Raw genomic sequence first — 56,266 nt, forward strand, 5'->3', positions numbered from 1 at the left:
GCTGGTGTGGACGCGCCCCGTGTCGGGGTTCACGAAGGTCGGCAGCGCGTCGGTATAGGTCGATTTCAGCTTGGAAATCTGGCGCCAGTCCAGGATGCGCGACGGCAGGTCGTGGCCCTCGGCGGCCAGATCCTCCAGCACGTCGGCGCTTGTGGAAAAGGCGCCGGTCTTGCCGGTCTTGCCGCCGGTCATGCGCATCTTGTCGAACAGGATCTCGCCCAGTTGCTTGGGACTGCCGATGGTGAATTTCTGGCCCGCGAGGGCGTAGATCTCGTCCTCCAATGCCGCCATCTTCTGCGCGAAGGCGCCGGACATGCGGCGAAGCACCTCGGCGTCGATGCGGATGCCGGCCATCTCCATCTCGGCCAGGACGGGGATGATCGGGCGTTCGGTCAGTTCATAGGTGGTCGTCACCCGTTCGACGGGCAGCAGGGGCGCGAAATGCTGATACAGGCGCAACGTGACATCGGCGTCTTCCGCCGCATAGGGGGCGGCCTTGTCGATGGGCACCTGGGCAAAATTGATCTGCGACTTGCCGGTGCCGATCAACTCCTTGATCGGGATGCACTTGTGGCCCAGGTAACGCTCGGCCAACTCGTCCATGCCGTGGTTGTGCGTGCCCGCGTTAAGGGCGTATGACATCAGCATGGTATCGGCCAGCGGCGCCATGCGGATGCCGTGGCGGGCCAGCATCTTCCAGTCGTATTTCAGGTTCTGGCCGATCTTCAGGATCGCCGCATCCTCCAGCAGCGGCTTCAGCGCGGCCAGCACGTCGGCCATCGGCAACTGGCCCGCCACCGGGGCGGACTGGCCGAACAGGTCGTCGCCGCCCGCCACATGGCCCACGGGGATATAGCAGGCCTCGCCGGGCGCCACAGCCAGGCAGATGCCCGCCAGATCGGCCTGCATCTCGTCAAGGCCGGTGGTTTCGGTGTCGATCGACACATAACCGGTTTCCCGGATCGCATGGACCCAACGGTCAAGGGCAGCACGGTCGGTCACGGTTTCATAGGCCGCGCGGTCGATGGGCGGCAGGTCGGGAACGGCGGGCGCGTCGCGCAAGGGGGCGGACACGACCGCCGGGGCCTCGGTCCCCAGCTTTTCGGCCACGCGGACGGTCAGGGTCCGAAACTCCATTTCCGACAGGAAGGTCAGCAGTTGGGTCGAATCGGGGGCACGCACTTCCAGGCTTTCCAGCGTGAAATCCAGCGGCGTATTGCAGTCCAGTTCCACCAGCCGCTTGGAAATGCGGATCTGTTCGGCGTGGTCGATCAGGGTCTGGCGGCGCTTGGGCTGCTTGATCTCATCAGCCCGCGCCAGCAGAGTTTCCAGATCGCCGAATTCGGTGATCAACTGGGCGGCGGTCTTGATGCCGATGCCCGGGGCGCCCGGCACGTTGTCGGTGGGATCCCCGGCCAATGCCTGCACGTCCACCACCCGGTCGGGCCAGACGCCGAATTTCTCGAACACCTCGTCGCGGTCGATGGGCTTGTTCTTGATCGGATCCAGCATCTGCACGCCGTCGCCCACAAGCTGCATCAGATCCTTGTCGCTGCTGATGATGGTGACCGCGCCGCCCGCGTCGCGCGCCTTGCAGGACAGAGCCGCGATGATGTCGTCGGCCTCGTACCCCTGGGTTTCGATGCAGGCGATGTTGAAGGCGCGGGTGGCATCGCGGGTCAGGGGGAACTGGGGCCGCAGATCCTCGGGCGGCTCGGGACGGTTGGCCTTGTAGGCCTTGTAGATGTCATTGCGGAAGGTCTTGGACGAATGGTCGAAGATCACCGCCGCATGGGTTGGCGCATCGCTGCCCCGTTCGTCGGTGACGTATTTCCACAGCATGTTGCAAAAACCCGCGACCGCGCCCACCGGCAGCCCGTCGGACTTGCGCGTCAGCGGCGGCAGGGCGTGATAGGCCCGGAAGATAAAGGCCGATCCGTCGATCAGGTGCAGGTGGCAACCCTTGCCGAAGCCTTCGACCATGTGCATGTTCCTTTTGTTCCAGGGTCCGGTTCTGGCACGATCGCGCGCCCGTTTCCAGACGCGCCCCGGCTCGGCAGAATGCAGAAGGTGGCAATGCCCAGGATGGTCCACAAGGGCAACTTGCCCAGCAAGATCTGCGCCTGCTGCGGGCGGCCCTTTGCCTGGCGCAAGAAATGGGCGCGTGACTGGGACCAGGTCCGGTATTGTTCGGACCGCTGCCGGGGGACAAAGGCCCCCCGCCCCACCAAGCCCTAGTGGTCGTCGTGCGCGTGGTCCCGGTCGATCACGAAACGCTTGTCGCAATAGCCGCAATCGACAAAGCCCGTTTCAGGCGAAATCGCCAGCCAGACACGCGGATGCCCCATGCCCCCGGCATCGTCCCCGTCGCAGGCGACCTTCCAGGTGGTGACGGTCTGGGTCGCGGGCGGGGGCAGCCTCAGTTCGGACAAATCCGTCTGTTCGGTCGATAGCGAGTTTTCCGGGGGAATGTATTGCGTCATGGCTGGCCTTCTTGTGGCGGCGGGCGGCATCTGGTCTTATCCCCTGATACCGCAGCGCCGCCTGCCTTCGCAAGCTGTCCGGGGGAACAAGACCCATGCCAAACGCCATCGAGATCACCGGCCTGCGCAAGACCTATGCCGCGCAAGGATCGGCCCCCGCCAAGGAGGCGTTGAAGGGGATCGACCTGACCATCCCGGCGGGCAGCATCTTCGGGCTGCTGGGACCGAACGGGGCGGGCAAATCGACGATGATCAATATCCTGGCCGGGCTGGTGAACAAGACGGCGGGCCGCGTCACGATCTGGGGCTTTGACCAGGGCGTGAACCCGCGCCAGTCGCGCGCGGCCATCGGGGTGATGCCGCAAGAACTGAACATGGATCCGTTCTTTACCCCTCGCGCCAGCCTGGAAGTGCAGGCGGGCCTTTACGGCGTCCCGAAACGCGAACGCTGGACGGATGAACTGCTGGAACTCGTGGGGCTGGTGGACCAGGCCAATGCCTATGCCCGAAACCTGTCGGGCGGGATGCGGCGGCGCCTGCTGCTGGCCAAGGCCCTGGTGCATCGCCCGCAGATCCTGGTTCTGGACGAACCGACGGCCGGCGTGGACATCACCCTGCGCGAAATGCTGTGGCAGAACGTGCGGGCGCTGAACCGGCAGGGCATGACCATCATCCTGACCACCCATTACCTGGAAGAAGCCGAACAGATGTGCGACGAGATCGCCATCATCAACCACGGCGAACTGGTGGTGCGGCAGGACACGCGCAGCCTGCTGTCGCGCGCCGACGGCAAGACGCTGGTGCTGGACACCGGCGGGCGCACGCCCCTGCCGCCGCTGGCGGATGGGGCGCATCCGGAATGGCGCGCCGACGGGCGGCTTGCGATCAGCTATCCCCCGTCGCGGGTGCGCGCCGACCAGCTTCTGGACGCGCTGCGCGGCGCGGGCATCCCCATCCTGGATGTCGCGACCGAGCAGCCCGATCTGGAGGATGTGTTCGTGGAAATGACGCGGGCCTAGCCCTGGCGCGACAGCATCGGTCCCATCACCCGCCCGCCCATGATGTGCAGGTGATAATGCGGAACCTCTTGCACGCCATGGGGGCCGGTATTGGCAATGGCCCGGAAACCCCCGTTCCCTTGTGCAAGGTCCACCCCCTCGGACGCGCAGACCCGGGCGCAAAGGCGCGTGAAGTCCACGATTTCCGCGTCCGAGGCATTGGCCGCGAAATCGTCGAAGCTGACATAGCTGCCCTTGGGGATCACCAGCACATGAACGGGGGCCTGGGGCCGGATGTCGCGGAATGCCAGGGCATGATCGGTTTCGGCCACCTTGTCGCAGGGGATTTCCCCACGCAGGATCCGGGCAAAGATATTGGTGTCGTCGTAAGCAATGGCCATGGGTGTTCCTGTGGTCAGTCGGTGAACAGATGCGGCGTCTGCGCCAGATCATGCGCGAGGTTTGGCGGAACATCCAGAAACTGCGCGATGGCATGGGCATTGGCGTCCATCGTTGCCGAGGGGGAAAGGATGGACAGGCGCGAAATCGCCATGTCGCGCAAACGCTCGGCCTCGTGGGCAAGATCGCTTGCCACGACGGGCAGCAGCTCGCGGATCACCGGGTCGGGCGTCGCGGGCCCCGCAAGGCCCGTGCGGCGCATATGGCCGCGCAGATATTCCTCGTCGAAATCGCTGTCGATGAATAGGATCCGCGTTTCCGCCTTGTCGCCCGCGAAATCGGCGATCAGGGTCAGGGCCGAGGGATCCAGGCACAACACCAGCCGGTTCGATGCAAAATCATCCAGCAGCAGCCGGACCAGAGCGCGGCGATGACGCTCGCGCTTGGCCACGGTGGATGCGATGCCGCCCAGATCCGGCAGGCCAGCCTCGCGTTCGTTGAAGATGTAATCAACCGCCGGAATGTCGGTCAGCGTCCGGATCGCCGTCGTCAGCCGCTTGGCGCTGTGCCATTTCTTGGCGACGATCAGGCAGATCGTCTGGTTGCGCCCCGCGCCCTGATCTTCCCAGAACCTCGGGGCGAAACGGCGTCCCACCCGGCCCCGCCCGGTCAGGAACCGGAACAAGCGCGGCGCCTCGTTCGAGATGGCGAAGCCCACGCCCTGGGCCTGCCACAGCACCCCCAGCCGGGCGCGCAGATCCAGCGCATCGGCGCTGATCTTGCGGGCAAACAGGTAATCCTGCCGGATCAGCAGGTCGTAGTGGTCGTTGTAGAAGGTCACCGGCATCCCATAGTCGGTGAACATCAGGCAGGTGGGCGAACGGCGGCGGATTTCGCCCTTGGGCACCAGATGGGCGACCAGGGTCTGGAAGAACGTCTCGTCCGGGATCCAGGTGGTGCGGAAGAAACGCAAAAGCTCGGGCCGTTCCGCGACCAGGCCCAGCACCGATTCCACCGTCTGCCTGCGCAGGCACCACCATTGCGACCCGATCATGACCTGGATGCCGCGAGGCAGCGGGCGGTCCAGCCGCAACGCCTTCTGCACCGCCATGCTGACATAGAACAGCCGCTTGCTGCGGCGTTCGTTGAACCAGTGGCGATAGATCAGCCGTTCCGCCTTGATCCCGGTCTTGATCCAGTCGCTGTCGAAAAAATCGAAGGATTCGATATAGTCGCAATCGTCGCGGTCCAGGAAGTCGCGCGCATATTCCGCCGACTTGATGGGCATGCAGTCGCCCGACAGCATGTAGAAATGCGTGGCCTCGGGGAAGGCGCGCTCGGCCTGTTGCAGGGCGGCAAGGGTGGCGGCCACCAGCGACCATTCGCCCCAGCCGCAACGGATGCGGACCGGCGCAAAGGTCACGCCCGGATGGTCCGACAGTTCCTGGCGGATAAGACGATACCCGTCGGCAGGCGCCCCCCGGTCGTAATGGATCGCCACATAATCGCCCGCGGCCGTCAAGCGGCGCGCCTGATCAACCACGCCTTGCGGATCCTTGTGGGTCAGCAGAATGAAGGCGATACGGGCCATCGGGCGCAGGCTTTCACGTCGGTTCGCAATTCCATTGAAGGCGTTGAATCTTTCGCCCGGGTTTGGTTTCTGTGTCTAGCCGCGTTTGACGCCCCTGAGCAAGCCGGGCACCCCAATAAGGAGAATGGCAATGGGCTTTCCCGGAGTCTGGATGACCGAAAGCGAAAGCATGATCTATCGCGTGGTGCCGAAATGCGCCTGCTCGACCATCGGGCAGATCATGTTCTATTCCGATCACAGCCGGTTTTTCGACGGCGACATCCATGATTCCACCGAAGGCTTGCACAAATGGTCCCAAGACCACAGCAAGCCCCTGATCGAAAGCGCGGTCGCACGCCATGACGCCATGACCTTCACCTGCGTGCGCAACCCTTATGCGCGGATCCTGTCGTCGTTCTTCGACAAGATCGCGGGCGTCCAGCGCAACGGCAAACGCTATCGCGGCAATCTGGTGCCGCAACTGGCGCAGCAATACGGCATCGACGTGGGCAGCCCGGAAAACGATTTCGATTTCGACCAGATCGCCAGCTTTCGCCGGTTCCTGTTGTTCGCGCGCGACACCATCCGTTGGCGCCGCCCGATGGAGCCGGACATCCACTGGTCGGCCATGTCGGGCCATGTCGGCACGTTCATCGCCAATGGCGGCCGCTATGACCGGATTTTCTTTACCGAAACCTTCAACACCGGCATGGCGCAGGTGCTGGATGCGGCCCCGACCCCCGTGGCGGTCGATCTGGCGGCCGTGCCCCGGTTCAATGAATCCGAGGGGCACGGGCCGAAACGCGCCCACAAGGTTAGCGATTATTTCGACGACCTGTCGCGCCACCTGATCTGGGAAATCTACAAGGACGATTTCCAACTGTTCCGGTATGACTTCGACAACCCCGACAACAAGATGCCGGGGGGCGAGATCGATCTGGACGAGGTGCACGCAAAGCTGGGCCGCTGAAGGGGGCAGCCTGGCCGGTCATCCTTCCAGATGGCTTTCCATGAACCACAGATCCTTGTCCACGCCGCGCGAGGCTGCGGTGAAGATGTCGGCGGTATTCGCATCGCCCGCCTCGTCCGTCGCATCGATGGCGGCGCGCAGCCGTTCGCCATGGTCGCGGAAGCGGTCGGACAGAGCGCGGATGTGATCCTCGGCCCGTGTCAGGTCTGTCGGATATTCTGCCAGCGTGGTCGAACCCGCCACCCGTTCGGCGGTGCCCACGGCCACGCCGTCGAGTTGCTGCACGCGTTCGGCCATGATGTCGATCTGGTCGCGCAGGTTGGTATGGACGGCATCGAACAGTTCGTGAATGGCGATGAAGTTGCGGCCCTTCACGTTCCAATGCGCCTGCTTGACCGCAAGCGCCAGGGCAACGGAATCGGCCAGCCGCCCGTTCAGTTCGGAAATCGAGGTCTTGCGGGCGTTGTCGGACAGCCCCTTCAATGCAACGGCCATGATCGGCTCCTTGTCTGGTTTGCCCAGTCAACGGCCGTCTGCCATACACGGTTCCGGCTGCATGGCTGCCATGAAAAAGCGGCGTCCCTTCTCAGGGACGCCGCTTCGGAATGCCGTTCGTGGCAGGGATGCGGATCAGACCGCGCCCTTGATGAAGGTCACCGCGTCGCCAACGGTCTGGATGGTTTCGGCGGCGTCGTCCGGGATCTCGATCCCGAATTCTTCCTCGAACGCCATGACCAGCTCGACAGTGTCGAGGCTGTCGGCCCCCAGGTCGTCGATGAACGAGGCGGATTCGACCACCTTGTCTTCCTCGACGCCCAGATGCTCGACCACGATCTTCTTCACGCGATCAGCGATATCGCTCATGTCACATCCTCATTCTCACGGGCATCCGCCCAGTTTTGCACGGGCACATACGGCCCGGTTCTGCCCAGGGCGGTTTCCCCTGCTGCTAAAGGCGGGGATATAGCACCCGTGAACCCTCTTGCAACCGCTTTCGCTTGAAAGGGTTGCGTCAGACCATCGCCATGCCGCCGTTCACATGAAGCGTGGCGCCGGTGACGTATGCCGCCTCGGGACTGGCCAGATACAGCACCGCCGCCGCGATCTCCTCGGGGACGCCCATGCGGCCCGCCGGGATCTGGGACAGGATCTTGCCCTTCTGGTCGTCGGTCAGGCTGTCAGTCATGGGCGTGGCGATGAAGCCGGGCGCCACGCAGTTCACCGTGATGCCCCGGCTTGCGACCTCATAGGCCAGGGACTTCGACATCCCTACCAGGCCCGCCTTGGCGGCGGCATAGTTGCCCTGACCCGGATTGCCCGTGGACCCCACGACCGAGGTGATGGTGACGATCCGCCCCCAGCGGGCCTTCATCATCCCCCGCAGGGCCGCGCGCGACAGGCGAAAGACGCTTGTCAGGTTCACGTCCATGACCTGGCTCCATTCGTCGTCCGACATTCGCATGAACAGGTTGTCGCGCGTGATGCCCGCGTTGTTGACCAGGATATCCATGGAACCCATGGCAGCGGCGGCATCCTTGACCAGCGCCGCTGCGGCCTCGGGCTTCGACAGGTCCGCAGGCACGACATGGGCGCGATCGCCCAGGGACGCGGCCAGTTCCTGCAACGGCCCCTCGCGCGTGCCGGACAGGGCCACGGTCGCGCCCGCCCCATGCAGTGCGTGCGCGATGGCGCCGCCGATACCGCCCGATGCGCCCGTCACCAGGGCGGTCCTGCCTGTCAGATCGAACATGGCTGATCCTTCTTCTTCATCCAAATATCCAAAGCCGACCTCAGCCCTTCAACGCCGCGATATCCGCAGGCACGCCTATGTTGCGCACGGTTGCATCCTTGGCGATGCGCTTGATCATTCCCGACAGCGCCTTGCCCGCGCCGATTTCCCAGAATTCGGTCACGCCGGCCTCGGCCATGTTGGCGATGGATTCGCGCCAGCGCACGGTGCCCGTGACCTGTTCCACCAGCAATCGCCGGATCGCGCCGGGTTCCGTCACGGCCTCGGCGCGGACATTGGCGACCAGTGGAACTGCCGGGGGATGGATGTCCACGCCCGCCAGCGCATTGGCCATCACCGCCGCCGCGGGCTGCATCAGCACCGAATGAAACGGCGCCGAGACCGGCAGCATGAGCGCCCGCTTGGCGCCCGCCAGCTTCATCGCCGCCGCCGCGCGTTCCACCGCGTCCTTATGGCCGGATATCACGACCTGCCCCGGATCGTTGTCATTGGCGGCCTGCACGACGCCCTCGCCCCCGATATCCCTGACGATATGGTCCACCGTCGCGAAATCGAGACCCAGGATCGCCGCCATCGCCCCCTGGCCCACCGGCACGGCCTCTTGCATGGCCTGCCCGCGCAGGCGCAGCAGCCGCGCCGTATCCTCCAGCGTCAGCGCCCCTGCGGCGCACAAGGCCGAGTATTCGCCCAGCGAATGCCCCGCCACGAAATTCGCGTCCGCGATGGTGATGCCCTCGGACTCCATCGCCCGGAACGCCGCCATCGAGGCCGCCATCAGCGCCGGCTGCGCGTTCTGCGTCAGGGTCAGCGTGTCGATGTCGCCGTTCCAGATCAGCTCCGACAGCTTTTCCCCAAGCGCCTCGTCCACCTGCTCGAACACATCGCGCGCAGCGGGATAGACCTCGGCCAGCTCACGCCCCATGCCGATGGCCTGCGCCCCCTGGCCTGGAAAGACAAATGCGCGCATGGGGGCCTCCTGCTGGATATGGGTTCAGGAGGGATAGCGCGGATGGGGGTGGGGGTGCAATGGTAGGGTGGGTAAGCACTCGGAGGAACGTCTGACTACAAACCTACTGCATATCTATAGGTCATACCTAAACAGGAATTCTCATTTTCTCAAATTCATATATATCAGGTAAATGCCTTCTTATCGCGGCTAGTGCAGCCCCTCCAGGCAAAGAGCCAACCTCAATTTGTCGCAAAAATCACGCGCTTATAATGCAAAAAGCCATCAGCCCCCAAAGCAATGCAAGCTCTTTCCGGGAGGCTTGTCTTCTTGATAGGCATATGCAACATAACATGCTCCGCACCTTCCGTTAAAGAATCCTTAGTCTCAATAATAGATTGTTCATGTATTTTTTTGACATCAATTTCTATCTTATCAAAATTCCCATCCATTAAATTTCTGTATGACCTTTCTTGACGAAAGATCTCTCTCTACCCGCCAAACAGATCTAAGGGCAGCAATTTTATATAACTCTGCACGAAATACATTAACAATGGTATTTCGATAATTATCCAGCCGCTCGCGCTCAGACAACCCTCCAGAATGGAGCATATCGGCCTCAACAAAGCACGAAATGCATTCTGGCAGGAAAAACAGATTCTCTATGCTTGGGTATGGCAGCAAAAATATTCCGTCTTTCTTAGTTTGAGTTTTTCATCTTCTAAACGGCCATCGCCATCAATAATTCCCCGTGGCTCCAACCAGTGACCCTCAACAAGTCGGCCAATGCCTTTAGTAGCTTCACACACTGCTGAACAGCTTCCTTTTGGAACGACCTTCACTCCATTGTAAATCAGAGAATATAAAGAAACATCGTCAGAAGACTCACTTCCTTCTACAAAAAGAACGCGATCTCTAACGCCCATAAGATCGGCGCGCAGGACGGTTACGTCATCGTCTGCTTTCAACGGGGATATCTTGTAAATTCGGCGCTCAGGTTTAGGCTGAACAATCTTTGAGTCTCTTAGGTGCAGAATATCCCTGTTGATTTGGGCCGTCAGAAGCCCAGGTTCATGCGTTGACAAGATAACGCAAATATCGTTTCTGCTTCTTAAACACGCTTCGATAAGAACAGTAGAAATGGTTCTATCAAGATGTTTTTCCGGCTCATCAATAAGTAGCACCGATCCAGGAACGCGGTTGCAGAACGCTGCGCAAAGATATAACGCCGCACGCTCGCCGTCAGACCTGGCTTCAACGGAGTAAGATTCTGAACCCCTTCGAGATACCGATACTCCACTACTATCGAGCCCGAAGGGTATTGGGAAATTAGCCTGAGAAAATATTTCATTTACCACATCAAGCGGGCTGTCATTACAGCTACCAGTATGCGGAATAAATTCTCCCCGATGTTTTATTAACTTTAGATTGTTCCTGTTGAATTCATTTTCTCTATTCTGCAGTATCCTTAACTCAGATTTAAACTGCTCTTCCGCCCATGAATTTTTATACCTGTTGAAATGATCTGCATTTTCAAACAACCGTTTGTATATTGTCTCAATCCCCGAGTGAATCGCGTCCCAGTCCGTATTGAAATTAATTTGCCTGTGACCTGGAAGATACGTGCCAACTCTGTCGCCTAAAAGCCGATAAAGTTCAGCTAATAACGCAGACTTTCCTACTCCATTAGGCCCCGCAATAAGAATTATACCGCCAGAATTTAGCGACAACTTGGACGATCCATCTTCAGTCGCGATGGTCACATCAATAGGTAGTGGCAAGGCGCGTTCCCATCAAAAACGGTATGGTGACCCTACAGGAAAACTATTTGAATAAAAAAGGGGCCTTGCGGCCCCTCCTTTGTCATCTCTGGGTTCTTCAACCCTTACCCCACCAGTTCAAGCCCCGAGAAGAAGAACGCGATCTCCTCCTTGGCCGTTTCGGGCGCGTCAGAGCCGTGGACCGAGTTCTCGCTCACGGACAGCGCGAAGTCCTTGCGGATGGTGCCCGCGTCGGCCTGGGCGGGGTTGGTCGCGCCCATCACTTCGCGGTTCTTGGCAATGGCGCCCTCGCCTTCCAGCACCTGCACGACAACCGGCTCGGAGGCCATGAACTCGACCAGCTCGCCATAGAAGGGGCGGTCCTTGTGGACTTCGTAGAACTTGCCCGCCTGTTCCGGCGACAGCTTGATGCGCTTTTGCGCGACGATGCGCAGGCTCGCATCCTCGAACTTGGCGTTGATCTTGCCGGTCAGGTTGCGGCGGGTGGCGTCGGGCTTGATGATGGAGAGCGTGCGTTCGATGGCCATGGGGCGTCCCTTGTGATGTGTCAGGCGGGACATTCCCGCCCGGTTATTCGATCCGCGCCCGGTTATCAGGGATGGCATCTGCGGGCAAGCCAAGGGCATGATGGGCGCAAGATCCCGGCAAAAGGCCTTCTTTGCATGACCAACCGTCCCCTCCTGTCCGACCCCCGGCCCCGGCTGCGCCCCGGTCCCATCGCCATGGCCATGGCTTTGGTCCTGCTGCTGGCGGCGATGTGGCAATGGTCGAATGTCCTGCTGATGGGATTCGGGGCGATCCTGATCGCCATTGCGTTGCGCGCGGGGGCAGCGGTCATGCACCGTCGCGCGGGAATCGGCCTCAAGCCGGGCGTGCTTCTGTGCGCCTTTGCGGCGGTGCTGGTGATCGCGGGGATCGTGGCGGGGGCGGGGCCGTCGATTTCGGACCAGTTCGGCCAGTTGATCGGCAGCCTGCCCGCTGCGTTGGACCAGGTGAACGCCTGGCTTTCCGACAGTTCCCTGGGCCAATTCCTGGAACGGCGGCTGGAGAGCGCCGAGGCAGGGGGCGGGACGACGCCGGGGGGCAGCCTGCCCTCGCTCTTCGGCTATGTCACGGGGACGCTGACCACCGTCCTTGGCGGGGTGGCGAACCTGGTCCTGCTGGTGACGGTGGCGATCTTCCTGGCGCTGGATGCGCCCATGTATCGCGGCGGCGCCCTGCGGCTGGTGCCTTTGTCCTATCGCGAGCGGGCGGGGCAGATCGCGGATGAACTGGCCCGCGCCCTAGCCCGCTGGATGGGCGGCCAGGCGCTTGACATGGTGCTGGTGGCCCTGGTCACTGGGCTGGGCCTGTGGCTGCTGGGGGTGCCGCTGGCCCTGGTGCTGGGGCTGATCGCGGGGCTGACCAACATCATCCCGGTCGTGGGCCCGTTCCTGTCGGGGATCCCGGCGGTGCTGTTTGCGCTGACCCAGGGGTTCGACCTGGCGGTCTATGTGGCGCTGCTGTTCGTCGTCGTCCAGCAGGTCGAGGGGAACCTTCTGATGCCCCTGATCCAGCGTTATGCCGCAGACCTGCCGCCCGCGCTGACGGTCCTGGCGATCCTGGCCTTTGGCGGGCTGTTCGGTTTCGCGGGTATCGTTCTGGCGACGCCCTTGCTGTTGGTCACGATCATCCTGGTCAAGCGCATCTATGTCGAGGACGTGCTGGGCGACCGGCAGGGCGACTGATGCCGTCGCAATCCGGTCACGGCACGGTGTCATAACAAGGCACCGCAGCTTGGGGGGAAGCCGCATGGAACCACTTCGCAAAGGCCGCTATCTGGCACGGCTCGCCGCCTCGGCCGAGGATCTGCGCGCCGCGCAACGGTTGCGCTGGCTGTGCTTCGTGACGCGGGACGGCCTTGCCGGTGATTGTGCGCCCCTGGACGCGGACCCCCTGGACGCCGATTGCCGCCATGTGCTGATCACCGATGCGGCGGGCCGGCTTGTCTGCTGCTTTCGCTTTCTGACGCTGCCGGGCGGGCGGGATATCGGGCGCAGCTATTCCGCGCAATTCTATGACCTGGCGGCGCTTGAATCCTTTGATGCCCCGATGGTCGAAGTGGGGCGGTTCTGCGTTCACCCTTCGGCGGGCGATCCCGACATCATCCGCCTGGCCTGGGCGGCGCTGACGCGCATCGTGAACGACGGGGGCGTGCAGATGCTGTTCGGATGTTCCAGCTTTGGCGGGACCGAGCCTGCGGTCCATGCGGACGCCTTTGCCATGCTTCAGCAACGCCATCTGGCGCCGCGCCGCTGGTGGCCGCGCATCAAGGCGCCCCATGTCTTTCGCCTGGTCCGCGCCCTGCGTCCCGGCCCCCTTGATGCCAAACGCGCCCTGGCCGCAATGCCGCCCCTGCTGCGCAGCTATCTGGCGATGGGCGGCTGGGTCAGCGACCATGCGGTCGTCGATCCCGTGCTGCGGACCATGCACGTCTTCACCGGGGTCGAGATCGGAACGATCCCGCCCGCGCGGCAAAGACTGCTGCGTGCGACGGCAGGGTGATCCTAGAATTGCCTTTTCCGTGGGCGACAAGCCCGCGCCTTGGGCAGATTGCCCCGTGATGCGTACCTGACGGGCATTTGCCGCATGGGCCGGGATTGACCTTTCCGGCGATGGGCCACCCCTTCGGTTCATGTTCGACGCAACCGATCCCATGCCCGTTCTTCAGCGCAGCCGTGGCGCAGCCCATGTCGTTCTGGGGCCGCGCGGGCTGGCCGATCTGGCGCAAGGGGGATCGGCGAAGGCGATGCTGCCCCGCATCACGGCGGGCCTGCCGCAGATCATGTTCCTGAACACATCGGGCGGTCTGGCCTCGGGGGACCGGCTGTCATTCGCGGTAACGCTTCGGCCTGACACCCGCGCCCTGGCAACCACCCAGACCGCCGAACGCGCCTATCGCGCCACAGGCCCCGCGGCGCGGGCCGAGGTCCGGCTGACCGTCGGGCACAACGGCTGGCTCGACTGGCTGCCGCAGGAAACGATCCTGTTCGACGAAGCCCGGCTGGAGCGTGACACGACGGTCGATCTGGCCCCCGGCGCAGGCTGCCTGCTGCTGGAGATGATCGTCCTGGGGCGCCTTGCCATGGGCGAATGTCCCCGCCGCCTGCATCTGCGCGACCGCCGCGTGGTGCGCCGGGCAGGACGGATCGTCCATCACGACGCGATGGCCCTGGATGACGCGGCGCTGCCCCGGCTGGGGGGACCGGCCCTGCTGGACGACGCCCGCGCTGTGGCGACCCTGACGATGATCGCGCCCCATGCGCCCGACCTGCTGGCACCCGCCCGCGCCGTTCTTGACGAACCGGGCGTCACGGGCGCCGCCAGCGCCCCGCCTGGCCGGCTGGTGATCCGCCTGCTGGCGCGGGACGACTGGCCCCTGCGGCGGCAGGTCAACCGGTTGCTGACCACGCTTCGCCCCGATCCCCTTCCCCGCATTTGGCAGGTTTGACGATGAACCTTTCCCCCCGCGAACGAGAAAAACTGCTGGTGTCCGTCGCCGCGATGGTGGCGCGTGGCCGGTTGGCGCGCGGCGTCAAGCTGAACCACCCCGAGGCGATCGCGCTCATCACCGATTTCGTGGTCGAGGGTGCGCGCGACGGCCGAACGGTGGCCGACCTGATGGCGGCGGGCGCCCATGTGATCACAGCCGACCAGTGCATGACCGGCGTCCCCGCCATGATCGACTCCGTGCAGGTCGAGGCCACCTTTCCCGACGGCACCAAGCTTGTCACCGTCCATCACCCGATCCGCCAAGAGGCCTGAATGAAAAAGCCCATCCTTGCCGCCGCCCTGCTGCTGCCCCAGGCCGCCCTGGCGCATACCGGTCACCATGACGCGGGCCAGTTCGCCAGCGGCCTGGCCCATCCCGTCGACGGGCCCGATCATCTGCTGGCGATGCTGGCGCTTGGCCTGCTGGCAGCCCAGGTCGGCGGTCGCGCGCTGTGGGCGCTGCCCCTGGCCTTCGTGGGCAGCATGATCGCGGGCGGTCTGGCGGGTTTCGATGGCCTGCCCTTTCCGGGGGTCGAGCCGATGATCCTTGCCTCGGTCGCCGTCCTGGGGGCTTTGGTGGCAATGGCCGTGCGCCTGCCGCTGGCGGTACTGCTGCCGGGGGTGGCGCTGTTCGGCCTTGCCCATGGCTGGGCGCATGGCGCCGAAGGGCCTGCGGCGGGGCTGGGCGCCTATGCCATGGGCTTTGCCATCGCGACCATGGCGCTGCATCTGGCGGGCATCGGCCTGGGCAAGCTGCTGGGCCGCAGCGTCCTGCTGCGCGGGCTTGGCGGCGGCACGGCTGTGGCGGGCCTGGCGCTTGCGATGGTGGGCTGAGTGACCCCCGGCGAAATCCTGACCGCCCCGGGCGAGATCATCCTGAACAAGGGCCGCGATCCCGTCACGGTGATGGTGGCAAACACCGGCGACCGCCCGATCCAGGTCGGCAGCCATTATCATTTCGCGGAAACCAACCCGGCACTGCATTTCGACCGGGCCGCAGCGCGGGGAATGCGCCTGTCCATTCCCGCAGGCACCGCCGTCCGCTTTGAACCCGGCCAGTCGCGCGAGGTCCGCCTGATCCCCTTCGCAGGCGACCGCATCGTGCAGGGTTTCCGCAAAGACATCATGGGGGCGCTATGACCCGCCTGTCGCGCGCCGATTATGCGGCCCTTTACGGCCCCACCACCGGCGACCGCATCCGCCTGGCCGACACCGACCTGCTGATCGAGGTCGAGCGCGACCTGACCACCCCCGGCGAGGAGGTCAAGTTCGGCGGCGGCAAGGTCGTCCGCGACGGCATGGGCCAATCCCAGGTCACGCGCCAAGGCGGGGCAATGGACACGGTCATCACCGGCGTCGTGGTCTTTGATCATCAAGGCATCACCAAGGCCGACGTGGGCCTGCGCGACGGCCGCATCGCGGGCATCGGCAAGGCAGGCAACCCCGACACGCAGCCCGGTGTCACCTTGATCATCGGTCCCGGCACCGAAATCATCGCGGGCGAGGGGCGGATCCTGACGCCCGGCGGCTTTGACTGCCACATCCACTACATCTGCCCGCAGCAGGTGGACCATGCGCTGCATTCCGGCGTCACGACCCTGCTGGGCGGCGGCACCGGCCCCGCGCATGGCACGCTGGCCACAACCTGCACGCCCGGCCCCTGGCACATCGCCCGGATGATGGAGGCCTGCGCCGAGCTGCCCGTCAACATCGGCATCGCCGGCAAGGGCAATGCCAGTGTCCCCGCAGCCCTTGAGGAACAGGTCCGCGCCGGGGCCTGCGCGCTGAAGCTGCACGAGGACTGGGGCACCACCCCTGCCGCCATCGATTGCTGCCTAAGGGTGGCGGATGCCATGGACGTGCAGGTGATGATCCACACCGACACGCTGAACGAATCCGGCTTTGTCGAGGATACCATGGCGGCCATCGCGGGCCGCACGATCCACGCCTATCACACCGAGGGCGCGGGCGGCGGCCACGCCCCCGACATCATCCGCATGGTGGGCATGGGCAATGTCCTGCCCTCGTCCACCAACCCGACGCGCCCCTATACCGCCAACACGGTCGAGGAGCATCTGGATATGCTGATGGTCTGCCATCACCTGGACCGCCGCGTCCCCGAGGATGTGGCCTTCGCCGAATCCCGCATCCGGCGCGAAACCATCGCGGCCGAGGACATCCTGCACGACCTGGGCGCGTTCAGCGTCATTTCATCCGACAGCCAGGCCATGGGCCGGATCGGAGAGGTGATCATCCGCACCTGGCAGACCGCCGACAAGATGCGCCGCCAGCGGGGCCGGCTGCCCGGCGAACAGGGCAACAACGACAACCTGCGCGCCCGGCGGTACATCGCGAAATACACGATCAACCCGGCCATCGCGCACGGCGTTTCCGCCCATATCGGCAGCGTCACCCCCGGCAAGCGCGCCGACCTGGTGCTGTGGTCGCCCGCCTTCTTCGGGGTCAAGCCGGAAATGGTCCTGGTCGGCGGCCAGATCAGCGTGGCGCAGATGGGCGATCCCAATGGCTCCATCCCCGTGCAGCCTGTGTTCAGCCGCCCGATGTGGGGGCATACGGGCCGCGCTTCGGCGCTGTTCGTCAGCAAGGCGGGATTGGAAGACGGCGCAGGAGAAGGGCTGCACAAGACCCTGATCGCGGTCGAAAACACCCGCGACATCGGCAAGGCCGACATGGCCTTGAACAGCGCCATGCCGGTGGTCGAGGTCGATCCCGAAACCTACGAGGTGCGCGCCGATGGAGAATTGTTAACTTGCGAGCCTGCGACGGAACTGCCGATGGCCCAACGCTATTTCCTCTTTTGAGGGAGGACACCGACATGATTACCGCCACAAGCATTATCCGCAACGCACCCGCACCGTTCGATGGCGAGGTTTCGCTGGATTACGAAGGCCGCCTGTTGCGGCGCAAGAAGCTTTCCTGCGCGGCGGGCGATTTCCTGGTGGACCTGCCCGAAGTGACCAGCCTGGAAGACGGCGACGCCTTTGAACTGTCCGATGGGCGCCAGATCGTGGTGCGCGCGAAGCCCGAACCCGTGATGGTGATCCGCGGCCATCTGGCGCGCCTTTCCTGGCATATCGGCAACCGCCACACCCCTTGCCGGATCGAGGCCGATCGCCTGATCATCCGCCAGGACCATGTGCTGGAGGCGATGCTGCGCAAGCTGGGGGCCGAGATTTGCCACAAGGAACTGCCCTTCCGCCCGGAAGGCGGCGCTTATGGCCATGGCCGGACCTTCGGCCACGACCACGGGAACAATCCTTCGGATCACCCGTCCCATGCACATGACCACGATCCAGCCAAGGGGCACAGCCATTCGAACGGGCACAGCCATTCCAACGACCATATCCACCACCACGCCTGAGGCCGCGCGGCTGCTTCTGGCCCAGATCCTGTCGCCTGCCTTTCCGGTGGGCGGCTTTGCCTGGTCGCAGGGCTTGGAATGGGTGATGGATCAAGGGGCCGTCACCCGTGCGACCCTTTCGCAATGGCTGGCGGATTGGATGGATCATGGTGCAGGCTGGACGGATGCCGTTCTTGCCGCGCTGTCGCTGCGCGCCACGGATCACGCGTCCCTGGACGATCTGGCCCGCGCCGCCTGCCTGACCGCGCAACGCCTGGCCGAGACGGTCGAACAGGGCACCGCCTTCGCCGCCAATATCACGGCCCTGACCGGCCAGCCGCAGCCCCCAGCCGCGCTGCCCGTGGCCTTTGGCCGCACCTGCGCCGCGATGGACCTGCCGCACCCGGAAATCATCGCGGCCTTTCTGCAAGCCCAGGCCGCAGCCCTGATCAGCGCCGCCGTCCGCTTCATGCCCCTCGGCCCGGTCGAGGGACAGCGGATGCTGACGGCGCTGCAGCCCGCGATCCTCGCCACGGCCGGCCGCGCCGCCCAAGCCACCGAAGACGACCTTGCCAGCACGGCCTGGGGCGCCGACATCGCCGCGATGCGGCACGAAACCATGACAGTCAGGATATTCAGATCATGAGCCAGAACGGTCCCCTCCGCGTCGGCATCGGCGGCCCTGTCGGCGCCGGCAAGACCACGCTGACCGAGCAACTGGCCCGTGCCCTTGCCCCGCGCCTGTCCATGGCCGTGATCACCAACGACATCTACACGCGCGAGGATGCCGAGGCGCTGATGCGCGCCCAGGTCCTGCCCGCCGAACGCATCCGGGGCGTGGAAACCGGCGGCTGCCCCCACACGGCGATCCGGGAAGACGCCAGCATCAACCTGGCCGCCATTGCCGACCTGAACGCGGCCTTCCCGGACCTGGACCTGATCCTGATCGAATCGGGGGGCGACAACCTGGCCGCGACCTTTTCCCCGGAACTGGCCGACCTGACCATCTATGTCATCGACACGGCGGCAGGCCAGGACATCCCCCGCAAGCGCGGGCCGGGACTGGCGCGATCGGATCTGCTGGTGGTGAACAAGACCGACCTTGCGCCCCATGTGGGCGTGGACGCGTTGTTGCTGGAATCCGACGCGCGAACCGCGCGCGGTGCCCGCCCGGTGGTTATGGCGCAGTTGCGCCACGGCGCAGGCGTGCAGGATATTGTCGATTTCCTGATCGACCAAGGCGGCCTGCAACCCCGCGCAGCCTGAACCTGCCTGCGCCACGGGCAGTTGTCCCCTGCTCTGCCCGTTGCCCGTTCAGTTGCCGCACCACGCGCCTGGATCCTGCCTCAAACCTGTTCAGACCTTCCAAATCCCGGCTTGCTGCACCTGCGAAGGCCCCGCGCCTTCACGGGAACAACAGGGACACAGGGCCGAACGGCCGGGGAAGGTGATGATGAACAAACTGTCCGCGATGCTGGCGCTGACCACCGCGATGGGGCTGGCGACCGGGGCCATGGCGCAGGAAGGCGAGCCGATCAGGATCGGCGTGCTGCATTCGCTGTCGGGCACCATGGCGATTTCGGAAACGACGCTGAAGGACACGGTCCTGATGATGGTCGAACAGCAGAATGCCAAGGGCGGGCTTCTGGGCCGCCCGCTGGAAGCCGTGGTGGTGGACCCCGCGTCCGACTGGCCTCTGTTTGCCGAAAAGGCGCGCGAGTTGCTGACCGTTTCCGAGGTGGACACGATCTTCGGCTGCTGGACCAGCGTGTCGCGCAAGTCGGTCCTGCCGGTGATCGAGGAACTGAACGGCCTGCTGTTCTATCCTGTCCAGTACGAAGGCGAGGAATCTTCCAGGAACGTGATCTATACCGGCGCCGCGCCGAACCAGCAGGCGATCCCGGCGGTGGACTACATGGCCGAGGAACTGGGCGTCGAGAAATGGGCGCTGCTGGGCACGGATTACGTGTATCCGCGCACCACGAACAACATCCTGGACGCCTATCTGAAGGGCAAGGGCGTGGCGGAAGGCGACATCTTCGTCAACTACACCCCCTTCGGCCATTCCGACTGGTCCAAGATCGTGGCCGATGTCGTCGCGCTTGGGGCGGACGGCAAGAAGGTGGGCGTGGTGTCCACCATCAACGGCGACGCGAACGTGGGCTTCTACAAGGAACTGGCGGCGGCAGGTGTCAGCGCCGACGACATCCCGGTCATGGCGTTTTCAGTGGGCGAGGAGGAACTGGCGGGCCTGGATACCGCGAACCTGGTCGGGCACCTGGCCGCCTGGAACTATTTCCAGACCGCCGAATCTGACGCCAACACCGCCTTCATCGAGGAATGGAAGGCCTTCATCGGCGACGACGAACGGGTGACCAACGACCCGATGGAGGCCACGGTGATCGGCTTCAACGCCTGGGTCGCGGCGGTCGAAAAGGCCGGCACCACCGATGTCGACCCGGTGCTGGACGCCATCGTGGGCGTTGAGGTTCCGAACCTGACCGGCGGCACCGCCACGATCCTGCCGAACCACCACCTGACCAAGCCCGTCCTGATCGGGGAAATCCGCGAGGACGGCCAGTTCGACATCGTCAGCCAGACCGAGCCCGTGCCGGGCGACGCCTGGACCGACTTCCTGCCGGAATCCGCCAAGCTGGACGCCGACTGGCCGGGCAAGGACTGCGGAATGTTCAACACCGAGACGAACGCCTGCGTGCAGGTCCAGTCCAACTATTGACCCGTCGGGGCGGCTCTCTCCGCCCCTTCTTTTCCGGGAATACGCCCATGATCCGCCCGCTGATCGTTCTTGCCGTGACGCTGTTTCTGGCGGCGCCCGCCGCGGCCAACCCCGCGCTTGAAGCGGTCATTGCCGACAACCTGGACCAGATCGAGAAGCCCTCGCGCCGATCGGTGGAACCGCTGGTGGGCCGGATCGCGGCCACTGGTCCCGAAGGTCTGACCCTGCTGTCCGCCTGGGCCGACCGGTCGCTGGGCGTCACGGATGACGGGCGGCTGCTGATCGTGGCCGGTGATACGGCCACCGACGCGGTGACGGGCCAGCCCGTTCCCGGCGCCGATCCAAAAATGCTGCGCCCCAATTCGGGCGTGCGCGGCGTGATCGAATCTGTCCTGGTCGCGAGTGAGATTTCCAATCCCGACCCAGTGCGCCGGGCCGCCGCCCTGGCCTCCATCGCCCGCGACGGCACGGCCGAGCATCTAGCAGCCCTGCGATCTGCCGCGCCCGAAGCCGATCCTGCCCTGGCCTTGCAGCGCGATCGCGTGGCCAGCCTTTTGACGATCCGCTTCGATCCCGACCCCGCCGTCCGCGTCGCGGCCATCGACGACCTGGCGGGCGGGGTGGGCCTCGACTTTCGTGCAGCGCTGAACCCGCTGCTGGTGACAACGCGCATTGCCGCGCCCGCCGAACCGGATGCCAACATCGCCCGCGAACTGACCGTTGGCGACGACGATTTCCCGCGCGAGGCCGCCATTGCCCTGCTGACCAGCCAGGGCATCCTGCAACCCCGCCTGACCCCGGCTGATCAGCGCAACGCGCTTGCCGCCAACATCGTGAACGGAAGCGTGGGCGGCGTCCCGGTGGCGGATTTGTCCGACCCCGCCGCCCGTGACCGCGCCTACGAGGCGCTTGAGGCCTCGGGCGCGGTCCCCCCCGCCGCAACGGACGGCGAGGCTGACGCGGCAATCGCCGCCAATCGGTTTTTCGAAACCTACGCAGAACCCAACGCCGCCGTGACCGACGCCGCCCGTGCCGCGCAAACCGGCGCGCAGGTGCGGCTGGCGGCCATGACCGGCATCGACCTGGGGCTGGACGCGCTGTCCTTGGCCTCGATCTATTTCCTGGCGGCCATCGGGCTGGCGGTGACCTTCGGGGTAATGCGCGTCATCAACATGGCGCATGGCGAGTTCATCATGATGGGTGCCTATACCGGCTATGTGGTGCAAACCCTGATCGCCGACCGCACCCTGTCGCTGGTCGTGGCCCTGCCGCTGGCCTTCGTCGTAACCTTCGGCGCGGGGGTGCTGCTCTATCGGCTGGTCATCCGCCACCTGGCGCGGCGTCCGCTGGAGACGCTGCTGGCGACCTTCGGTGTGTCCATCGCGCTGCAACAGCTTGCCAAGAATATCTTCGGCACCCAGGCTCGCCCGCTGACCGCGCCCGCCTGGCTGGAAGGATCCATCACCGTCAACGACGTGATCTCGATTTCCTCGATCCGGGTGGCGATCTTCGTGCTGGCCCTGCTGTTCCTGGGCCTGTTCCTATTCATCATGAAGCGCACCCGGCTTGGGCTGGAGGTCCGCGCCGTGACCCAGAACCCCGGCATGGCGGCGTCGATGGGCATCAACCCCGATCGCATCGCCATGATGACCTTTGGCCTGGGGTCAGGCATCGCGGGCATCGCGGGCGTGGCCATCGGGCTGTTCGCGCAGGTCACCTCGGAACTGGGCCAGCAATACATCGTGCAAAGCTTCATGACCGTAGTCGTGGGGGGCGTGGGCAACATCTGGGGCACGCTGGCGGGCGCCACGCTGATCGGCGGGCTGTCCAAGGTGATCGAGGCGCTGAACCCCGCCAACACCCTGGCGGCGCAGACCTTCATGATCCTGTTCATCATCATCTTCATCCAGTTCCGCCCGCGCGGCATCATCCCGCAACGCGGCCGCGCGGCAGAGGCGTGACATGACCCGGCAACCCTTCATCCTGCGCAACCCCTCGATCCTGGTGGTGCTGGCGGTTCTGGCCGTCTTCACTGTCGCCGTGACCCTGCTGAGCCAGGCCTATGGCACCGGGCTGATCCCCACATCCACCGTGAAGGTTCTGGGCAAGACCCTGTGCCTGGCGCTTGCGGCGGTGGCGATGGATCTGGTCTGGGGCTACCTGGGGATCCTGTCGCTGGGGCAGATGGCGTTCTTTGCCCTTGGCGGATACCTGATCGGGCAATGGCTGATGTATGCGCGGACCGAAGGCATCGTCGCGGCATCCATGGCCGGAAATCCCATTCCACCCACCCCACAGGAATTGCAGGAGGGCGTCGCCAACCAGATCTTCGGCGTGGTCGGATCGTCCGACCTGCCGCTGGCCTGGTCCTTCGCCCATTCGCTGCCGATCCAGCTTCTGCTGGTCCTGGCGGTGCCCGGCCTGCTGGCCCTGGTCTTCGGATGGCTGGCCTTCCGCAGCCGCGTCAACGGGGTCTATCTGTCGATCCTGACCCAGGCGATGACGCTGGCCTTGGCCTTGTGGCTGTTCCAGAACGACAGCGGCTTTCGCGGCAACAACGGACTGTCGGGCCTGCAGAACATTCCCGGCCTCGACTCGGTCGATCAGGCGACGCTGTCGGTCTGGTTCCTGTGGGCCTCGGCCATGACCCTGGGGCTGGCTTACGTCTTGGCCGCCTGGCTTGTCAGCGGCAAGTTCGGAAGCGTGATCCGCGCGATCCGCGACGACGAGACCCGCGTGCGCTTCCTGGGCTATCCGGTCGAGGGCTTCAAGCTGGTGGTCTTCACCCTCGCCGCGGTGATCACCGCCATCGCGGGGGCGCTGTATTACCCGCAGGCAGGGATCATCAACCCGGCGGAACTGATGCCCATCGCGTCGATCTATCTGGCGGTCTGGGTGGCGATCGGCGGACGCGGCAGGCTGTATGGCGCGATCATCGGCGCGGTCGTCGTCTCGCTGCTGTCAAGCTGGTTCACCGGCGGGCGGGCGCCGGGGATCCGCCTGCCGGGCTATACGGTGAACTGGGTGGACTGGTGGCAGGTGGCGCTTGGCATCAGCTTCGTGGGGGTCACGCTGTTCGCGCCCAAGGGCATCGCGAGCATCGTCGATTGGCTGGGCGGATTGCGCCCGCCGCAGCGGCATGGCCGTGACCTTGGTCCCGATCAGGGCGCGTTGCAGGAACAGGAGGCCAAGGCATGACGGCGCTGCTGGAGGTGGACGGCATTTCCGTCAGCTTTGACGGGTTCCGGGCGATCAACAACCTGTCCTTCAGCATCGGCCCTGCCGAGTTGCGGGCCGTGATCGGTCCCAATGGGGCGGGCAAGACCACCTTCATGGACATCGTGACCGGCAAGACCCGCCCCGACGCGGGCGACGTGAAATGGGGCAGCCCGCCGAAATCGCTGCTGCGCATGAACGAGGCGCAGATTGCCCGCGAGGGCGTGGGGCGCAAGTTCCAGCGTCCCACCGTCTTCGAGGACCAGAGCGTCGCGGACAACCTGACCATGGCGCTGAAGGCCAACCGCAGCCCCTTTGCCGTGCTGGGCTGGCGGCCCTCGCGCGCGTCAGCGGAACGGGTCGCGGACCTGGCCTCCGAGGTCGGCCTGGCAGCCCAGGTCGCCCGCAAGGCCGGGGAATTGTCCCATGGGCAAAAGCAATGGCTGGAAATCGGGATGCTGCTGGCATCGGCCCCGCGCCTGCTGCTGGTCGATGAACCCGCCGCCGGCATGACGCTGGCGGAACGAGAGCAAACCACGGCCCTGCTGGTGCGGCTGGCGCAGGCCCGCGCCGTGGTGGTGGTGGAACACGACATGGACTTCGTGCGCCGCCTGAACTGCAAGGTCACGGTCCTGCACCAGGGGTCGGTGCTGGCGGAAGGTTCCCTGGACCATGTGACCCGCAATCCCGACGTTGTCGAAGTCTATCTGGGGCGCTGAAAGATGCTGGAAGCCACCAACCTGACCCTGCATTACGGCGGAAGCCAGATCCTGCACGGGATCGACATCACGGCCCGCCCCGGAACCGTGACCTGCGTGATGGGCAACAACGGCGTGGGCAAGACATCGCTGATGAACCTGCTGGCCGGGCGGCATCCCCGATCCGGTGGCACCCTGCAGTTCGACGGCCGTGACCTGGGGCGCGTCACGGCGCAAGCAATGGCGCGCATGGGGGTGGGCTATGTCCCGCAGGGGCGCGCGATCTTTCCCATGCTGACCGTGCGCGAGAACCTGGAGACGGGATTCGCCTGCCTGCCCCGCAGGGACCGCCGCATCCCGGACGACATCTTCGACAGCTTCCCCGTCCTGGCGGAAATGGCCCACCGACGCGGCGGCGACCTGTCGGGCGGCCAGCAGCAGCAGCTTGCCATTGCCCGCGCCCTGATCACAAGACCGCGCGTCCTGCTGCTGGACGAACCGACCGAGGGGATCCAGCCCAACATCATCGCCCAGATCGGCCGCGTCATCGCGGGCCTGCGAGACCGGGGCGACATGGCGGTTGTCCTGGTCGAACAGTTCTTCGATTTCGCCTGGGACCTGGGCGATGATTTCCTGGTCCTGGAACGCGGCCGCGCGGTGATGCAAGGCCCCAAGGCCAGCCTGCGCCGCGCCGACCTGCATGCAAGGCTTTCCGGCCACGCGGCGGCGTGATCAGGCCACGAACGGCATCCGGCTTTCCTTTTTCGCCAGGCTTGGGTTCAATCACACGGTCCGCCATGTGGTGCCCGCGCAAGCGCCAAGTCGATGCGGCGCTATCGCTTGCGTTCCCAGCGGCCGCCTTCCTCGGACCAGTATTCCGCCGCGACGCCCCCGCCGGTCAGCACCCGCCATTGGTCGCGCGCCCGGGCAGTGGCCGCCGCATCGCCGCCGTCGAAGATGATGCAGGCGCGTTCCAGGGCCTGCACCTCGGAAGGCGTGACCTCGGCCCCGTCAAGCGCCATCAGGCAGGCGGGATCGTTGGCGGCCCGCTGCCCGGCCAGCGTCAACAACACGGGCTGTCGCGCGTCATGCGGACCGCCGGCTAAGCCGTGCGGCAGGAAGCCGTCGCCTTGCCACAGGTGCAGATCCAGCCGCTCCATCCGGCCCGGATCCGTGCCGCGCAGTTCCACGTGCCAGCCCGCCGCCAGCGACTTGCCGATCAGTTGCGGCAACAGGCTTTCGGCGGGGGACCGGGTCAGGTGATAGAACAGCGCGTTGCCCACCGGGCCTATTTCGCCTCGTAGCCGTCACGGACCAGGCGATCCAGCGTCATCACCCCCCAGCCGGTCGCACCCTTAGGCGCAAGGTCGGTGGCGGCTGGCGGCAGCGCCACGCCCGCGATGTCGATATGCGCCCAGGGGGTGCCTTTGCGGATGAAGCGTTGCAGGAACTGCGCCGCCGTGATCGACCCCGCCGCGCGCCCGCCGGTGTTCTTCATGTCGGCCAGGCGCGACTTGATCAGGGTGTCATAGGGCTGGCCCAGCGGCAGGCGCCAGGCACCCTCGCCCTCGGCCTTGGCGGCGGCCAGGATGCTGTCGGCCAGCGCGTCGTCGTTGGCAAAGACGCCCGCATTGTCGTGGCCAAGCGCGATGATCACCGCCCCGGTCAGCGTCGCCAGATCGATCACGGCCGAAGGGTTGAAGCGGGTCTGCGCATACCACAGCACATCGGCCAGCACCAAGCGGCCCTCGGCATCGGTGTTGATCACCTCGATCGTGTCGCCCTTCATGGACCGCACGATGTCGCCGGGACGCTGGGCACGGCCGTCGGGCATGTTTTCCACCAGGCCCACCAGGCCCACGACATTGGCTTTCGCCCGGCGCAGCGCCAGCGTGCGCATCACGCCCGCGACAACGCCCGCGCCGCCCATGTCCATGGTCATCTCCTCCATGCCCGCGGCAGGCTTGATGGAAATGCCGCCGGTGTCGAAGACCACGCCCTTGCCGACCAGGGCCAAGGGCGCCTCGTCGCCGCCGCCATTCCAGTGCATCACCACGACCTTGGACGGGCTTTCCGAACCCTGCCCCACGCCCAGCAGCGCGCGCATCCCCAGTTCGGCCAGCTGGTCCTCCTCCAGCACCTCCACGGTCAGGCCGATCTCCTCCATCGCCTTCAGGCGGTCGGCGAAATCGCTGGTGGTCAGGACGTTGGCCGGTTCGTTGACCAGATCGCGGGTGAAGAACACGCCTTCGGCAACCGCCGCCGCGTCCTGGGCGAACTTCGCCAGGGCCTCGGGGCCTTCGGCCATGAAGGTCACGCGGGCCTTTTCGCTGACCGGCTCGGCGGGCGTTTCCGGGGCGCTGTCGGCCTGGGCATCGGCCAGAACCGCCGTGTCGGGTTCATGCGTGATGCTTTGCGGGATCGGGTCGGCGCCTGCGTCCCCATCACCCTCGACGGGCTTTGTCTGATAAACGGAAAAATCATATCCCCGCAGCGCGATGCCCAACGCCACCTCGTTGGCCAGCGGATGCGCGCCCGCCAGCACCAGCGTATGGGTCTTGCCCAGCTTGGCGCCGATGGCCGCCCCCGCCTTGCGCGCCTGGTCCACGGTGGCATCGTCGGGCAGCGCCACCAGCGTCAGGGCATCCGCCTCCATCCCCGCCGGAAAAGCCAGTTCCAGGGCCGCGCCGGGCTTCAGCGCCTTGCCCGCCCTGGAGTCCATCGCCCGCCGCGCCGCCTGCCGGGTCGCGTCCGGCAGGCCCGGCGGCAGGTCGCCCCCCGGGGCGACGATCATTGCCACCCGTCCCTGATGCCCGGCCAGACGGTCGGCGGCGGTTTCGGTAAAGGTGATTTCGACGGGGTGGGTCATGGCGTCCTCATCATTCTGCGGATCAAAGCCTAGACGCCCCGCGCACCCTTTTCCAGAGCCGCCCTTGCCGCTAAGCAAGGATGTGACTGCCGCCCCAAGGACACCCCCCCGCGATATGCCCCGGATCGACCGCTATATCCTCAGCCAGTTGCTGATCCTGTTCGGGTTCTTCGCCCTGGTGCTGGTGTCGGTTTACTGGATCAACCGCGCGGTCAGCCTATTTGACGATCTTCTCAGCGACGGGCAGACCGCGCTTGTGGTGCTGGAATTCACGGCGCTTACGCTGCCCCTTGTGATCTCGGTCGTGCTGCCGGTGGCGGGCTTTGCGGCCGCGGCCTATGGCACGAACCGGATGGCGGGTGAATCGGAACTGGTCGCCATGCAGGCGGCGGGGCTGTCGCCCTGGCGGCTGGCGCGGCCGGTGTTGGTTTTCGGCGTCTTCGTGGGGCTGATGGTGGCGGTGCTGGTCCACGGCCTTGTTCCCCTGGCCCGCGCGCGGCTGGCCGACCGGCAGGCGGAACTGGCCCAGGACGTGACCGAGCAGTTCCTGCGCCCCGGCAGCTTTCAATACCCGGCGGACGGCATCACCCTGTTCATCCGCGACATCGCCGCCGACGGCCGCCTGCTGGATCTGTTCATCGAGGATGCGCGCGATCCCGCGAACCAGGTGATCTATACGTCCGAGGAAGCCCTGGTCGTGCGCACGGATACCGGACCGGTGCTGATCCTGTTGCGCGGCATGTCGCAGAACCTGCGCCAGGCGGGGGACCGCCCGTCGCTGGCGGTCACGCGGTTCGGGGAATTCAGCTATGACATCGGGGCCATGCTGACCGGCGGCGGGCAAAAAGGCCGCGACCTGCGCGACTACGGCACGCTGCGCTTGTTGAACCCGGATGCCGATCTGCTGGCCGCCACCGGGGCCACCGCGCCCGATGCCCGGCGCGAGGCGCATGAAAGGATCGCCCAGCCGCTATTGTCGCCCATCGCCGCGATGATCGGATTTGCCACGCTTCTGATCGGCGGCTATTCGCGGTTCGGCGTGTGGCGGCAGGTGCTGTGGGCGATCCTCGGGCTCATCGTGGTGCAGTTTCTGACCAATGCCGCCGCCAACCAGGTCGGACGCGACCCTGCCCTTTGGCCGCTGCTCTATGTTCCGGCGGCGGCGGGCACGGTGATGTGCCTGGGGCTTTTGTGGCTGGCAGGCAAGCCGCGCCGCCTGAAGCACAGGGGCGCACCGGCATGATCCTGGCCCGCTATGTCGCGCGCCGCTTTCTGCGGTCCTTTGTCACGATCACCGGGGCGTTCCTGCTGATCCTGCTTCTGATCGACATGATCGAGATGATCCGCCGGTTTTCCGACCGCGACATCGGCCTGGGCGGCGCCCTGGGGCTGGCGGGATTGAACGTCGCTTCCAGCTTTTATTCGATCCTGCCCTTGCTGACGGTGCTGGCGGGGATCGCGCTGTTCCTGAACCTGGCGCGCACGTCGGAAATGGTGGCGATCCGGGCATCGGGCCGATCCGCGCTGAAGGTCGTCACCGCCCCTGCCGTCACGGCCGCGCTTGTGGGCGCGCTGACTGTGGCGCTGCTGAACCCCCTGGTCGCCGTTACCGGCGCGCGCTTTGACGAGGCCGTGGCCCGGATCGACCGCGACAGCCGCCAGACGGTATCGGTGGGCGACAGCGCCGTCTGGCTGCGCCAGGCCGTGACCGAGGGGGCCGAGGAATCGGGCCAGATCGTCATCCGCGCCCGCCGCGCCAGCCCCGATGCGACGACGCTTTACGACGCCACCTTCATGGTCTTCGACGAAGCGGCCGGTCCGGTCCGCCGGATCGAGGCCCGGCAGGCCAGGCTGGTGCCTGGCCAGTGGGAACTGTCCGATGTCCGCGACTATCCCCTGTCAAATGCCAATCCCGAAGCTGCGGCCACGTCCGCCGACCGGATGGAACTGGCATCCGACCTGACCGCGCAGCGCATCCGCGAGGGCTTTGGCCGTCCCGAGGCGGTGCCGGTCTGGCAACTGCCGGGCTTTATCGCGGGACTTGAGCGGGCGGGCTTTTCGGCCGCGCGCCACAAGGTCTGGTTGCAGATGGAATTGGCGCGGCCCTTCCTGATGGGGGCGATGGTGCTGATCGCCGCCGCCTTTACCATGCAGCACGTCCGGGGACGCAAGACCGGCGGGGCAGTGCTGCTGGCCTTCGGGGCCGGGATCGGGCTGTTCTTTCTGCGCAATCTGGCGCAGGTTCTGGGCGACAATGGCCAGGTGCCGCCCTTGCTGGCAGGATGGACGCCGCCCCTGGTCGGCGGGCTTCTGGCCCTGGCGCTGATCCTGGCGCGGGAGGACGGATGACGGCGCGCGTGCTGAAGGGCTGGGCATTGGGGCTGGCATTGCTGCCGGGTATGGCGCTTGGCCAGACGGTACTGTCCCAGGATCCGGGCCTGGGCGCAGGCAGCCTGGGCGGCCCAAGCACCTTCCGCTGGACCGACGAGGCTGCCCTGGCGCCCACCGCCGACCCCTTGGGCAACAGCATCCTGGGCGACCGCACCCCTGATGCCACCCCCTTGCGGGCCGCGGCCCCCGACACGGACGTGACCCTGCCCGCCCGCCCGCTGGACGGACCACGCGACGATGCGGCAACGGTTTTGGCCGACAGCATGGTCCTGCAAGGCGACCAGACGCTGATTGCGGCGGGCGGCGTGGTCGTCTGGTACCAGGGTGCCCGGCTGGTGGCCTCCCGCATCGTCGTGGACGGTCCATCGGGCGACCTGACCATAGAAGGCCCGATCCACCTGTCCCGCCCCGGTGCCGTGGACCCCGATGCCGAGGCGATCCTGATTGCCGACAGCGGCCAGCTGGACCGCGAATTGCAGGACGGCATCATCCGGGGCGCGCGTCTGGTGCTGGCCCGCGAATTGCAGCTTGCCGCCACCGAACTGACCCGCACCGGAAACGGCCGGACCACCACCTTGCGCCAGGTTGTCGCCTCAAGCTGCCAGATTTGCGCCAGCGACCCGACCCCCTTGTGGGAGATTCGCGCCCGCAGCATCACCCATGATGCGGAAACCCGGCTGCTGACCTTTGATCATCCGCAATTCCGCGCCTGGGGCATCCCGCTTGCCGCCGCGCCCTTTACCGTGACCGCCCCCGATCCCACGGTCGAACGTCGCACGGGCTTTCTGCGGCCGGAATTCCGGACAACCTCGGGGCTGGGGTTCGGGATCAAACTTCCCTATTTCGTCACCCTGGGCGATCATGCGGATGTGACGGTCACGCCCTATGTCTCGGCCAGCCGGACGCGGACGCTGGAACTGCGTTACAGGCAAGCCTGGTCGAATGGCGTGACCGAATGGAACGGCGCGGTCAGCCGCGATGACATCGAGGCGGGCGAGACGCGGGGATACGTCTTTGGCAATGCCTTGGTCGACCTGCCGCGCGGCTATCGCCTGGGGGTCCAGGTTCAGGCGGCATCCGACCGAGGATATCTGCTGGATTACGACATCACCGAGGCAGACCGGCTGTGGAGCGGCTTTACCGTGGAACGCGTGACCCGCGACAAGCTGTTCTTCGGGCGCGTCGGCAATTACCATTCCCTGCGCGACGACGAAGACAACAGCACCTCGCCCGCCCAGGTGGCCGACGTGATCTGGCAGCGCAGCTTCAGCCCCCGCTATATCGGCGGGCAGGCGGCCCTGGAATGGTCGGTCCATGCGCATCGCCGCCCGTCCGACCAGGATCAGGTGGGGCGCGACATGGCCCGCGCCTCGGTAGGCCTTGACTGGCGGCGCAGCGAGATCCTTGCGGGCGGCGTGGTGGGCGCGGCCCTGGCGGGAATCGACGCCGACATTTACCGCATCGCGCAGGACAGCCGGTTTGACGACCTCGTGGCGCGCGCCGACCCGATGGTGGGCGTGGAATTGCGATGGCCGCTGATCGGCGGCAGCGACGGGGCGACGCATCTGGTCGAACCCGTGGCGCAGATCCTGTATTCCCCGTCAGGGAACGACGACGACATCCCGAACGAGGACAGCCGCCTGGTCGAGTTCGACGAAGGCAACCTGTTTTCCGACAACCGCTTCCCGGGCTGGGACGCGCGCGAAGGGGGCCTGCGCGCCAACCTGGGCGTGACCTGGACCCGCATGGACCCGACAGGCTGGTCGCTGGCCCTGACAGGGGGCCGGGTGCTGCGCGCCGATCCCGAACCCGCCTTCCCCGAGGGATCCGCCTTGTCGGGGACCCGTTCGGATTGGCTGGTGGCAGCGCAGTATGACAGCGGGACGGGCCTTGCCATTGCCAACCGGGCGCTGTTCGACGACGGCCTGGATATGTCGCGCAACGAATTGCGGCTGGGCTGGCTGCGCAACGATCTGCAACTGTCGGCAGGTCATCTGTGGCTGGACGGCGATGACGGGAATCCGGAACGCCCCACCACCAGCGAACTGGCCGCCAATGTCGGATGGCAGATTCGCGACGGCTGGTGGGGCAGTGCCGAAACCCGCTATGATTTCGTGGCTGACCGGGCGCAGCGCGCGTCGCTGGACCTGACCTATCGCAACGAATGCCTGACGGTTGACATGGGCGTCTCGCGCCGCTTCACCAGTTCGGACAGCGTGCGGGCAGAAACCAGCCTGGGTCTGTCGGTTCGCCTGGGTGGTTTCGGGACACAGGAAGACTTGCCGGGCACGGTGGCGCGCCGGTCCTGCATACGCTAAGGTTTGTGCCAAGAAACGAACACAAAGGGGCAGCAGATGCGGCATTTCCTTTCCGGCCTCGCCTTGACGGCGGCCCTGACGGCGGCGCCCGCGCCGATCCTGGCGCAGAACCTGTTCGAGCCGGTGGTTTATATCAACAACGCCGCCATCACCCGATACGAGGTCGGGCAGCGCCAGCGGTTCATGCAGATCGTGGGTGCGCCGAACACCACCCCCGCCGAGGCGAAGCAGGCGTTGATCGACGACCGGCTGCGCAATTACGCGGCGCGGCAGCTGGGGATTGTCCCTACCGACGAAGGCCTGCAGAACGGGCTTGAGGAATTTGCAAGCCGGGCCGGCCTGTCTGCGGCCGAATTCACCGCTGCCCTGGAAAACGCGGGCGTCGAACCCCAGGCTTATCGCGATTTCGTCAGCGCGGGCCTGGTGTGGCGGTCGGTCATCCGCGAACGCGTGGTCCCCCGGATCAAGGTGTCGGATGCCGAGGTGGACCAGGAACTGCGCCGCGTGGTCGAAACGCCGATCCTGTCGCGGGTGCTGATTTCCGAACTGATCATTCCCGCTCCGCCGGGCCAGGAACAGCAGGCCCTGAACCTGGCCCGACAGATCGCCGGCGCGGGGCTGTCGTCGGACGAATTCGAGGCTGCGGCGCGGCAATATTCCGCCGCCGAATCGGCGCAGGCGGGCGGGCGGCTGGCTTGGGTCAACATCGACAATCTGCCCCCCGGCCTGCGTCCGGTGATCACCGCCCTGCAGCCCGGCCAAACCACCCAGCCGCTGACGGTCGAGGGCGCGGTCGTGCTGTTCCACCTGCGCGACAGCCAGGGGACGCTGCGACCCGGTGCGACGGAACAGGTGATCGACTATGCGACCCTGCGCCTGGCGTCCGCCGCGGATGCAGCAACCCTGGCCGCGCGGGCGCTGTCCTGCGACGACCTGTATGTCCAGGCAGGGGCGCAAGCGGGCCAGGTGCAGCGCCAGACTGTGCCGCAAGGCGCGATCCCGACGCTTGTCGCGCAACGCCTGGCCTCGATGGACGCGGACGAGGCCGGCGTGGTCGATTATGGCAACGGCGCCGATCTGGTGATGCTGTGTTCCCGCCAGCCTGCCCTGGTGGCGGACATGGCGGCCGACGTGCCCACGACCGCCCTGCCGGACGACGGGGTCGAGGCCGCGGTGCCGGGCGCAAGCGACCTGCCCACCCGCGAGGCCGTGCGCGACGAGATCTTCAACCGCAAGGCCAATGCCGCCGCCGAAGCCTATCTGGCCGAATTGCGGGCCGAAGCCATCATCCGCCGCCCGTGACGGCGGGCCGCATCATCCTGACCTGCGGCGAACCGGCGGGCGTCGGGCCGGAACTGGCCCCGCAGGCGCTTGCGTCCGGTGTGGATTTCGCCTGGATGGGCGATCCGCGCCATCTGCCTGCGGGCACGGCCTTCACGGAAATCGCCGCGCCCGGCGATCCGGTGCCTGCCGGGCATCTGGCCGTGCTGCGCCACGATTTTGCCGCGCCCGCCGAACCGGGCCGCCCCGACCCTGCCAATGCGGCAGGCGTGATCGACGTGATCGCACGCGCGGTGGATCTGGCGATGTCGGGACGGGCGGCGGGAATCTGCACCCTGCCCATTAGCAAGCAGGCGCTGAAGAAAGGCGCGGGCTTTGCCTTTCCGGGCCATACCGAATACCTGGCCCATCTGGCCGGTGATGTTCCGGTCGTGATGATGCTGGCCTCGACCACGGTGGATCCGCCCTGCCGCGTGGTGCCCGCGACGATCCATATCCCGTTGCAGGACGTGCCCACCGCGCTGACCGATGCGGTTCTGGAACAGGCGATCCGCATCACGCACGCCGCGATGATCCGCGACTTCGGTATCCCCGCTCCGCGACTGGCGGTTGCGGGACTAAACCCCCATGCGGGCGAAGGCGGCACGATGGGCCGCCAGGAAACCGACTGGATGGTTTCCCTGCTGGCGCGCCTGCGGGCCGAGGGCTTTGACCTGGCCGGCCCCCTGCCCGCCGACACGATGTTCCACGCCCCCGCCCGCGCCCGATACGACGCGGCGGTCTGCGCTTATCACGACCAAGCGCTGATCCCCATCAAGACGCTGGATTTCGCGGGCGGCGTGAATGTGACGCTGGGCCTGCCGTTCATCCGCACCTCGCCCGACCACGGCACCGCCTTTGACATCGCGGGACGGGGCATCGCCGACCCGGCCTCGACCATCGCCGCCTTGCGCATGGCCCGCGACATGGCGGCGGCGCGGGCATGACCACCATCGACAACCTGCCCCCCCTGCGCGAGGTGATCGCCCGCCACGACCTGCGCGCGAAAAAGCAGCTGGGCCAGAACTTCCTGCTGGACCTGAACCTGACCGCCAAGATCGCACGCCAGGCGGGCGACATGACGCAATGCGACGTGCTGGAAATCGGTCCCGGTCCTGGCGGACTGACGCGCGGACTGCTGGCCGAAGGGGCGCGCCATGTCCTGGCCATCGAAAAGGACGCCCGCGCCCTGCCTGCCTTGCAGGAAATCGCCGACCGCTATCCGGGGCGACTGACGGTGATCCATGGCGACGCCCTGGACATCGACCCGCTGGCGCATCTGACCCCGCCGATCCGAATCGCGGCGAACCTGCCCTATAATGTCGGAACGGAGCTGCTGATCCGCTGGCTGACGCCGCCCGACTGGCCGCCCTTCTGGCAATCGCTGACGCTGATGTTCCAGAAAGAGGTCGCGGAAAGGATCGTCGCCGCACCGGGCAGCAAGACCTACGGTCGCCTGGCGCTGCTGGCCCAGTGGCGGGCGGATGCACGCATCGTGATGACCCTTCCGCCCGAGGCTTTCGTGCCCGCGCCCAAGATCCATTCCGCCGTGGTCCATCTGACCGCCCTGCCCGCCCCCCGCTTTCCCGCCGACCCGGCGATCCTGTCGCAGGTGACGGCAGCGGGTTTCAACCAGCGGCGCAAGATGCTGCGCGCGTCCTTGCGGGGCCTGCATCCCCAGATCGAGGCGCTGCTAGAACAGGCGCAGATCCCCCCCACCGCACGGGCCGAGGAGATCGAACTGGAACGGTTCTGCGCGCTGGCCCGCGCCTTGGAGGCCGCCCGCAGCGGGCATTGAAAAGGGCCGCTGGCTGATTGCCGCGGCCCCTTGTTCTATTCCTCGCCGGTGGCGGGCGTATCCTCGGACCTTGTCTCGTCCTCGGGCGCCTTGCGTCGGCCGCGCGGGGTGCGAGGTGCCGCAGGCTTTTCGCCACGCGGCGCGCGCGGGGCGCGGCTGCGGGCAGGCTTGGACGCGGCCTCGGGCGTCTCGACTGGGCCTGCGGTTTCGTCCTCGGATGTCGTCACGGCGTCCGGCAGGCCCTCGGGCAAGGGTTCCATGACGGGATCCGGCTGGCGAAGTTCCGGCTGCTCCTCCTGGACCTCGGCGACCGGCTCAAAGCGGGGCTGCTCGCGCTGGCCTCCATCGCGGGGGGCCTGGTCGCGGCCGCCTTGATCGCGCTGCTGGTCACGATGCGCGGCATCACGGTTGCCGCTGTCGCGTCCTCCAGTGTCTCGACCGCCACTGTCACGCCCGCCGCTATCCCGCGTGCCGGTGTCACGCCCGCCGGTGTCGCGGCGGGTATGATCGCGTCCGTTGCCGTTTCCGTTTTCGCGGCCGGCATCGTCGCGTCCGCCCCCATCGCGGTTCTGATGCCCGTTATTGTTGCCGTTCGGCTGGGCCTCGCGCCCTTCTTCACCGTCTTGGCGGGGCTGGTGGTATTGCTGGCGCTCGGCCATTTCCTTTTGCGCCTCGCCCAGCATCCGCGTGTAATGCTCGGCGTGTTGCAGAAAGGACTGCTCGGCCACGCGGTCGCCGGACAATTGCGCGTCGCGGGCCAGGCTCAGGTATTTTTCAATGATCTGCTGGGGCGTTCCCCGCACCTTGCCCTCGGGGCCAGAGCTGTCGAAAACGCGGTTGACGACATTGCCAAGCGTGCTGCGCTGGCGGTTCGACTTGTTGCGCGAACGGGATTTTGATGATCTCATCAGTTTATCTGTCGTGATTCCAGTATAATCCGGGATCCAGGAGTCTGGACGGCGTCGCGGGCGGCACGGGCGCCGCGAAAGGCGCGCATTGCCGTTCAGCCAAAGGCTTGCGCCCGGACGAACGCAACGGGCGTCCATCAGGGAATCGGCTTTTGCAGGCTGACCCGTGCGTTGGCATCGCTGCCCCCTGCACAAGGGCGACTAACCACGCCCGGCGCAGGCTGACAAGCAAAAACTTGGCCTGCGCCCGCGATTCAGGCCGAAAACCGTGCCAGAATGACACGATCCCGCCCATCCAGATCGTGGATCACCTGTGATTCGGCCCCCGCATCGGTAAAAAACGCGCCCACCGCCCCCGCCTGTGTCGGCCCGATTTCGACCAGCACGTGCCCACCGGGATTCAGGTGATCCCCCGCCTTCGCCGCGATGGCGCGATAGGCGGTCAGCCCGTCCGCCCCATCGGTCAGGGCGCCATGGGGTTCCCAGTCACGCACGTCGGGGGACAGCCCGGCCATTTCATCCGCCGCGATATAGGGCGGGTTCGACACGATCAGGTCGAACCGCCCGGCCACCCCGTCATACCAGTCAGCCCGGATGAACTCCGCCGGGACGCTGATATCCCTCGCATTCCGACGCGCAACCTCCAGGGCCGCGCCCGAGATATCGGTTCCCACCCCCCTGGTCCCCGGCCGCGCGGCCAGAACCGAGATCAGGATCGCCCCCGTCCCGGTTCCCAAGTCCAGAACGCTGGACCAGGGCAGCGCCAAGGCTGCATCCACCAGCACCTCAGTTTCGGGGCGCGGGTCCAGCGTGTCGCGGGTGACATGAAAGCGGTGGGCATAGAAATCGCGAAAGCCCACGATCTGGGCCACAGGCTGATGCGCGGCGCGGGCGGCGATGCCCTGGTCCAGCCGCGCCAGTTCGCCAGTTGTCAGATCGCGATCCAAGCTCCGCAGCCGCCCTGGGTCCACCCCCAGGACAGCCGCAAGGATCCGGTCGGCATCGCGCGCGGCACCCTGGACCCCCGCCTCGGCCAACCTGCGGGCGGCATCCGCACGGGCTTGCGCCAGCCTCATTCCTGGGCGGACAGGCGCGCGGCCTGGTCATGGGCGGTCAGCGCGTCGATGGTTTCGCCCAGATCGCCCGCCATGATCCGGTCCAGCGCGTAAAGCGTCAGGTTGATCCGGTGATCCGTCATCCGGCCTTGCGGAAAGTTATAGGTGCGGATCCGTTCGCTGCGATCCCCGGACCCCACCTGGGACCGCCGGTCGGCGGCCCGTTCGGCATCGGCGCGGGCGCGTTCCATGTCGAAAAGCCGGGCACGCAGTACGGCCATGGCATTGGCGCGGTTCTGGTGCTGGGATTTTTCGCTGCTGGTGACAACAATGCCGGTCGGCAGGTGGGTGATGCGCACCGCCGAATCGGTGGTGTTGACGTGCTGCCCCCCTGCGCCGGACGCCCGCATCGTGTCGATGCGGATATCGCCCGCCGGGATGTCGATGTCGACCTCCTCGGCCTCGGGCAAGACCGCCACGGTTGCGGCCGAGGTGTGGATCCGCCCGCCCGATTCGGTTTCCGGCACCCGCTGGACGCGGTGAACGCCGGATTCGTATTTCAGCCGGGCAAAGACGCCCTCGCCCTCGATGCGCGCCACGGCTTCCTTGACGCCGCCAAGGTCGGATTCGGTCAGATCCAGCATCTGGAAGGTCCAGCCCTGCTGTTCGGCATGACGGCGATACATGGACAACAGGTCGCCCGCGAACAGCGCGGCCTCGTCCCCGCCGGTGCCGGGACGGATCTCGATGATGGCCGGGCGTGCGTCGGCCGCGTCCTTGGGCAACAGGGCGATGCGCAGCGCCTGTTCCAGGACGGGCATCTCGTCGCGCAACCGTGTCAGTTCATCTTCGGCCAGTTCGCGCATCTCGGGATCGGCCAGCATGGCCTCGGCCTCGGCCAAGCCGTCGCGGGCGGCCTGCCAGCGGGCGATCTGTTCCACCACCGGCTTCAGTTCGGCATATTCGCGGCTGATCCGGGCGATCTGAGCCGGTGCCGGGCCCGCGTTCAGCTGCGCCTCGAGAAACTCGAACCGCTGGACGATCTGGACAAGGCGATCCTCGGGCAACATGGCGGGGGATTACCCGCGCGCCCCCCCACCGGCAAGGGCTTCTTCTTCACTTAAGTATCCCGCAGGGGGTCCGGGGGGGCGCGAAGCTCCCCGGCTGTCGCGGGACGCGCTTCAGCGACGCGTCCAGCCGTAAAGCGCGATCAGTTCGGTCACGACATGGGCTCCCGCGATCGCCGTGGCCCCCGTCGTGTCATACGGAGGAGAGACTTCGACCACGTCTCCGCCGATCAGGTCCACCCCCGCCAGCCCGCGCAGCAACGCCGCCGCCTGCCATGATGCCAGCCCGCCCCAGACCGGCGTGCCGGTGCCAGGCGCGAAGGCGGGGTCAAGCGCGTCGATGTCAAAGGTGATATAGACCGGACGGTCCCCGACCGCCTGCCGGATCCGGGCCAGGGTCGCATCCACCCCGTCGCGATGCACGGACGGCGCGTCCAGGATGGTCACGCCCATCGTGTCGGGATTGTCGGTCCTGATCCCCACGCTGACGCTGGCTGCCGGGTCGACGGCCCCCTCGCGGATGGCCTTGTACAGGAACGTGCCGTGGTCGATCCGGTCGGGATCGTCGTCCACCCAGGTGTCGGAATGGGCGTCGAACTGGATCAACGCCACCGGACCGCGCCGGGCGGCCACGGCGCGCAGGATCGGCAGGGTGATGGAATGATCGCCCCCCAGCGTCACCGGGGCCCCGCCTGCGTCCAGGATGGCTCCGATATGCCGCTCGATCCGCGCCGGAATCTCTGCGACCTTGGCATAATCGAAGGCCATGTCGCCGTAATCCACGACCGACAGCAGCGACAAGGGGTCATAGCCCCAGCCATAAGGGGCGTCATAGGGTTGCAGCACCGACGCCTCGCGGATGGCACGGGGACCAAAGCGCGTGCCGGGCCGGTGCGTCACCGCCTGGTCGAAAGGGATGCCGGTGACCGCCACGTCCGCCCCGGCCAGATCCTTGGTATAGCGCCGCCGCAGAAAGCTTGTCGCCCCGCCGAACGCATTCTCGAACGACAGGCCGCGCGGGTCTTTCCTGGTAAAGGCCTGATCGACCTGATTTTTCGCATCTTCCAGTGCCATCGCGACCTTTTCCGCCCTTTATGCCCCCGCATGGTGGCGCAGCGCAGGACGCGCCGCAAGCGCCGCCGATTTGATCTGCATCAGGGCGTGACCCCGTCTCCTCGGGTTATCATGGGTCACGAGCGCGCGAGACATGAAATGAAAGACAGCCATGAAGACATCCCTTCTTGCCATCGCCGCACTGGGCGTCCTGGTCCAGCCGGTGCTGGCCCAGACCGACCTTCCATCGGACGCCGAGCTGCGCCAGGCCGCCCTGGAATGGTTCGAACCGATCCCCGACGCGCCCCAGGCCCCTCCGGGCAACGTGCTGAGCCCGGAACGGGTCGATCTTGGGGCGATGCTGTTCTTTGATCCGCGGATGTCGCTGTCGGGCCTGTTTTCCTGCCAGTCCTGCCACAACGTCGGCATCGGCGGCGTGGACGGGCTGCAAACCTCGATCGGGCATGGCTGGCAGCAGGGACCGCGCAACTCGCCCACCATGCTGAACGCCATCTTCAACATCGCGCAGTTCTGGGATGGCCGCGCGCCCGACCTGGCCGAACAGGCCAAGGGCCCGGTCCAGGCGGGGGTGGAAATGAACAACACGCCCGAAAACCTGATCGGCACGCTGAATTCCATGCCAGGCTATGTCGATGCCTTCAAGGCGGCCTTCCCGAACGAGGCGACGCCGGTCAGTTTCGACAACTTCGCCACCGCCATCGAATCCTTCGAGGCGACGCTGATCACCCCGAACAGCGACCTGGACCGCTTTCTGAAGGGCGACGACGCGGCCATGACGGACCTGGAAAAGCGCGGGCTGGCGGCCTTCATGGACACCGGCTGCACCGCCTGCCATTCGGGCGTGAACGTGGGCGGGCAGGATTACTACCCCTTCGGCGTGGTCGAGCGGCCCGGCGGATCGGTGTTGCCCGAAGGCGACCGGGGCCGCTTTACCGTGACGCAGACGGCCGATGACGATTACGTCTTCCGCGCCGCTCCCCTGCGCAACGTCGCCCTGACCGCGCCTTATTTCCATTCCGGCGCCGTCTGGGATCTGGCCGAGGCGGTCAGCATCATGTCCTCGTCCCAACTGGGCACCGAACTGGCCGAAGCGCAGGTCGATGAGATCGTGGCCTTCCTGGGCACCCTGACGGGCGAACAGCCCCAGGTGGTCCATCCGATCCTGCCGGTGCGCAGCACGGATACGCCCCGGCCCCAGCCGATGATGCCGTGACATCCCTGCCCGGCCCGGCGACCCCGGGCCGGGCAACCCCCGAATCGCCTTGCATCCCCGGCTTTCGCCGCTATAAGACCCCATCCTTCCGACCGGATATTGCAACCGGCGCAGCCTCTCGTGACGGGTGCGGAAGGGATGGCCCGTCGATGAAATGCGCCTGAAACCGAAAGGGATGCCATGCCTCTGTACGAGCATGTGCTGATTGCCCGCCAGGACCTGTCGAACACGCAGGCCGAAGGGCTGATCGAACATTTCTCGACCGTGCTTGCCGACAATGGCGGCCAGGTCGTCGAAAACGAATACTGGGGTGTCCGCACCCTCGCCTACAAGATCAACAAGAACCGCAAGGGCCACTATGCCTTCCTGCGCTCGGACGCGCCTTCGGCCGCCGTGCAGGAAATGGAACGCCTGGCCCGCCTGCATGACGACGTGATGCGCGTCATGACCGTGCGCGTGGACAAGCACGAGGAAGGCCCCTCGGTGCAGATGCAGAAGCGTGAAGAACGCGGAGAGCGTGGCGACCGTGACCGCGGCGACCGTCCGCGCGGCGATCGCGACCGTGGCGATCGTGGTGATCGTGGCGCCGACCGTGGTGATCGCGGCGACCGCCGCGAGCGGAACTGAGAGGATCTGGAATCATGGCGAACAAACCGTTCTTCCGCCGCCGCAAGGTTTGCCCGTTCTCGGGTGAAAACGCCCCGGCCATCGACTACAAGGACACGCGCCTGCTGCAACGCTATATCAGCGAACGCGGCAAGATCGTGCCCTCGCGCATCACCGCCGTTTCGGCCAAGAAGCAGCGCGAGCTGGCCCGCGCCATCAAGCGCGCCCGCTTCCTGGCGCTGCTGCCCTATGTCGTGAAGTAAGGAGACCTGAACATGCAAGTCATCCTGCTGGAACGCGTGGCGAAACTTGGCCAGATGGGCGAAGTCGTCAACGTGAAGCAAGGCTTTGCCCGCAACTTCCTGTTGCCGCAAGGCAAGGCGCTGCGCGCGTCGGACGCCAACATCAAGGCGTTCGAGGGCCGCAAGGTCCAACTGCAAGCGCAGAACGCCGAATCCAAGGCAGAGGCCCAGAAGATCGCCGACAAGCTGGACGGCCAGACCTTTGTGGTCATCCGTTCCGCATCCGACGCCGGCGCGCTGTATGGGTCCGTCACCACCCGTGACGCGGCCGATGCCGCGACCGAGGCGGGCTTCACGCTGGACCGCAAGCAGGTCGTGCTGAACCAGCCGATCAAGGAACTGGGCCTGCACAATATCAGCATCGTGCTGCACCCCGAGGTTGATGCGACCATCATCCTGAACGTCGCCCGGTCTGCCGAGGAAGCTGAACTGCAAGCGCAGGGCAAGTCGATCCAGGAACTGGCCGCCGAGGCCGATGCCGCCGCCGAATTCGAGATCGCCGAACTGTTCGACGACATCGGTGCGGCGAACGATGAAGAGGCCGACGACCGGAACTGATCCGGCCGCGCCCCTTTATCGGGCACACGCAAAGTTCAGGGCCGCGACGGGAAACCGCCGCGGCCCGTTTTTCGTTCGGGTTCAAATTGTTTCCCGCCGGAACCGAACATATCATGGACTTGATGATTGGCAGCCGTCCCCGGACGGAATTTTCGCGTTTTACCCAAGGATCGCCCATGCCCGACCCTCTCAGCCAGCTTCTTGCCAGCCGCGACTGGCTGATGGCCGACGGGGCGACGGGCACCAACCTGTTCAACATGGGCCTGCAATCCAATGTCGCGCCCGAATTGTGGAACGCCGACCAGCCGGACCATGCGCGGCACCTGTATCGCGACGCCGTGCAGTCCGGGGCGGACCTGTTCCTGACCAACACCTTTGGCGGCAATGCCAGCCGTCTGGGCCTGCAAGGCGCCGCGCATCGCGTGCGCGAGTTGAACCTGGCGGGCGCCGCCATGGCGCGCGACATCGCCGACGCATCCGGGCGCAAGGTCGTCGTCGCCGGCAATATCGGTCCCACGGGCGAGATCATGGCCCCCATGGGCAGCCTGTCCCATGCCCGCGCGGTCGAGATGTTCCATGAACAGGCCTGCGCGCTTAAGGAAGGCGGCGCGGATGTGCTGTGGGTGGAAACCATCGGCTGCGACCGCGAATTCCGCGCCGCAGCCGAGGCCGCGCGCCTTGCTGACATGCCTTGGTGCGGCATGATGAGTTTCGACACGGCGGGCCGCACGATCATGGGCGTGACCTCGGTCCAGTTGTCGGCCTTGGTGGAACGTCTGCCGAACCCGCCTGTCGCCTATGGCGCGAATTGCGGCGTGGGGGCGGCGGATCTGTTGCGAACGGTGCGCGACTTCGTCGCCTCGGGCAACGAACGGCCGATCATCGCCAAGGGCAATGCCGGGATCCCGCATCTGGAAGCAGGCCACCTGCATTACGACGGCACCCCCGCGATCATGGCGGATTACGCCTGCTTGGCGCGCGACATGGGGGTGCGCATCATCGGCGGCTGTTGCGGCACCACCCCTGCCCATCTGCGGGCCATGCGCGACGCTCTGGAAAACCGGCCCGCGGGCCCCCGCCCGTCCTTGGAGGAGATCGCGGCACGGCTGGGAGGGTTCAGCTCGGTCGGGGAATACTGACCGGGCGCGCCGGTCGGACGCATCCCGGCGCGGCGCACAAGCGTTGGGCGGGGCGGCGGAACAAAAGGGCGAAGGCATCATGACCGAGGAACGCGACAGCAGGACGGCCATCGTCCGAGGACTCTTGAACAAGTGCCCCAATTGCGGCGAAGGCAAGCTGCTGCGCGGATACCTGGGCGTTCCCGCAGAATGCGAGATTTGCCATGCGCCCCTGGGCCGCTATCCCGCCGCCGACGGACCGGCCTTTTTCGCCATGACGATCATGCTGTTGCTGTTGATCCCGCTGATCGGGTTCACCTGGATCCTGTTCCGGCCAAGCCCGGTCATGCTGCTTGCCATCACGGGCGGGATCACGACGATCCTGACACTGATCCTGCTGCGCTTCGTCAAGGGGGCCTTCATCGGCTATCTTTGGGCCAAGAACGAACAGGATCGGGGGGCCTAGAGCGTGTCGCGGGCATCGAGATTCAGGATTCCCAGCTTGCCTATGATGTGCTTCCCTTCTGCTGAGGCAGGTATGGGGGAGTTGATGGGCAAGCCACATCCAATGGAGCTTCGGACGCGCCATCGTGCCGACGGCTGACCACAATGGCGCCATCACGCTGAGCTACGATGTCCTCGACGGCAATGGCGGCACCATCGCGGCGTCCCAGAGCCTGGCGCTCGCCGCGGTCAATGACGCGCCGATCGCCATCACCGATGCGTTCGGTGGCGTCGGTTCGGCGAAAATCTTTGAGCAGTCGGAGATCGTGATCGACGTGCACAGCCTTCTCGCCAACGATTTCGATGTCGAGGGAGACGAGTTTCATTTCGCGGGCATTGGTTCGCTCCCCGGAAACGGCACCGCCAGTGTGGTGACGGAAGATGGATCAACCTACATCGCCTACACATATACCGGGCCCGCGCTGGCGGAAAACGCAACGGCGACAGACTCTCTCGCCTATTTGATTCGTGATAGTCATGGCGCAACCAGCGCCGGAAAAATCAACCTGACAGTGACCGGGCTCGCAAACAAAGTAATATCAGGCACCAATGGCGGTGATAATGGAGTCAGTGCGTTGGTGGGAAGCAATTCGGCCAACGACACCATTCATGGCCTGAACGGGGATGATGCACTCAATGGACGAGGCGGAAACGACAAGCTGTTTGGCGGCAACGGGATCGACCACTTGTTCGGAGGTGACGGCGCAGACACGCTTGATGGCGGACGGGGCGATGACGTTCTGAACGCTGGTCGAGGCAACGACATCCTGACAGGCGGGCTTGGTGCCGACGTCTTCGATTTCAGCATCGCAGACTCCGGAAGCACTAACTCCGGGCATGATACCATTACTGACTTCAAGCTCGGCACGGACGATATTACTCTGGGCGCCGGGGACACGTTCAAGGCGATCGCCATTGGACATCACGACTCAGATAACAAGCTGGACACCATACTGAGCGTCAGTAACGGCGGATCTATCAAGATCCTCGGTGTCGCTGACCTGGACCTCGCGGGCTGGAGCCTGCTTGCGGGATAACTGCTCAATAGGGGAAGTGAGAAGCCGTCACCCTTCCTATCCCACCTATCGCGCATTCGCTCATAACCGAATGCGCGATGAAAGCCTCAGCGCGCACCTTTTCTTCTTCCTTGGCGACGCCGGCGCATTGATCCTGGCATCTCAAGATCTATTCCTTCTGGGCACAGTATCGCTCGATCTCTTTCCTCCTTGACGCTGCAATGTCTCTGGCGGAGTTGTCTACGCCGGCAGCACGGCGACAGCGGCCTCCTTGACAAGCGCTGCCGCGCGGAGATTTGGCATTCAAGGATTGACATACCTAACGGCCACGAGCTGAACTTCTCGATACGAATCTCGTGTGGAAATGTGGTCGGCGACTCCTCGTCCACCTCAGCCGTATACCGGGAAGTTTTCATTTGGCTCCCTGTGGCTTTGCGGGACAGATGATCGCCTTCTGCCAAGGTGCTTCTGCCGAAAAAACAGCTTCGTGCTCTGCCCCGGCTGCGCCAGTCACTATGACCCTTTACTATGACACCTAAAGCCGCCAGCTATGCCGAATTTGCCCAATTCAGCCTGCATGGACTCCTTGTTTCCTTGGTTCAAGAAGGTCAATGCTTCTGAAGAAACGGTCTTGAAAACCGCCGGGCCAGTGATGGTCCCGTGGGTTCGAATCCCACCTGCTCCGCCATTCGGCCTCTCACCCCGCGACGATCAACGGCGCCGGCTCAAGCCTCATCGGAGGCCACCACCCCGCGCGTTCCGCCCTGGTCGCAGACCCGACGCAATGGTTCTGGGATCGGGCGGTCGATGAAGATCGTGTCAAGCTCGGCCAATGACACAACCCGGATAGGGGCCTTTTGCGCCAGCTTGGCCGAATCCGTCACCAGCCAGCGTTCGCGCGCCTGGCGCAGGATGGCGCGGCTGACGCGAACCTCGGCCAGGTCAAAGTCCAGGATGTCGCCGTCCTCGTCCAGGGCGGAGCAGCCGATAATGGCATAGTCGGTCTTGAAGTTCGCCATGAACTCGCGGGTCAGATCGCCCACCAGCCCGCCGTCGGACCGGCGCAGCAATCCGCCCGCGACCAGCACCTCGCAGCTTTCGTTAGCGGCCAGGATATTGGCCACGTTCATGTTGTTGGTCACGACCGTCAGGTTGCGATGCCGCAGCAGGGCGCGGGCCACCGCCTCGGTCGTGGAGCCGATGTTGAGGATCACCGAACTGTTGTCGGGGATCTGGGCGGCGCAGGCGCGGCCGATGGCCGCCTTGGCGTCCTCGTTCATGCGGCGGCGTTCTTCATAGGCGATGTTGCTGGCACCGCTGCGCAGGATCGCACCCCCATGGACACGGTCTAGGACGCCCTGGTCGGCCAGTTCCCCCAAGTCGCGGCGGATCGTCTGGGGCGTCACCTCGAGGCGCGCCGACAAGTCCTCGACGCTGGCCCGGCCCGATGCCCGCACGAGTTCCAGGATCTGCATCTGCCTGATGTTCATATGCCCGCCCCTTCTGCGCCGTGCCTCCAGAAGACCGCGCGGCCTTCGCCTGTCAAGCGAAAGAAAGTGAGCGAAATCGAACATCCGTGTTGACAAAATCCGCGCGCGGATGTTCGACTTGCCTGCGGAGAGAGGGAGCGGTCGATGTCGGCGACGGATCTGTTCGTCATAGGCGGCGGGATCAACGGCACGGGGATCGCCCGGGATGCCGCCGGACGCGGGCTTTCCGTCCGGCTGGCGGAACAGAGCGACCTTGCCGGGGCGACCAGCAGCGCATCGACCAAGCTGTTTCACGGCGGGCTGCGTTACCTGGAATTCATGGAACTGCGCTTGGTGCGGGAATCGCTGCGCGAGCGCGAGGTGCTGTTGCGCGCGATGCCCCATATTTCGTGGCCGATGCGCTTTGTCCTGCCGCTGGATCCCAGGATGCGCTTTGCGGGAAAGACGCCGGTGTCGCGCCTCCTGTCGGTGCTGATGCCTTGGGCGCGTGGTCACCGCCCGAATCTGGTGATCCGCGCGGGACTGTTCCTTTATGACACCCTGGGCGCGCGGGAAATCCTGCCCGGCACCTCGACGCTGGATCTGCGCCAGGCGCCGGAAGGCAAACCGTTGCAGGATCGGCTGACGCGTGCCTATGAATATTCCGACGCCTGGGTGGACGACGCGCGTCTGGTGGTGCTGAACGCGCGGGATGCGGCGGCGCGCGGGGCTGACATCATCGTCGGCGCCAAGGTCACGGATGCAGGGCGCGACGGCGACGGCTGGACCGTCCGGCTGGCGGACGGTCGCGCCTTCAGGGCGCGGGTCTTGGTGAACGCGTCCGGCCCCTGGGCCGGGCAGGTCATCCGCGACGTGGCCCATCTGCCCTCGACCGAGGGGGTGCGGCTGGTGCGGGGCAGCCATATCGTCACGCGGCGGCTGTTCGATCATGGCAAGGCCTATTTCCTGCAAGGCCAGGATGGGCGGATCGTCTTTGCCATCCCTTACGAGGGCGACTTCACCCTGATCGGCACCACGGACGTGGACCATGACGGCCCGCCCGCCCAGGCCGTCTGCACACCCGACGAAGTCGATTATCTGTGCCGCTTCGTGTCCAGCTATTTCCGGCAGCCAGTGACGGCTGCGGATGTGGTCTGGACCTATTCGGGCGTCCGGCCGCTTTACGACGATGGCGCGTCATCGGCCACGGCGGCGACACGCGATTATGTGCTGTCGCTGGACGCGGGCGGCCCCCCTTGCCTGCACGTCTTTGGCGGCAAGATCACCACCTATCGCCGCCTGGCCGAGGCTGCGATGGCAAAGCTTGCCCCTCATCTGCACGGCATGGGCACGGCCTGGACCGCCGGCGTCCCCCTGCCCGGCGGCGACTTTCCGGTGGACGGCGCGCCGGCCTTGGCCCTGTCCCTGATGCGGGATCATCCCTTTCTGACCACAGCCTGGGCCAACCGCCTGGTGCGCGCCTATGGGACCGAAGCCGCGAAGGTTCTGGACGGTGCCCGCACCGCCGCCGACCTGGGCCGCGACTTTGGCGCCACATTGACCGAATCCGAACTGCGGTGGATGATCGCCCGGGAATGGGCGCGCGACGCCGAAGGGGTGCTGTGGCGGCGGTCCAAGCTGGGGCTGCGGCTGACCCCCGAACAGGTGGCAGCCGTCGAGGATTACGTTTCCAGTGAAAGGGCAGCCGCATGACGCTGGAACTGCAAGGCGTTTCCAAGGAGGTCGCGGGCCAGCCCTGGATCCACCCCACCGATCTTGAGCTTGCGCCGGGCAGCATGAACGTCCTGCTGGGACCGACCCTGTCGGGCAAGACCACGCTGATGCGGCTGATGGCGGGACTGGACCAGCCGACCACCGGACGGATCCTGTGGCAGGGCGGGGACGTGACCGGCCAACGGGTGCAGGACCGAGGCGTGGCGATGGTCTATCAGCAGTTCATCAACTATCCCTCGATGAGCGTTTACGACAACATCGCATCCCCCCTGCGCCTGCAGCGCGTGGCGCGAGCCGACATCGACGCCCGCGTCCGCCAGACAGCCGAGATGATGCGCCTGACCCCCCTTCTGGACCGCCGCCCGCTGGAACTGTCGGGCGGCCAACAGCAGCGCACGGCGCTGGCGCGCGCCCTGGTCAAGGGCGCCGGGCTGGTCCTGCTGGACGAGCCTTTGGCGAACCTGGACTACAAGCTGCGAGAGGAATTACGCGCCGAGATCCCCCGCATCTTCGAGGCGTCGGGCGCGATCTTCGTCTATGCTACCACCGAACCCGAGGAGGCGTTGTTGCTGGGCGGTCATACCGCGACCCTGTGGGAAGGCCGGGTGACGCAATTCGGGCCGACCCCGCAGGTTTACCGCGCACCGCAGGACGCCGTGACCGCGCGCGTTTTCAGCGACCCGCCGATGAATTTCAAGCGCATCGAAGTGACAGAGGGCAAGGCGGCGTTGGACGATGCCCGCTGGCCTGTGGATGTCCCCGACGGCACCTATACCGCAGGGTTCCGCGCACCCCATCTGTCGCTGGACCAGTCCTTGCGCGCCATACCCCTGGCCGCGCGGCTTGACGTGACCGAGATCACCGGGGCCGAGACTTATCTGCACCTGCTGCACGGGCATGACCGCTGGGTCGGACTGGTGCCGGGCGTGCGCAGGCTGGCGCAAGGACCGCTGACCCTGTGGCTGGATCCGGCGCATATCTATCTGTTCGACCAGGGCGGCAGGCTTGCCCGCGCCGCCCCCTATGCGCAGGCGGCGTGATGGCGCAGATCACCCTGGACAATCTTTCCCACAGCTATGGCAAAGCCCCCAAGGCCGATGCCGACTGGGCATTGAAGCCCATGTCGCTGACCTGGCGCGACGGCGGGGCCTATGCGCTTCTGGGATCGTCGGGCTGCGGCAAGACGACGCTGCTGAACATCATCTCGGGCCTGCTGCATCCGTCGCGGGGCCGGGTGCTGTTCGGCGACCGCGATGTGACGACCCTGCCCACGGCGGATCGCAACATCGCCCAGGTTTTCCAGTTCCCGGTCGTCTATGACACCATGACGGTGCGCCAGAACCTTGCCTTTCCCTTGAAGAACCGTGGCCTGCCCGCAGGCCAGATCGCCGCGCGGGTCGATGCGGTGGCGCGCATGATCGGGATGACCGACACGCTGGATCGTCGCGCCCGTGGCCTGACGGCGGATGCCAAGCAGAAGATCAGCCTGGGCCGCGGCATGGTCCGCCAAGACGTGAACGCCATCCTGTTCGACGAGCCGCTGACCGTGATCGACCCGCAGATGAAATGGGAATTGCGCACGCAGTTGAAGGCCCTGCACCGCGAATTCGGCCACACGATGATCTATGTCACCCATGACCAGACCGAGGCTTTGACCTTCGCCGACGAGGTGGTGGTCATGTCCGAGGGCCGCGTCGTGCAGGCGGGCACGCCGCAATCGCTGTTCGATACCCCGGCGCATACCTTCGTCGGCTATTTCATCGGCTCGCCCGGCATGAATCTGCTGGACGCGCAGGTTCAGGGCGCCGCCGCCCTTATCGCCGGGACCACGATCCCCCTGACCGCGCCCTATGCGCCGCAAACGGGCCGGGTGCAGATCGGCATCCGCCCTGACGCCGCCCGTCCCACGACAGGCGAAGGCCTGCCTTTCCGCCTGACCCGGGTCGAGGACGTGGGCCACCACCGCATCCTGCGCGGCACGGTCGCGGGCGCCCCCTTCAACGTCGTCGTCCCCGAGGATCAGCCGATCCCCGCCGCATTCGACCGCGTCGCCCTGGACCCCGCCCGCATCGGCGTCTTTGTCGATGACTGGCGCATCGAACCCTTGGAAAGGGCCGCGTGATGGACAAGCCCGTCAACAACCGCGCTTGGTTCCTGGTCCTGCCGGTGCTGGTGCTGGTCGCCTTTTCCGCCGTGATCCCGCTGATGACGGTCGTCAACTATTCCGTCCAGGACACATTCGGCAACAACCAGTTCTTCTGGAACGGCCTGGGCTGGTTCCAGGAGGTGCTGGAGTCCGACCGCATCCACGCAGCCCTTGGCCGGCAGCTTCTGTTTTCCGCCATTATCCTGGCCATCGAGATCCCTCTGGGCATCTTCATCGCCCTCAATATGCCCAAGCGCGGCTTCTGGGCCAGCCTTGTGCTCGTGCTGATGGCCCTGCCCCTGCTGATCCCGTGGAACGTGGTCGGCACCATCTGGCAGGTTTTCGGGCGCGTGGACATCGGGTTGCTGGGCCACACGCTTGCGGCGATGGGCTTTGACTACAACTATGTGAACGACCCCATCGACGCCTGGGCCACGATCATCGTCATGGACGTATGGCACTGGACCAGCCTTGTCGCGCTGCTGTGCTATGCGGGCCTGCAATCCATTCCCGACGCCTATTACCAGGCCGCGCGGATCGACCAGGCCAGCCGCTGGGGGGTGTTTCGCTTTATCGAATTGCCGAAGATGTCGGGCGTGCTGCTGATCGCGGTGCTGCTGCGCTTCATGGACAGCTTCATGATCTATACCGAACCCTTTGTCGTCACCGGAGGCGGTCCCGGCAACGCCACCACATTCCTGTCCATCGACTTGGTGAAGATGGCGATCGGGCAGTTCGATCTTGGCCCGGCGGCGGCATTCAGCCTGATCTACTTCCTAGTGATCCTGCTGATCAGTTGGGTCTTCTATACCGTGATGACCGCGCAGCGGGAAACGGCATGAACGCCCGTCGCGCATCCCTCGGGTCTGCGGTGGTGATGACCCTGTACCTGTCGTTCCTGCTGGTGCCCATCTACTGGCTGGTCAACATGAGCCTGAAGACCAATGCCGAAATCACCGGCGCCTTCAGCCTGTATCCGCTGAACCCGACACTGGACAACTATCGCGTTATCCTGACGGACCCAAGCTGGTACATGGGCTATGTCAACAGCCTGATCTATGTCGTTCTGAACACCGCGCTGTCGCTGGCGGTGGCCCTGCCCGCCGCCTATGCCTTCAGCCGCTATCGCTTCCTGGGGGACAAGCACCTGTTCTTCTGGCTGCTGACGAACCGCATGGCCCCACCCGCCGTCTTCGCCCTGCCCTTCTTCCAGCTTTATTCGGCGGTGGGCCTGTTCGACACGCATATCGCCGTGGCCCTGGCGCATTGCCTGTTCAACGTGCCGCTGGCCGTCTGGATCTTGGAAGGGTTCATGTCCGGCGTCCCGCGAGAGATCGACGAGACCGCCTATATCGACGGCTACAGCTTCCCGCGCTTCTTCACGCGCATCTTCATGCCCCTGATCGCCAGCGGCATCGGCGTCGCGGCCTTTTTCTGCTTCATGTTTTCCTGGGTCGAACTGCTGCTGTCGCGCACGCTGACATCCGTTAACGCCAAGCCCATCGCGGCCACGATGACGCGGACGGTCAGCGCCTCGGGCCTTGATTGGGGCGTGCTGGCGGCGGCGGGGGTGCTGACCATCGTTCCCGGCGCGCTCGTGATCTGGTTCGTGCGCAATTACATCGCCAAGGGCTTTGCATTGGGGAGGGTGTGATGTCTGAAGGATGGGGCATTGTTCTAGGCGCGTTAATTGCGGCTTTTGTCGGAGTGCTGAGTGGGTATCTGAACAACTTAGTTAGCTATAAGTCGATCGCCGTAGAGGCGATAACGAAGGAGCGCATCACATGGCTGGACGAGCTTCGAGCAATCGCCGTGGAGCTAACGACGAAGCTTGCGGCAATTAACCGAACCAACAAGCCTGCTACAGAAGAAGCAATGGAATCAGCGGATCGTGTGCTTGGACAGCTTCAACTACATTTAAATCCTGAGGGTGAACTGGAGAAGACCATCCTCCGGCTGGCTAATGAGCTTCAAAAGTTTTCTGAAAAATCGAGCGTCTACCGCGATAAGGAAACTGAATTCATGTTGGCGGTAAGGCAGCTTCTTAAAACCGAATGGGAAAAAGCCAAGAACGAGGCTGGCGTCAAAAAAAAAGGCGTAGCGTGATGCGACAGCGCACCGTCACCACGGGTTTTTTGGCCGCCGCCCTGCTGATGCTGGCCGTGCTGGGCTGGCTGTTCATGCTGGTCCCGGACGAGGACGGCGTCCGCGAATGGACCGGCGCCCTCAATCCCGGGGGCTGGATGGCCTGGACCTTTCAGACCGCCTTTTTCTTCTGGGTGATCGCCGCGCTGCTGCTGTTTTTCACCTGGCTTGCCATCCGTTCGCCGGAAACGCCGCGCAAGGGGCTTCTGGGGATATGGACCACCCGGGGCGACCGGCTGTTCATCAGCCTGCTCGGCTCGGCTTTCATCAACCTCGCCTGGCTGGGTTTCGGAGGAACGCCCGCCTGGGGAGGATTGATCGTGTCACTGATCTGCGCCGCGGCGGTGTTCCGCTGGGTGTGAAAACCGGGCCGCCAAGGCCCATCCTGGGGAGGAGAAGAAATGAAGTTCTATCTGACGACGGCCATGAGCCTTGCGCTGATGGTCACCGGCGCAAATGCCGGGATCGAGGAGGCCAAGGCCTTCCTCGACGCGGAAATCGGCGATATGTCCAGCCTGGACCGCGCCGCGCAAGAGGCCGAGATGCAATGGTTCATCGACGCCGCCCAGCCCTTCGCGGGGATGGACATCAAGGTGGTGTCCGAAACCATCACCACCCATGAATACGAGGCCAAGACCCTTGCCCCCGCCTTCACCGCCATCACCGGCATCAAGATCACGCATGACCTGATCGGCGAAGGCGACGTGGTGGAAAAGCTGCAAACGCAGATGCAGTCGGGCGAGAACATCTATGACGCCTATGTCAACGACAGCGACCTGATCGGCACCCACTGGCGTTACCAGCAGGCGCGCAACCTGACCGACTGGATGGCCAACGCGGGCAAGGACGCCACCAACCCGAACCTGGACATCGACGATTTTATCGGCAAGTCCTTCACCACCGCGCCCGACGGCAACCTGTATCAACTGCCCGACCAGCAGTTCGCCAACCTCTACTGGTTCCGCAAGGACTGGTTCGACGACGAAACCAACAAGGCCGAGTTCAAGGAAAAATACGGCTATGACCTGGGTGTCCCGGTCACATGGTCGGCTTACGAGGACATCGCCGAGTTCTTCACCGGCCGCGAGATCGACGGTAAGACCGTCTTCGGCCACATGGACTATGGCAAGAAGGATCCCAGCCTTGGCTGGCGCTTCACCGATGCCTGGCTGTCCATGGCCGGGAACGGCGACAAGGGCATCCCGAACGGCTTGCCGGTGGACGAATGGGGCATCCGCGTCGATGAAAACAGCCGCCCCGTGGGCAGTTGCGTGGCCCGCGGCGGCGATACCAACGGCCCGGCCTCGGTTTATGCGATCCAGAAATACCTGGACTGGATGACCAAGTTCGCGCCCCCTGCCGCCCAGGGCATGACCTTCAGCGAAAGCGGCCCGGTGCCCAGCCAGGGCGAGGTCGCCCAGCAGATGTTCACCTATACCGCCTTCACAGCCGATTTCGTCAAGGAAGGCCTGCCCGTCGTGAACGAGGACGGCACGCCGAAATGGCGCTTTGCCCCCTCGCCCCATGGCGCCTATTGGCAGGACGGCATGAAGCTGGGCTATCAGGACGCAGGTTCCTGGACGCTGCTGAAATCGACGCCCGACGACCGCGCCAAGGCCGCCTGGCTTTATGCGCAGTTTGTGACCTCGAAGACGGTGGACGTGAAGAAAAGCCATGTCGGCCTGACCTTCATCCGCCAGTCCACGCTGGACCATGAATCCTTCACCGAACGCGCGCCCAAGCTGGGCGGCCTGATCGAGTTCTATCGCTCGCCCGCCCGGCTGCAATGGTCGCCCACCGGCACCAACGTGCCTGATTATCCGAAGCTGGCGCAGCTTTGGTGGCAGGCGATTGGCGACGCGGCATCCGGCGCCAAGACCGCGCAGGAAGCCATGGACAGCCTGTGTGCGGAACAGGAAAAGGTGATGGAACGGCTGGAACGCGCAGGCGTGCAGGGCGACATCGGTCCGAAGCTCGCCGAGGAGCATGACCTGGAATGGTGGAACAGCTTCGCCAAGGAAAACGGCGGCATTGCCCCCCAGCTCAAGCTGGAGAACGAAGACCCGCAGCCGGAGACCATCAGCTATGACGAACTGGTGAAAAGCTGGCAGTGACGGAGTGACGCTGGGGAACCCGGACCTTCGGGTTCCCCTTTCGACAAGTGCTGCAACGTCGTGTTTTCATGGACTTGCAGTGACGCGCCATCGGCGCGAATATCGCGGGCAAAGGCTGCTGAAGCACCTTATCGGGATGCTGATTCTGCCTGAACGCGCGCGAACGGAACAATGAATGAAGATCGAACGGCCCTCGGGTGACTGGCTGGCGGCTTTCGACAGCCGTGTGGCGCGCGAAATCGCGGCGAGGGACTGGTCGTCCACGCCGATGGGTCCACGGGCGTCATGGCCCACCGACCTGCGCGCGATCCTGACCACGATGCTGGCGTGCCCGACGCCCATGTATCTGGCCTGGGGACCGGACCTCATCTCGTTCTATAACGATGCTTATGTTCCGATCTTGGGTTATCGGGCAGGCGACGCGCTTGGCAGGCCGTTCGGCAAGGTCTGGGAAAGCATCTGGGACGACATCCTGCCCCTGGTCAAGGGATGCCTGCGCGGCGAAAGCCAGAAGGTTGTGGATATGCGGCTGGATCTGAGCCGCACCGGACTGCCCGAGGAAAGCTATTGGACCTTTACCTATTCCCCTACCTTTGATGCCGACGGGCGTATCGTCGGGCTTTTGTGCGTCACGGGCGAGACAACGGATCGGATCTTGGCCGAACGCGCACGGGCCGAGGCGGCGAACCGCCTGGATCTTGCCATGTCGGCGGGCAACAGCGTGGGCATCTGGGACTGGGACGTGGCTGCGGATCGCGTCACCACCGATGGGCATTTCGCAAATCTCTATGGGGTTGACCCTGCCCTTGCCGCCCAGGGCGCGGGGGTCGAGCAATTCTTTTTCGCCATCCACCCCGACGACCGCGCCCGCGTCGAAGCCGAGATTGCCGAGGCGATCCGCACCGTCGGCCCGTTCACATCGGAATACCGGCTGGTGCGGGAAGACGGATCGGTGTCCTGGGTATCCGCCCAGGGACGCTGCATTCCCGGACCTGACGGGCGCTGCGCGCGCCTGCCGGGCGTCAGCTATGACATCACTCGGTTGAAGGAAGCCGAGCTTCAACTGCGCGCCGCCAAGGAAGAGCGCGAGTTCGTCCTGGAGCAGATCGCCCGCCAGCGGATGCAGACCGACCCCCAGGAAATCCTGCGCGCCTCATCCGAAACCCTGGGCAAGCGGCTGGGGGTCAACCGCGTGGGCTTTTACCGGCTGACCGGACCGCAGCTTATCTGCCACGAGGCGTCCTGGTCGGACGGCACCCTGGACCCGCTGATGGGCAATCAGCCAACGGATCATTACGGCATCCATGCCGACATGGAACGCCGGGCGGGCCGCGCCCTTGTCTTCGGGGATAGCCGCCTCGATGCGGATGGCGGGCTGATGCCCTATGCACAGGAGGGCGTCCTGGCGGGGATCTGCGTGCCGCTGCTGACGGATGGCAAATGGGCGGCCGGGATCTATCTTCACCAGGCGGCGGTGCGGGCCTGGACGGAACCGGAAATCATCCTGGCCAAGGAAATTGTTCAGCAGACCTGGCTGGCCATTGAACGGGCCGAGGCGCTGCAAAGCCTGAACCGCCGGGTCGAGGAACAAGAGGCGGCGCTTGCCCACCGCGAGATCGTCCTGCGCGAGGAATTCGAACGCCGCGAGGCCGCCGAGCGTCAATTGCGCCAGTTGCAGAAGATGGAGGCAGTGGGCCAGTTGACCGGGGGGATCGCCCATGACTTCAACAATATGCTGGCCATTGTCATCAGCGGGCTGAACCTGACGCAGCGCCAGCTTGCGCGCGGCAACACCGATGTCGGCGCCTTTATCGAAGGCGCCCTGGATGGTGCGGGCCGCGCCGCCGCCCTGACCCAGCGCCTGCTGGCATTTTCGCGCCAGCAACCGCTGGAACCCGTGGTGGTCGATGCCAACGCCCTGTTGTCGGGTTTGTCGGATATGTTGTCGCGGTCGCTGGGCGAAACCATTGTCCTGGAAACGCTGCTGCACCCCGGCCTTTGGCCGACCAAGGCCGATCCCAACCAGCTGGAAAATGCCATCATCAACCTGGCCGTGAACGCCCGCGACGCGATGCCTGATGGCGGGCGGGTCACGATGGAA

Annotated in this window: 58 protein-coding genes (2 of these 58 cut by a window edge); 40 read left to right on the forward strand and 18 right to left on the reverse strand. The window is 65.4% G+C overall.

From position 1 onward, the window contains the following. On the reverse strand, positions 1-1,983 hold the 5' portion of the coding sequence (polA, locus tag Q5701_RS08745) for a DNA polymerase I (protein WP_306754865.1). 816 nt of this gene lie to the left of the window's left edge; only the first 1,983 of its 2,799 coding nucleotides appear in the window; it begins with the start codon at positions 1,981-1,983; its stop codon lies off the left edge, out of view. A gap of 93 nt (positions 1,984-2,076) precedes the next feature. Between polA and Q5701_RS08750 the strand changes: the two genes are divergently transcribed. Next, entirely contained in the window at positions 2,077-2,238 is a 162-nt protein-coding gene (locus Q5701_RS08750) for a DUF2256 domain-containing protein (protein ID WP_306755377.1), read from the forward strand. Here the strand turns inward: Q5701_RS08750 and Q5701_RS08755 are convergent. Further along, positions 2,235-2,423, reverse strand: a complete 189-nt coding sequence (locus tag Q5701_RS08755) for a zinc-finger domain-containing protein (protein ID WP_234855847.1) — start codon at positions 2,421-2,423, stop codon at positions 2,235-2,237. The genes Q5701_RS08750 and Q5701_RS08755 overlap by 4 nt on opposite strands. A 155-nt stretch (positions 2,424-2,578) precedes the next feature. Here Q5701_RS08755 and Q5701_RS08760 point away from each other — a divergent pair, with 155 nt between their 5' ends. Next, a complete protein-coding gene (locus Q5701_RS08760; protein WP_306754866.1) occupies positions 2,579-3,502 on the forward strand; it encodes an ABC transporter ATP-binding protein in 924 nt (307 codons plus the stop codon). Here Q5701_RS08760 and Q5701_RS08765 read toward each other — a convergent pair. Both Q5701_RS08765 and Q5701_RS08770 read right to left on the reverse strand, forming a co-directional pair. Then, positions 3,499-3,882: a histidine triad nucleotide-binding protein gene (locus Q5701_RS08765; protein WP_234854137.1), complete on the reverse strand. Its 384-nt coding sequence runs from the start codon at positions 3,880-3,882 to the stop codon at positions 3,499-3,501. The genes Q5701_RS08760 and Q5701_RS08765 overlap by 4 nt on opposite strands. A gap of 14 nt (positions 3,883-3,896) precedes the next feature. Beyond that, entirely contained in the window at positions 3,897-5,471 is a 1,575-nt protein-coding gene (locus Q5701_RS08770; RefSeq protein ID WP_306754867.1) for a DUF5928 domain-containing protein, read from the reverse strand. 130 nt (positions 5,472-5,601) lie between these two features. Between Q5701_RS08770 and Q5701_RS08775 the strand changes: the two genes are divergently transcribed. Continuing rightward, positions 5,602-6,420 (forward strand): sulfotransferase family protein, encoded by an 819-nt coding sequence (locus tag Q5701_RS08775; protein WP_306754868.1) that lies wholly within the window; start codon positions 5,602-5,604, stop codon positions 6,418-6,420. Between the two features lie 18 nt (positions 6,421-6,438). Here the strand turns inward: Q5701_RS08775 and dps are convergent, their stop codons facing one another. The 7 genes from dps to ndk all read right to left on the reverse strand — a co-directional run bounded on the left by dps (position 6,439) and on the right by ndk (position 11,424). Then, entirely contained in the window at positions 6,439-6,915 is a 477-nt protein-coding gene (gene dps / locus Q5701_RS08780) for a DNA starvation/stationary phase protection protein Dps (protein WP_234854140.1), read from the reverse strand. A gap of 135 nt (positions 6,916-7,050) precedes the next feature. Next, positions 7,051-7,284: an acyl carrier protein gene (locus tag Q5701_RS08785; protein WP_089387089.1), complete on the reverse strand. Its 234-nt coding sequence runs from the start codon at positions 7,282-7,284 to the stop codon at positions 7,051-7,053. Positions 7,285-7,432: 148 nt separating this feature from the next. Next, a complete protein-coding gene (gene fabG, locus Q5701_RS08790) occupies positions 7,433-8,170 on the reverse strand; it encodes a 3-oxoacyl-ACP reductase FabG (RefSeq protein WP_306754869.1) in 738 nt (245 codons plus the stop codon). Positions 8,171-8,210: 40 nt separating this feature from the next. After that, positions 8,211-9,137, reverse strand: a complete 927-nt coding sequence (fabD, locus tag Q5701_RS08795; RefSeq protein WP_306754870.1) for an ACP S-malonyltransferase — start codon at positions 9,135-9,137, stop codon at positions 8,211-8,213. Positions 9,138-9,358: 221 nt separating this feature from the next. Then, positions 9,359-9,568: a hypothetical protein gene (locus Q5701_RS08800; protein ID WP_306754871.1), complete on the reverse strand. Its 210-nt coding sequence runs from the start codon at positions 9,566-9,568 to the stop codon at positions 9,359-9,361. A 210-nt stretch (positions 9,569-9,778) separates the two neighbouring features. Continuing rightward, positions 9,779-10,879 (reverse strand): AAA family ATPase, encoded by a 1,101-nt coding sequence (locus Q5701_RS08805; protein ID WP_306754872.1) that lies wholly within the window; start codon positions 10,877-10,879, stop codon positions 9,779-9,781. Positions 10,880-11,001: 122 nt separating this feature from the next. After that, positions 11,002-11,424: a nucleoside-diphosphate kinase gene (gene ndk, locus Q5701_RS08810; RefSeq protein WP_306754873.1), complete on the reverse strand. Its 423-nt coding sequence runs from the start codon at positions 11,422-11,424 to the stop codon at positions 11,002-11,004. 135 nt (positions 11,425-11,559) lie between these two features. Here ndk and Q5701_RS08815 point away from each other — a divergent pair, with 135 nt between their 5' ends. The 15 genes from Q5701_RS08815 (at position 11,560) to urtE (ending at position 25,172) form a co-directional block, all read left to right on the forward strand. Further along, positions 11,560-12,624 carry an AI-2E family transporter gene (locus Q5701_RS08815; protein WP_306754874.1) on the forward strand — a complete coding sequence of 355 codons (1,065 nt, stop codon included), beginning with the start codon at positions 11,560-11,562 and terminating at the stop codon, positions 12,622-12,624. Between the two features lie 64 nt (positions 12,625-12,688). Further along, positions 12,689-13,441 (forward strand): GNAT family N-acetyltransferase, encoded by a 753-nt coding sequence (locus Q5701_RS08820; protein ID WP_306754875.1) that lies wholly within the window; start codon positions 12,689-12,691, stop codon positions 13,439-13,441. Positions 13,442-13,571: 130 nt separating this feature from the next. Then, positions 13,572-14,387 (forward strand): urease accessory protein UreD, encoded by an 816-nt coding sequence (locus Q5701_RS08825; protein WP_373568631.1) that lies wholly within the window; start codon positions 13,572-13,574, stop codon positions 14,385-14,387. Positions 14,388-14,389: 2 nt separating this feature from the next. Further along, positions 14,390-14,701 (forward strand): urease subunit gamma, encoded by a 312-nt coding sequence (locus Q5701_RS08830; protein WP_234854147.1) that lies wholly within the window; start codon positions 14,390-14,392, stop codon positions 14,699-14,701. Then, positions 14,702-15,262: a HupE/UreJ family protein gene (locus tag Q5701_RS08835; RefSeq protein WP_306754876.1), complete on the forward strand. Its 561-nt coding sequence runs from the start codon at positions 14,702-14,704 to the stop codon at positions 15,260-15,262. Beyond that, complete coding sequence (locus Q5701_RS08840) at positions 15,263-15,568, forward strand: urease subunit beta (RefSeq protein WP_306754877.1); 306 nt, start codon at positions 15,263-15,265, stop codon at positions 15,566-15,568. Beyond that, positions 15,565-17,250, forward strand: a complete 1,686-nt coding sequence (gene ureC / locus Q5701_RS08845) for an urease subunit alpha (RefSeq protein ID WP_306754878.1) — start codon at positions 15,565-15,567, stop codon at positions 17,248-17,250. Before Q5701_RS08840 ends, ureC begins: the two co-directional genes overlap by 4 nt. A 14-nt stretch (positions 17,251-17,264) precedes the next feature. Next, positions 17,265-17,810, forward strand: a complete 546-nt coding sequence (locus Q5701_RS08850; protein WP_306754879.1) for an urease accessory protein UreE — start codon at positions 17,265-17,267, stop codon at positions 17,808-17,810. Next, positions 17,731-18,435, forward strand: coding sequence for an urease accessory protein UreF (locus tag Q5701_RS08855; protein ID WP_306754880.1), 705 nt, complete (start codon positions 17,731-17,733; stop codon positions 18,433-18,435). The genes Q5701_RS08850 and Q5701_RS08855 overlap by 80 nt, the downstream gene beginning before the upstream one ends. After that, positions 18,432-19,055: an urease accessory protein UreG gene (ureG, locus tag Q5701_RS08860; RefSeq protein WP_306754881.1), complete on the forward strand. Its 624-nt coding sequence runs from the start codon at positions 18,432-18,434 to the stop codon at positions 19,053-19,055. The genes Q5701_RS08855 and ureG overlap by 4 nt, the downstream gene beginning before the upstream one ends. 187 nt (positions 19,056-19,242) lie before the next feature. After that, entirely contained in the window at positions 19,243-20,526 is a 1,284-nt protein-coding gene (urtA, locus tag Q5701_RS08865) for an urea ABC transporter substrate-binding protein (protein ID WP_306755379.1), read from the forward strand. A gap of 50 nt (positions 20,527-20,576) precedes the next feature. Then, positions 20,577-22,487: an urea ABC transporter permease subunit UrtB gene (urtB, locus tag Q5701_RS08870; RefSeq protein ID WP_444875301.1), complete on the forward strand. Its 1,911-nt coding sequence runs from the start codon at positions 20,577-20,579 to the stop codon at positions 22,485-22,487. A gap of 1 nt (position 22,488) precedes the next feature. Further along, positions 22,489-23,724, forward strand: a complete 1,236-nt coding sequence (gene urtC / locus Q5701_RS08875; protein ID WP_306754883.1) for an urea ABC transporter permease subunit UrtC — start codon at positions 22,489-22,491, stop codon at positions 23,722-23,724. Next, a complete protein-coding gene (urtD, locus tag Q5701_RS08880) occupies positions 23,721-24,461 on the forward strand; it encodes an urea ABC transporter ATP-binding protein UrtD (protein WP_306754884.1) in 741 nt (246 codons plus the stop codon). Before urtC ends, urtD begins: the two co-directional genes overlap by 4 nt. Positions 24,462-24,464: 3 nt before the next feature. Then, on the forward strand, positions 24,465-25,172 hold the full coding sequence (urtE, locus tag Q5701_RS08885; protein WP_306754885.1) for an urea ABC transporter ATP-binding subunit UrtE: 708 nt from the start codon (positions 24,465-24,467) through the stop codon (positions 25,170-25,172). 101 nt (positions 25,173-25,273) lie between these two features. On the opposite strand, the gene Q5701_RS08890 is transcribed toward urtE, so the two are convergent. After that, a complete protein-coding gene (locus Q5701_RS08890) occupies positions 25,274-25,723 on the reverse strand; it encodes a DNA polymerase III subunit chi (RefSeq protein WP_306754886.1) in 450 nt (149 codons plus the stop codon). Between the two features lie 5 nt (positions 25,724-25,728). Next, entirely contained in the window at positions 25,729-27,309 is a 1,581-nt protein-coding gene (locus Q5701_RS08895; protein ID WP_306754887.1) for a leucyl aminopeptidase, read from the reverse strand. 115 nt (positions 27,310-27,424) lie between these two features. Between Q5701_RS08895 and lptF the strand changes: the two genes are divergently transcribed. The 6 genes from lptF to rsmA are packed head-to-tail and all read left to right on the forward strand — an operon-like array spanning position 27,425 to position 35,136. Next, on the forward strand, positions 27,425-28,552 hold the full coding sequence (gene lptF, locus Q5701_RS08900) for an LPS export ABC transporter permease LptF (protein ID WP_306754888.1): 1,128 nt from the start codon (positions 27,425-27,427) through the stop codon (positions 28,550-28,552). Next, the gene (gene lptG, locus Q5701_RS08905; RefSeq protein ID WP_306754889.1) at positions 28,549-29,658 is read left to right on the forward strand and encodes an LPS export ABC transporter permease LptG; all 1,110 of its coding nucleotides are present in this window, start codon (positions 28,549-28,551) and stop codon (positions 29,656-29,658) included. Before lptF ends, lptG begins: the two co-directional genes overlap by 4 nt. Next, a complete protein-coding gene (locus tag Q5701_RS08910; protein WP_306754890.1) occupies positions 29,655-32,018 on the forward strand; it encodes an LPS-assembly protein LptD in 2,364 nt (787 codons plus the stop codon). Before lptG ends, Q5701_RS08910 begins: the two co-directional genes overlap by 4 nt. A gap of 36 nt (positions 32,019-32,054) precedes the next feature. Next, entirely contained in the window at positions 32,055-33,320 is a 1,266-nt protein-coding gene (locus Q5701_RS08915; protein WP_306754891.1) for a peptidylprolyl isomerase, read from the forward strand. Next, positions 33,317-34,285: a 4-hydroxythreonine-4-phosphate dehydrogenase PdxA gene (gene pdxA, locus Q5701_RS08920; RefSeq protein ID WP_306754892.1), complete on the forward strand. Its 969-nt coding sequence runs from the start codon at positions 33,317-33,319 to the stop codon at positions 34,283-34,285. Before Q5701_RS08915 ends, pdxA begins: the two co-directional genes overlap by 4 nt. Beyond that, the gene (gene rsmA / locus Q5701_RS08925; RefSeq protein WP_306754893.1) at positions 34,282-35,136 is read left to right on the forward strand and encodes a 16S rRNA (adenine(1518)-N(6)/adenine(1519)-N(6))-dimethyltransferase RsmA; all 855 of its coding nucleotides are present in this window, start codon (positions 34,282-34,284) and stop codon (positions 35,134-35,136) included. Before pdxA ends, rsmA begins: the two co-directional genes overlap by 4 nt. Before the next feature lie 35 nt (positions 35,137-35,171). Here rsmA and Q5701_RS08930 read toward each other — a convergent pair whose 3' ends face one another. The 4 genes from Q5701_RS08930 to speB all read right to left on the reverse strand — a co-directional run bounded on the left by Q5701_RS08930 (position 35,172) and on the right by speB (position 39,240). Then, positions 35,172-36,044 (reverse strand): DUF4167 domain-containing protein, encoded by an 873-nt coding sequence (locus Q5701_RS08930; RefSeq protein ID WP_306754894.1) that lies wholly within the window; start codon positions 36,042-36,044, stop codon positions 35,172-35,174. Between the two features lie 254 nt (positions 36,045-36,298). Beyond that, positions 36,299-37,120 (reverse strand): peptide chain release factor N(5)-glutamine methyltransferase, encoded by an 822-nt coding sequence (gene prmC / locus Q5701_RS08935; protein WP_306754895.1) that lies wholly within the window; start codon positions 37,118-37,120, stop codon positions 36,299-36,301. Next, positions 37,117-38,169 (reverse strand): peptide chain release factor 1, encoded by a 1,053-nt coding sequence (prfA, locus tag Q5701_RS08940; protein WP_306754896.1) that lies wholly within the window; start codon positions 38,167-38,169, stop codon positions 37,117-37,119. The genes prmC and prfA overlap by 4 nt, the downstream gene beginning before the upstream one ends. 111 nt (positions 38,170-38,280) lie before the next feature. After that, positions 38,281-39,240 (reverse strand): agmatinase, encoded by a 960-nt coding sequence (speB, locus tag Q5701_RS08945; RefSeq protein ID WP_306754897.1) that lies wholly within the window; start codon positions 39,238-39,240, stop codon positions 38,281-38,283. A gap of 151 nt (positions 39,241-39,391) precedes the next feature. Between speB and Q5701_RS08950 the strand changes: the two genes are divergently transcribed. From Q5701_RS08950 to Q5701_RS08980, 7 genes are all read left to right on the forward strand, one after another. Then, complete coding sequence (locus Q5701_RS08950; protein WP_306754898.1) at positions 39,392-40,453, forward strand: cytochrome-c peroxidase; 1,062 nt, start codon at positions 39,392-39,394, stop codon at positions 40,451-40,453. A gap of 180 nt (positions 40,454-40,633) precedes the next feature. Beyond that, the gene (rpsF, locus tag Q5701_RS08955; RefSeq protein ID WP_306754899.1) at positions 40,634-41,080 is read left to right on the forward strand and encodes a 30S ribosomal protein S6; all 447 of its coding nucleotides are present in this window, start codon (positions 40,634-40,636) and stop codon (positions 41,078-41,080) included. Positions 41,081-41,094: 14 nt separating this feature from the next. Beyond that, complete coding sequence (gene rpsR / locus Q5701_RS08960) at positions 41,095-41,322, forward strand: 30S ribosomal protein S18 (protein WP_103173059.1); 228 nt, start codon at positions 41,095-41,097, stop codon at positions 41,320-41,322. A gap of 12 nt (positions 41,323-41,334) precedes the next feature. Beyond that, on the forward strand, positions 41,335-41,919 hold the full coding sequence (gene rplI / locus Q5701_RS08965; protein WP_234854172.1) for a 50S ribosomal protein L9: 585 nt from the start codon (positions 41,335-41,337) through the stop codon (positions 41,917-41,919). Between the two features lie 176 nt (positions 41,920-42,095). Beyond that, positions 42,096-43,058, forward strand: coding sequence for a betaine--homocysteine S-methyltransferase (gene bmt, locus Q5701_RS08970; protein ID WP_306754900.1), 963 nt, complete (start codon positions 42,096-42,098; stop codon positions 43,056-43,058). 79 nt (positions 43,059-43,137) lie between these two features. Further along, positions 43,138-43,503: a DUF983 domain-containing protein gene (locus tag Q5701_RS08975; protein ID WP_234854174.1), complete on the forward strand. Its 366-nt coding sequence runs from the start codon at positions 43,138-43,140 to the stop codon at positions 43,501-43,503. Between the two features lie 124 nt (positions 43,504-43,627). Then, positions 43,628-44,578 carry a cadherin-like domain-containing protein gene (locus Q5701_RS08980; protein ID WP_306754901.1) on the forward strand — a complete coding sequence of 317 codons (951 nt, stop codon included), beginning with the start codon at positions 43,628-43,630 and terminating at the stop codon, positions 44,576-44,578. Between the two features lie 704 nt (positions 44,579-45,282). Here the strand turns inward: Q5701_RS08980 and Q5701_RS08985 are convergent. After that, positions 45,283-46,047: a DeoR/GlpR family DNA-binding transcription regulator gene (locus Q5701_RS08985; RefSeq protein WP_306754902.1), complete on the reverse strand. Its 765-nt coding sequence runs from the start codon at positions 46,045-46,047 to the stop codon at positions 45,283-45,285. 144 nt (positions 46,048-46,191) lie between these two features. On the opposite strand from Q5701_RS08985, the gene glpD reads away from it, so the two are divergent. The 9 genes from glpD to Q5701_RS09030 all read left to right on the forward strand — a co-directional run. Beyond that, complete coding sequence (gene glpD / locus Q5701_RS08990) at positions 46,192-47,739, forward strand: glycerol-3-phosphate dehydrogenase (RefSeq protein WP_306754903.1); 1,548 nt, start codon at positions 46,192-46,194, stop codon at positions 47,737-47,739. Further along, the gene (locus Q5701_RS08995; protein ID WP_306754904.1) at positions 47,736-48,800 is read left to right on the forward strand and encodes an ABC transporter ATP-binding protein; all 1,065 of its coding nucleotides are present in this window, start codon (positions 47,736-47,738) and stop codon (positions 48,798-48,800) included. The genes glpD and Q5701_RS08995 overlap by 4 nt, the downstream gene beginning before the upstream one ends. Next, positions 48,800-49,882, forward strand: coding sequence for an ABC transporter ATP-binding protein (locus Q5701_RS09000; protein ID WP_306754905.1), 1,083 nt, complete (start codon positions 48,800-48,802; stop codon positions 49,880-49,882). The genes Q5701_RS08995 and Q5701_RS09000 overlap by 1 nt, the downstream gene beginning before the upstream one ends. After that, positions 49,882-50,748, forward strand: a complete 867-nt coding sequence (locus Q5701_RS09005) for a carbohydrate ABC transporter permease (protein ID WP_234855575.1) — start codon at positions 49,882-49,884, stop codon at positions 50,746-50,748. Before Q5701_RS09000 ends, Q5701_RS09005 begins: the two co-directional genes overlap by 1 nt. Continuing rightward, positions 50,745-51,560 carry a carbohydrate ABC transporter permease gene (locus Q5701_RS09010; RefSeq protein WP_306754906.1) on the forward strand — a complete coding sequence of 272 codons (816 nt, stop codon included), beginning with the start codon at positions 50,745-50,747 and terminating at the stop codon, positions 51,558-51,560. Before Q5701_RS09005 ends, Q5701_RS09010 begins: the two co-directional genes overlap by 4 nt. Further along, positions 51,560-52,012: a hypothetical protein gene (locus Q5701_RS09015; protein ID WP_306754907.1), complete on the forward strand. Its 453-nt coding sequence runs from the start codon at positions 51,560-51,562 to the stop codon at positions 52,010-52,012. Before Q5701_RS09010 ends, Q5701_RS09015 begins: the two co-directional genes overlap by 1 nt. Further along, positions 52,012-52,413 (forward strand): DUF2160 domain-containing protein, encoded by a 402-nt coding sequence (locus tag Q5701_RS09020; RefSeq protein WP_306754908.1) that lies wholly within the window; start codon positions 52,012-52,014, stop codon positions 52,411-52,413. Before Q5701_RS09015 ends, Q5701_RS09020 begins: the two co-directional genes overlap by 1 nt. A 39-nt stretch (positions 52,414-52,452) precedes the next feature. Then, a complete protein-coding gene (locus tag Q5701_RS09025; RefSeq protein ID WP_306754909.1) occupies positions 52,453-54,165 on the forward strand; it encodes an ABC transporter substrate-binding protein in 1,713 nt (570 codons plus the stop codon). 175 nt (positions 54,166-54,340) lie between these two features. Next, positions 54,341-56,266: the 5' portion of an ATP-binding protein gene (locus tag Q5701_RS09030; protein ID WP_306754910.1), read on the forward strand. It continues 696 nt past the right edge of the window; the window shows 1,926 of its 2,622 coding nt (coding positions 1-1,926); it begins with the start codon at positions 54,341-54,343; its stop codon lies off the right edge, out of view.

This window comes from Paracoccus actinidiae, from assembly GCF_030863885.1.
GTDB classification, from domain to species: domain Bacteria; phylum Pseudomonadota; class Alphaproteobacteria; order Rhodobacterales; family Rhodobacteraceae; genus Paracoccus; species Paracoccus everestensis.

Bases quoted from the DNA above. Each gene is read 5' to 3' on its own strand.
- Q5701_RS08760 (WP_306754866.1), top strand. From the start codon at position 2,579: ATGCCAAACGCCATCGAGATCACCGGCCTGCGCAAGACCTATGCCGCG.
- Q5701_RS08765 (WP_234854137.1), bottom strand. From the start codon at position 3,882: ATGGCCATTGCTTACGACGACACCAATATCTTTGCCCGGATCCTGCGT.
- Q5701_RS08825 (WP_373568631.1), top strand. From the start codon at position 13,572: ATGTTCGACGCAACCGATCCCATGCCCGTTCTTCAGCGCAGCCGTGGC.
- Q5701_RS09020 (WP_306754908.1), top strand. From the start codon at position 52,012: ATGCGACAGCGCACCGTCACCACGGGTTTTTTGGCCGCCGCCCTGCTG.
- Q5701_RS09005 (WP_234855575.1), top strand. From the start codon at position 49,882: ATGGACAAGCCCGTCAACAACCGCGCTTGGTTCCTGGTCCTGCCGGTG.
- Q5701_RS08770 (WP_306754867.1), bottom strand. From the start codon at position 5,471: ATGGCCCGTATCGCCTTCATTCTGCTGACCCACAAGGATCCGCAAGGC.
- Q5701_RS08835 (WP_306754876.1), top strand. From the start codon at position 14,702: ATGAAAAAGCCCATCCTTGCCGCCGCCCTGCTGCTGCCCCAGGCCGCC.
- urtD (WP_306754884.1), top strand. From the start codon at position 23,721: ATGACGGCGCTGCTGGAGGTGGACGGCATTTCCGTCAGCTTTGACGGG.
- Q5701_RS08815 (WP_306754874.1), top strand. From the start codon at position 11,560: ATGACCAACCGTCCCCTCCTGTCCGACCCCCGGCCCCGGCTGCGCCCC.
- Q5701_RS08830 (WP_234854147.1), top strand. From the start codon at position 14,390: ATGAACCTTTCCCCCCGCGAACGAGAAAAACTGCTGGTGTCCGTCGCC.
- urtE (WP_306754885.1), top strand. From the start codon at position 24,465: ATGCTGGAAGCCACCAACCTGACCCTGCATTACGGCGGAAGCCAGATC.
- rplI (WP_234854172.1), top strand. From the start codon at position 41,335: ATGCAAGTCATCCTGCTGGAACGCGTGGCGAAACTTGGCCAGATGGGC.
- Q5701_RS08915 (WP_306754891.1), top strand. From the start codon at position 32,055: ATGCGGCATTTCCTTTCCGGCCTCGCCTTGACGGCGGCCCTGACGGCG.
- ureG (WP_306754881.1), top strand. From the start codon at position 18,432: ATGAGCCAGAACGGTCCCCTCCGCGTCGGCATCGGCGGCCCTGTCGGC.
- lptF (WP_306754888.1), top strand. From the start codon at position 27,425: ATGCCCCGGATCGACCGCTATATCCTCAGCCAGTTGCTGATCCTGTTC.
- Q5701_RS09015 (WP_306754907.1), top strand. From the start codon at position 51,560: ATGTCTGAAGGATGGGGCATTGTTCTAGGCGCGTTAATTGCGGCTTTT.
- rpsR (WP_103173059.1), top strand. From the start codon at position 41,095: ATGGCGAACAAACCGTTCTTCCGCCGCCGCAAGGTTTGCCCGTTCTCG.
- glpD (WP_306754903.1), top strand. From the start codon at position 46,192: ATGTCGGCGACGGATCTGTTCGTCATAGGCGGCGGGATCAACGGCACG.
- prmC (WP_306754895.1), bottom strand. From the start codon at position 37,120: ATGAGGCTGGCGCAAGCCCGTGCGGATGCCGCCCGCAGGTTGGCCGAG.
- Q5701_RS08895 (WP_306754887.1), bottom strand. From the start codon at position 27,309: ATGACCCACCCCGTCGAAATCACCTTTACCGAAACCGCCGCCGACCGT.
- urtC (WP_306754883.1), top strand. From the start codon at position 22,489: ATGACCCGGCAACCCTTCATCCTGCGCAACCCCTCGATCCTGGTGGTG.
- urtA (WP_306755379.1), top strand. From the start codon at position 19,243: ATGAACAAACTGTCCGCGATGCTGGCGCTGACCACCGCGATGGGGCTG.
- bmt (WP_306754900.1), top strand. From the start codon at position 42,096: ATGCCCGACCCTCTCAGCCAGCTTCTTGCCAGCCGCGACTGGCTGATG.
- Q5701_RS08985 (WP_306754902.1), bottom strand. From the start codon at position 46,047: ATGAACATCAGGCAGATGCAGATCCTGGAACTCGTGCGGGCATCGGGC.
- Q5701_RS08850 (WP_306754879.1), top strand. From the start codon at position 17,265: ATGATTACCGCCACAAGCATTATCCGCAACGCACCCGCACCGTTCGAT.
- Q5701_RS09025 (WP_306754909.1), top strand. From the start codon at position 52,453: ATGAAGTTCTATCTGACGACGGCCATGAGCCTTGCGCTGATGGTCACC.
- Q5701_RS08775 (WP_306754868.1), top strand. From the start codon at position 5,602: ATGGGCTTTCCCGGAGTCTGGATGACCGAAAGCGAAAGCATGATCTAT.
- Q5701_RS08785 (WP_089387089.1), bottom strand. From the start codon at position 7,284: ATGAGCGATATCGCTGATCGCGTGAAGAAGATCGTGGTCGAGCATCTG.
- speB (WP_306754897.1), bottom strand. From the start codon at position 39,240: ATGGCACTGGAAGATGCGAAAAATCAGGTCGATCAGGCCTTTACCAGG.
- dps (WP_234854140.1), bottom strand. From the start codon at position 6,915: ATGGCCGTTGCATTGAAGGGGCTGTCCGACAACGCCCGCAAGACCTCG.
- Q5701_RS09000 (WP_306754905.1), top strand. From the start codon at position 48,800: ATGGCGCAGATCACCCTGGACAATCTTTCCCACAGCTATGGCAAAGCC.
- ndk (WP_306754873.1), bottom strand. From the start codon at position 11,424: ATGGCCATCGAACGCACGCTCTCCATCATCAAGCCCGACGCCACCCGC.
- Q5701_RS08930 (WP_306754894.1), bottom strand. From the start codon at position 36,044: ATGAGATCATCAAAATCCCGTTCGCGCAACAAGTCGAACCGCCAGCGC.
- Q5701_RS08855 (WP_306754880.1), top strand. From the start codon at position 17,731: ATGACCACGATCCAGCCAAGGGGCACAGCCATTCGAACGGGCACAGCC.
- rsmA (WP_306754893.1), top strand. From the start codon at position 34,282: ATGACCACCATCGACAACCTGCCCCCCCTGCGCGAGGTGATCGCCCGC.
- Q5701_RS08910 (WP_306754890.1), top strand. From the start codon at position 29,655: ATGACGGCGCGCGTGCTGAAGGGCTGGGCATTGGGGCTGGCATTGCTG.
- ureC (WP_306754878.1), top strand. From the start codon at position 15,565: ATGACCCGCCTGTCGCGCGCCGATTATGCGGCCCTTTACGGCCCCACC.
- prfA (WP_306754896.1), bottom strand. From the start codon at position 38,169: ATGTTGCCCGAGGATCGCCTTGTCCAGATCGTCCAGCGGTTCGAGTTT.
- rpsF (WP_306754899.1), top strand. From the start codon at position 40,634: ATGCCTCTGTACGAGCATGTGCTGATTGCCCGCCAGGACCTGTCGAAC.
- Q5701_RS08750 (WP_306755377.1), top strand. From the start codon at position 2,077: ATGCCCAGGATGGTCCACAAGGGCAACTTGCCCAGCAAGATCTGCGCC.
- Q5701_RS08950 (WP_306754898.1), top strand. From the start codon at position 39,392: ATGAAGACATCCCTTCTTGCCATCGCCGCACTGGGCGTCCTGGTCCAG.
- lptG (WP_306754889.1), top strand. From the start codon at position 28,549: ATGATCCTGGCCCGCTATGTCGCGCGCCGCTTTCTGCGGTCCTTTGTC.
- Q5701_RS08975 (WP_234854174.1), top strand. From the start codon at position 43,138: ATGACCGAGGAACGCGACAGCAGGACGGCCATCGTCCGAGGACTCTTG.
- fabG (WP_306754869.1), bottom strand. From the start codon at position 8,170: ATGTTCGATCTGACAGGCAGGACCGCCCTGGTGACGGGCGCATCGGGC.
- Q5701_RS08820 (WP_306754875.1), top strand. From the start codon at position 12,689: ATGGAACCACTTCGCAAAGGCCGCTATCTGGCACGGCTCGCCGCCTCG.
- Q5701_RS08800 (WP_306754871.1), bottom strand. From the start codon at position 9,568: ATGGATGGGAATTTTGATAAGATAGAAATTGATGTCAAAAAAATACAT.
- Q5701_RS08995 (WP_306754904.1), top strand. From the start codon at position 47,736: ATGACGCTGGAACTGCAAGGCGTTTCCAAGGAGGTCGCGGGCCAGCCC.
- fabD (WP_306754870.1), bottom strand. From the start codon at position 9,137: ATGCGCGCATTTGTCTTTCCAGGCCAGGGGGCGCAGGCCATCGGCATG.
- Q5701_RS09010 (WP_306754906.1), top strand. From the start codon at position 50,745: ATGAACGCCCGTCGCGCATCCCTCGGGTCTGCGGTGGTGATGACCCTG.